55 protein-coding genes and 1 riboswitch (2 of these 56 only partly in view) are annotated in these 56,913 nt (G+C 59.4%); of the genes, 39 read left to right on the forward strand and 16 right to left on the reverse strand.

The window, feature by feature from the left end:
• On the forward strand, window positions 1-37 hold the 3' portion of the coding sequence (locus AC2FIR_RS15440; protein ID WP_496746991.1) for a ribokinase. It extends 836 nt beyond the left edge of the window; 37 of the gene's 873 nt are visible here — the last part of the coding sequence; its start codon lies off the left edge, out of view; the stop codon is at window positions 35-37.
• Here the strand turns inward: AC2FIR_RS15440 and msrA are convergent.
• The 3 genes from msrA to AC2FIR_RS15455 all read right to left on the reverse strand — a co-directional run bounded on the left by msrA (window position 34) and on the right by AC2FIR_RS15455 (window position 2,456).
• Window positions 34-705, reverse strand: coding sequence for a peptide-methionine (S)-S-oxide reductase MsrA (gene msrA / locus AC2FIR_RS15445; RefSeq protein WP_496746992.1), 672 nt, complete (start codon window positions 703-705; stop codon window positions 34-36). The two genes, AC2FIR_RS15440 and msrA, sit on opposite strands and share 4 nt — an antisense overlap.
• 98 nt (window positions 706-803) lie before the next feature.
• Window positions 804-1,085, reverse strand: a complete 282-nt coding sequence (locus tag AC2FIR_RS15450; protein WP_170612731.1) for an SCP2 sterol-binding domain-containing protein — start codon at window positions 1,083-1,085, stop codon at window positions 804-806.
• A gap of 144 nt (window positions 1,086-1,229) precedes the next feature.
• A complete protein-coding gene (locus AC2FIR_RS15455) occupies window positions 1,230-2,456 on the reverse strand; it encodes an argininosuccinate synthase (RefSeq protein WP_496746993.1) in 1,227 nt (408 codons plus the stop codon).
• A 141-nt stretch (window positions 2,457-2,597) separates the two neighbouring features.
• Here AC2FIR_RS15455 and AC2FIR_RS15460 point away from each other — a divergent pair, with 141 nt between their 5' ends.
• Together AC2FIR_RS15460 and ilvA are read left to right on the forward strand one after the other, a co-directional pair.
• Entirely contained in the window at window positions 2,598-3,359 is a 762-nt protein-coding gene (locus AC2FIR_RS15460) for a hypothetical protein (RefSeq protein ID WP_170612727.1), read from the forward strand.
• 58 nt (window positions 3,360-3,417) lie between these two features.
• Window positions 3,418-4,644, forward strand: a complete 1,227-nt coding sequence (ilvA, locus tag AC2FIR_RS15465; protein ID WP_496746994.1) for a threonine ammonia-lyase IlvA — start codon at window positions 3,418-3,420, stop codon at window positions 4,642-4,644.
• A 15-nt stretch (window positions 4,645-4,659) separates the two neighbouring features.
• Here ilvA and AC2FIR_RS15470 read toward each other — a convergent pair whose 3' ends face one another.
• Complete coding sequence (locus AC2FIR_RS15470; protein WP_496746995.1) at window positions 4,660-4,989, reverse strand: Hpt domain-containing protein; 330 nt, start codon at window positions 4,987-4,989, stop codon at window positions 4,660-4,662.
• 161 nt (window positions 4,990-5,150) lie between these two features.
• Between AC2FIR_RS15470 and AC2FIR_RS15475 the strand changes: the two genes are divergently transcribed.
• Window positions 5,151-6,425: a PP2C family protein-serine/threonine phosphatase gene (locus tag AC2FIR_RS15475; RefSeq protein WP_496746997.1), complete on the forward strand. Its 1,275-nt coding sequence runs from the start codon at window positions 5,151-5,153 to the stop codon at window positions 6,423-6,425.
• Here AC2FIR_RS15475 and AC2FIR_RS15480 read toward each other — a convergent pair.
• Complete coding sequence (locus AC2FIR_RS15480) at window positions 6,422-6,865, reverse strand: NUDIX hydrolase (RefSeq protein WP_170612719.1); 444 nt, start codon at window positions 6,863-6,865, stop codon at window positions 6,422-6,424. The genes AC2FIR_RS15475 and AC2FIR_RS15480 overlap by 4 nt on opposite strands.
• Before the next feature lie 76 nt (window positions 6,866-6,941).
• On the opposite strand from AC2FIR_RS15480, the gene hslO reads away from it, so the two are divergent.
• From hslO to AC2FIR_RS15520, 8 genes are all read left to right on the forward strand, one after another.
• The gene (gene hslO / locus AC2FIR_RS15485) at window positions 6,942-7,928 is read left to right on the forward strand and encodes an Hsp33 family molecular chaperone HslO (RefSeq protein WP_496746998.1); all 987 of its coding nucleotides are present in this window, start codon (window positions 6,942-6,944) and stop codon (window positions 7,926-7,928) included.
• A complete protein-coding gene (locus AC2FIR_RS15490) occupies window positions 7,903-8,517 on the forward strand; it encodes a CoA pyrophosphatase (protein WP_170612715.1) in 615 nt (204 codons plus the stop codon). Before hslO ends, AC2FIR_RS15490 begins: the two co-directional genes overlap by 26 nt.
• Complete coding sequence (locus AC2FIR_RS15495) at window positions 8,514-9,668, forward strand: CCA tRNA nucleotidyltransferase (RefSeq protein WP_496762645.1); 1,155 nt, start codon at window positions 8,514-8,516, stop codon at window positions 9,666-9,668. Before AC2FIR_RS15490 ends, AC2FIR_RS15495 begins: the two co-directional genes overlap by 4 nt.
• A gap of 192 nt (window positions 9,669-9,860) precedes the next feature.
• Window positions 9,861-11,699 (forward strand): ABC transporter ATP-binding protein, encoded by a 1,839-nt coding sequence (locus AC2FIR_RS15500; RefSeq protein WP_480907294.1) that lies wholly within the window; start codon window positions 9,861-9,863, stop codon window positions 11,697-11,699.
• A complete protein-coding gene (locus tag AC2FIR_RS15505; protein WP_496747000.1) occupies window positions 11,696-13,528 on the forward strand; it encodes an ABC transporter ATP-binding protein in 1,833 nt (610 codons plus the stop codon). Before AC2FIR_RS15500 ends, AC2FIR_RS15505 begins: the two co-directional genes overlap by 4 nt.
• Window positions 13,529-13,587: 59 nt before the next feature.
• The gene (locus tag AC2FIR_RS15510) at window positions 13,588-14,817 is read left to right on the forward strand and encodes a class I SAM-dependent RNA methyltransferase (RefSeq protein WP_496747001.1); all 1,230 of its coding nucleotides are present in this window, start codon (window positions 13,588-13,590) and stop codon (window positions 14,815-14,817) included.
• Window positions 14,818-14,837: 20 nt separating this feature from the next.
• A complete protein-coding gene (locus AC2FIR_RS15515) occupies window positions 14,838-15,539 on the forward strand; it encodes an ion transporter (protein ID WP_496762649.1) in 702 nt (233 codons plus the stop codon).
• A 61-nt stretch (window positions 15,540-15,600) separates the two neighbouring features.
• Complete coding sequence (locus tag AC2FIR_RS15520; protein WP_170612703.1) at window positions 15,601-16,119, forward strand: L,D-transpeptidase family protein; 519 nt, start codon at window positions 15,601-15,603, stop codon at window positions 16,117-16,119.
• A 2-nt stretch (window positions 16,120-16,121) separates the two neighbouring features.
• Here AC2FIR_RS15520 and AC2FIR_RS15525 read toward each other — a convergent pair whose 3' ends face one another.
• The 7 genes from AC2FIR_RS15525 to cysQ all read right to left on the reverse strand — a co-directional run bounded on the left by AC2FIR_RS15525 (window position 16,122) and on the right by cysQ (window position 24,125).
• Window positions 16,122-17,546, reverse strand: a complete 1,425-nt coding sequence (locus tag AC2FIR_RS15525; RefSeq protein ID WP_496747003.1) for a nodulation protein NodH — start codon at window positions 17,544-17,546, stop codon at window positions 16,122-16,124.
• Between the two features lie 6 nt (window positions 17,547-17,552).
• A complete protein-coding gene (locus tag AC2FIR_RS15530; RefSeq protein ID WP_496747004.1) occupies window positions 17,553-19,253 on the reverse strand; it encodes a DUF5927 domain-containing protein in 1,701 nt (566 codons plus the stop codon).
• Window positions 19,250-20,236, reverse strand: a complete 987-nt coding sequence (locus tag AC2FIR_RS15535; RefSeq protein ID WP_496747005.1) for a glycosyltransferase family 2 protein — start codon at window positions 20,234-20,236, stop codon at window positions 19,250-19,252. Before AC2FIR_RS15535 ends, AC2FIR_RS15530 begins: the two co-directional genes overlap by 4 nt.
• Window positions 20,237-20,422: 186 nt before the next feature.
• On the reverse strand, window positions 20,423-21,466 hold the full coding sequence (locus tag AC2FIR_RS15540) for a glycosyltransferase family 2 protein (protein ID WP_480912277.1): 1,044 nt from the start codon (window positions 21,464-21,466) through the stop codon (window positions 20,423-20,425).
• A gap of 7 nt (window positions 21,467-21,473) precedes the next feature.
• Window positions 21,474-22,457 (reverse strand): UDP-glucose 4-epimerase GalE, encoded by a 984-nt coding sequence (galE, locus tag AC2FIR_RS15545; RefSeq protein WP_496747007.1) that lies wholly within the window; start codon window positions 22,455-22,457, stop codon window positions 21,474-21,476.
• Window positions 22,458-22,527: 70 nt separating this feature from the next.
• Window positions 22,528-23,328: a 3-deoxy-manno-octulosonate cytidylyltransferase gene (locus tag AC2FIR_RS15550; protein WP_496762651.1), complete on the reverse strand. Its 801-nt coding sequence runs from the start codon at window positions 23,326-23,328 to the stop codon at window positions 22,528-22,530.
• Entirely contained in the window at window positions 23,328-24,125 is a 798-nt protein-coding gene (cysQ, locus tag AC2FIR_RS15555) for a 3'(2'),5'-bisphosphate nucleotidase CysQ (protein ID WP_480813415.1), read from the reverse strand. The genes AC2FIR_RS15550 and cysQ overlap by 1 nt, the downstream gene beginning before the upstream one ends.
• Window positions 24,126-24,247: 122 nt before the next feature.
• Between cysQ and AC2FIR_RS15560 the strand changes: the two genes are divergently transcribed.
• A complete protein-coding gene (locus AC2FIR_RS15560; RefSeq protein ID WP_170824985.1) occupies window positions 24,248-25,069 on the forward strand; it encodes an ABC transporter permease in 822 nt (273 codons plus the stop codon).
• On the opposite strand, the gene AC2FIR_RS15565 is transcribed toward AC2FIR_RS15560, so the two are convergent.
• Window positions 25,066-25,668 carry an alpha-ketoglutarate-dependent dioxygenase AlkB gene (locus AC2FIR_RS15565; RefSeq protein ID WP_170824986.1) on the reverse strand — a complete coding sequence of 201 codons (603 nt, stop codon included), beginning with the start codon at window positions 25,666-25,668 and terminating at the stop codon, window positions 25,066-25,068. The two genes, AC2FIR_RS15560 and AC2FIR_RS15565, sit on opposite strands and share 4 nt — an antisense overlap.
• A 214-nt stretch (window positions 25,669-25,882) precedes the next feature.
• Between AC2FIR_RS15565 and dnaK the strand changes: the two genes are divergently transcribed.
• The 13 genes from dnaK to radC all read left to right on the forward strand — a co-directional run bounded on the left by dnaK (window position 25,883) and on the right by radC (window position 37,582).
• Window positions 25,883-27,790, forward strand: coding sequence for a molecular chaperone DnaK (dnaK, locus tag AC2FIR_RS15570; protein ID WP_321249926.1), 1,908 nt, complete (start codon window positions 25,883-25,885; stop codon window positions 27,788-27,790).
• Window positions 27,791-27,864: 74 nt separating this feature from the next.
• A complete protein-coding gene (gene dnaJ / locus AC2FIR_RS15575; RefSeq protein WP_496747009.1) occupies window positions 27,865-29,010 on the forward strand; it encodes a molecular chaperone DnaJ in 1,146 nt (381 codons plus the stop codon).
• A gap of 260 nt (window positions 29,011-29,270) precedes the next feature.
• A riboswitch (TPP riboswitch) is annotated at window positions 29,271-29,377 on the forward strand.
• 45 nt (window positions 29,378-29,422) lie between these two features.
• Window positions 29,423-30,226, forward strand: coding sequence for a bifunctional hydroxymethylpyrimidine kinase/phosphomethylpyrimidine kinase (thiD, locus tag AC2FIR_RS15580; RefSeq protein WP_496747011.1), 804 nt, complete (start codon window positions 29,423-29,425; stop codon window positions 30,224-30,226).
• Entirely contained in the window at window positions 30,223-31,200 is a 978-nt protein-coding gene (locus tag AC2FIR_RS15585; protein WP_496747013.1) for an FAD-dependent oxidoreductase, read from the forward strand. Before thiD ends, AC2FIR_RS15585 begins: the two co-directional genes overlap by 4 nt.
• Window positions 31,184-31,378 carry a sulfur carrier protein ThiS gene (thiS, locus tag AC2FIR_RS15590; protein WP_321249930.1) on the forward strand — a complete coding sequence of 65 codons (195 nt, stop codon included), beginning with the start codon at window positions 31,184-31,186 and terminating at the stop codon, window positions 31,376-31,378. Before AC2FIR_RS15585 ends, thiS begins: the two co-directional genes overlap by 17 nt.
• Window position 31,379: 1 nt before the next feature.
• Complete coding sequence (locus tag AC2FIR_RS15595; RefSeq protein WP_496747014.1) at window positions 31,380-32,150, forward strand: thiazole synthase; 771 nt, start codon at window positions 31,380-31,382, stop codon at window positions 32,148-32,150.
• Window positions 32,147-32,743: a thiamine phosphate synthase gene (locus AC2FIR_RS15600; RefSeq protein ID WP_496747015.1), complete on the forward strand. Its 597-nt coding sequence runs from the start codon at window positions 32,147-32,149 to the stop codon at window positions 32,741-32,743. The genes AC2FIR_RS15595 and AC2FIR_RS15600 overlap by 4 nt, the downstream gene beginning before the upstream one ends.
• Window positions 32,740-33,705 (forward strand): HesA/MoeB/ThiF family protein, encoded by a 966-nt coding sequence (locus AC2FIR_RS15605; RefSeq protein ID WP_496747049.1) that lies wholly within the window; start codon window positions 32,740-32,742, stop codon window positions 33,703-33,705. The genes AC2FIR_RS15600 and AC2FIR_RS15605 overlap by 4 nt, the downstream gene beginning before the upstream one ends.
• A gap of 20 nt (window positions 33,706-33,725) precedes the next feature.
• Window positions 33,726-34,661, forward strand: coding sequence for an ABC transporter substrate-binding protein (locus tag AC2FIR_RS15610; protein ID WP_496747017.1), 936 nt, complete (start codon window positions 33,726-33,728; stop codon window positions 34,659-34,661).
• Window positions 34,658-35,332, forward strand: a complete 675-nt coding sequence (gene tenA, locus AC2FIR_RS15615; protein WP_496747018.1) for a thiaminase II — start codon at window positions 34,658-34,660, stop codon at window positions 35,330-35,332. The genes AC2FIR_RS15610 and tenA overlap by 4 nt, the downstream gene beginning before the upstream one ends.
• On the forward strand, window positions 35,329-36,057 hold the full coding sequence (locus AC2FIR_RS15620; RefSeq protein ID WP_496747020.1) for an ABC transporter ATP-binding protein: 729 nt from the start codon (window positions 35,329-35,331) through the stop codon (window positions 36,055-36,057). The genes tenA and AC2FIR_RS15620 overlap by 4 nt, the downstream gene beginning before the upstream one ends.
• Window positions 36,054-36,791 (forward strand): ABC transporter permease, encoded by a 738-nt coding sequence (locus AC2FIR_RS15625; RefSeq protein ID WP_496747021.1) that lies wholly within the window; start codon window positions 36,054-36,056, stop codon window positions 36,789-36,791. The genes AC2FIR_RS15620 and AC2FIR_RS15625 overlap by 4 nt, the downstream gene beginning before the upstream one ends.
• 35 nt (window positions 36,792-36,826) lie before the next feature.
• Window positions 36,827-37,582, forward strand: a complete 756-nt coding sequence (radC, locus tag AC2FIR_RS15630) for a RadC family protein (protein WP_496762653.1) — start codon at window positions 36,827-36,829, stop codon at window positions 37,580-37,582.
• 19 nt (window positions 37,583-37,601) lie between these two features.
• On the opposite strand, the gene AC2FIR_RS15635 is transcribed toward radC, so the two are convergent.
• The 3 genes from AC2FIR_RS15635 to secA all read right to left on the reverse strand — a co-directional run bounded on the left by AC2FIR_RS15635 (window position 37,602) and on the right by secA (window position 42,930).
• A complete protein-coding gene (locus tag AC2FIR_RS15635) occupies window positions 37,602-39,158 on the reverse strand; it encodes a phosphate ABC transporter substrate-binding/OmpA family protein (RefSeq protein WP_170612663.1) in 1,557 nt (518 codons plus the stop codon).
• A 24-nt stretch (window positions 39,159-39,182) separates the two neighbouring features.
• Window positions 39,183-40,112 carry a hypothetical protein gene (locus AC2FIR_RS15640; protein WP_170612661.1) on the reverse strand — a complete coding sequence of 310 codons (930 nt, stop codon included), beginning with the start codon at window positions 40,110-40,112 and terminating at the stop codon, window positions 39,183-39,185.
• Window positions 40,113-40,212: 100 nt separating this feature from the next.
• The gene (secA, locus tag AC2FIR_RS15645) at window positions 40,213-42,930 is read right to left on the reverse strand and encodes a preprotein translocase subunit SecA (protein WP_496747023.1); all 2,718 of its coding nucleotides are present in this window, start codon (window positions 42,928-42,930) and stop codon (window positions 40,213-40,215) included.
• A 176-nt stretch (window positions 42,931-43,106) separates the two neighbouring features.
• Here secA and AC2FIR_RS15650 point away from each other — a divergent pair, with 176 nt between their 5' ends.
• The 13 genes from AC2FIR_RS15650 to AC2FIR_RS15710 form a co-directional block, all read left to right on the forward strand.
• On the forward strand, window positions 43,107-43,955 hold the full coding sequence (locus AC2FIR_RS15650) for a peptidylprolyl isomerase (RefSeq protein ID WP_480813403.1): 849 nt from the start codon (window positions 43,107-43,109) through the stop codon (window positions 43,953-43,955).
• 5 nt (window positions 43,956-43,960) lie between these two features.
• On the forward strand, window positions 43,961-45,187 hold the full coding sequence (argJ, locus tag AC2FIR_RS15655) for a bifunctional glutamate N-acetyltransferase/amino-acid acetyltransferase ArgJ (RefSeq protein ID WP_496762656.1): 1,227 nt from the start codon (window positions 43,961-43,963) through the stop codon (window positions 45,185-45,187).
• A 55-nt stretch (window positions 45,188-45,242) separates the two neighbouring features.
• Window positions 45,243-45,641, forward strand: a complete 399-nt coding sequence (gene mutT / locus AC2FIR_RS15660) for an 8-oxo-dGTP diphosphatase MutT (protein WP_170612653.1) — start codon at window positions 45,243-45,245, stop codon at window positions 45,639-45,641.
• A 224-nt stretch (window positions 45,642-45,865) separates the two neighbouring features.
• Entirely contained in the window at window positions 45,866-46,900 is a 1,035-nt protein-coding gene (gene curA / locus AC2FIR_RS15665) for an NADPH-dependent curcumin/dihydrocurcumin reductase (protein ID WP_496762659.1), read from the forward strand.
• A gap of 618 nt (window positions 46,901-47,518) precedes the next feature.
• Window positions 47,519-49,462, forward strand: a complete 1,944-nt coding sequence (locus tag AC2FIR_RS15670; RefSeq protein WP_496747050.1) for an AMP-binding protein — start codon at window positions 47,519-47,521, stop codon at window positions 49,460-49,462.
• 78 nt (window positions 49,463-49,540) lie between these two features.
• Window positions 49,541-50,359, forward strand: a complete 819-nt coding sequence (locus AC2FIR_RS15675) for an ABC transporter ATP-binding protein (RefSeq protein ID WP_170680230.1) — start codon at window positions 49,541-49,543, stop codon at window positions 50,357-50,359.
• A gap of 29 nt (window positions 50,360-50,388) precedes the next feature.
• Window positions 50,389-51,375, forward strand: coding sequence for a branched-chain amino acid ABC transporter permease (locus AC2FIR_RS15680; RefSeq protein WP_170612647.1), 987 nt, complete (start codon window positions 50,389-50,391; stop codon window positions 51,373-51,375).
• Between the two features lie 3 nt (window positions 51,376-51,378).
• Window positions 51,379-51,636 carry a hypothetical protein gene (locus tag AC2FIR_RS15685; protein ID WP_170612645.1) on the forward strand — a complete coding sequence of 86 codons (258 nt, stop codon included), beginning with the start codon at window positions 51,379-51,381 and terminating at the stop codon, window positions 51,634-51,636.
• Window positions 51,637-51,639: 3 nt separating this feature from the next.
• Window positions 51,640-52,716 (forward strand): branched-chain amino acid ABC transporter permease, encoded by a 1,077-nt coding sequence (locus tag AC2FIR_RS15690; protein ID WP_170612643.1) that lies wholly within the window; start codon window positions 51,640-51,642, stop codon window positions 52,714-52,716.
• 74 nt (window positions 52,717-52,790) lie between these two features.
• Entirely contained in the window at window positions 52,791-54,074 is a 1,284-nt protein-coding gene (locus AC2FIR_RS15695; RefSeq protein ID WP_170807160.1) for an ABC transporter substrate-binding protein, read from the forward strand.
• A gap of 113 nt (window positions 54,075-54,187) precedes the next feature.
• On the forward strand, window positions 54,188-55,021 hold the full coding sequence (locus AC2FIR_RS15700; RefSeq protein WP_170612639.1) for an ABC transporter ATP-binding protein: 834 nt from the start codon (window positions 54,188-54,190) through the stop codon (window positions 55,019-55,021).
• Window positions 55,022-55,040: 19 nt separating this feature from the next.
• A complete protein-coding gene (locus tag AC2FIR_RS15705; RefSeq protein ID WP_480912318.1) occupies window positions 55,041-56,258 on the forward strand; it encodes a phenylacetate--CoA ligase family protein in 1,218 nt (405 codons plus the stop codon).
• Window positions 56,259-56,379: 121 nt separating this feature from the next.
• On the forward strand, window positions 56,380-56,913 hold the beginning of the coding sequence (locus AC2FIR_RS15710; protein ID WP_480912320.1) for an ABC transporter permease. Its footprint extends 1,131 nt past the window's final position; 534 of the gene's 1,665 nt are visible here — the first part of the coding sequence; the start codon lies at window positions 56,380-56,382; its stop codon lies off the right edge, out of view.

Raw genomic sequence — 56,913 nt, forward strand, 5'->3', positions numbered from 1 at the left:
CGATCTGAAGGAAGTGCGCGCGGCACGGTTCGATTAGGACCCGGCGAAGGGCGCATCACTGCCCCACAGTTGTTTGACCCGCGCATCGCGTCCGCATGCTTTGCGGTAGGCCTTGTAAGCGCTGCTCTGACGTTTGGGGCCAAAGCGGGTTAAGACCAGTTTGTCGCCTTTGTAATAATCCTGATGGTATTTTTTGGCCGGGTAGAACGTGGATGCGTTCAGAATGGGTGTGACCACCGTTTGCCTTAATGCGGATTGCGCGCTGGACTTGGCTTTTTCCGCCAACGCCTTTTCCCCTGTGTTAGAGACGAAAATGGCCGTCCGATAGCTGTCGCCCCGGTCGCAGAACTGCCCACCGGCATCGGTTGGGTCGACCGAGCGGAAAAACATGTTCAGCAGCGTTTCACGTGACACACGCGACGGATCGAATGTGATCTGAACGGCTTCGTAGTGCCCTGTTCCTCCACGTGTCACCTGTTTGTAGGTCGGATTGTCCACCGTGCCGCCCGTATAACCCGAAACGGCGCCGGTCACGCCAGGGACGGATTCAAAATCGGATTCAACACACCAGAAACAGCCACCCGCAACCGTCAGTGTCTCGGTCCCGGCGGCAGGCGCGGGCAGTGCGCGCAGCAGCACGGCCAGAACGATCAGAATGAACAGCAGGGTCGGTTTGAAACAAACGGCATTTGCAGTCCGGGTCATGGCAGGTCTCCTTCGAAAGACAGGCTGCCCCGTGTTCCCCGATCATGCAATCCGCTGACATCGTTTGTCACATGCTGGTGAAACGAAGTTATCGCGCGCTAGCCCAGCAACTGCCCCAGCTTCATCGCCACGCCCATGTTGCCCGAGATTTTCAGCTTGCCCATCGCGATGCCCGTCATCGGGTTCAGCTTGCCGGTCAGTAGCTTTGTCAGATTGTCTCTGGAAATCCGAATGGTGCAGTCCGTGTCCTGATCCGTCGTCGACGCCATGTTGTCCGCCAGAACGATGACGCCATCCGCGCCGCAATCGAATTTGAGCGATCCGTCAAAGCTTTTGCCGTTCAGACCTTTCTGAATTCCGTCGGCGATCTCTTGCAGCATGTGTTGTCCTTTCCCCAATTGACCTTTGCGTAAGGACAAACGGGGGCCGCGGGCAAGGGTGACGCAACAGGAACCAGAGCACGCAACAAAAAAACCCCGGCACCGGATTGCGGGCCGGGGTTTCAGAATTCGGTCGAGCAGGGCCTATTTTGAAAGCCGCTTGTCCCGCGCCGCCAGTAGTTTCAGGCGCAGGGCGTTCAGCTGGATGAACCCGGCCGCATCCTTCTGATCATAGGCACCGGCGTCTTCTTCAAAGGTCACATGCGCCTCGGAATACAGCGAATGATCCGACCACCGACCCACGGTTGAGGCCAGGCCTTTGTACAGTTTCACACGCACGGTGCCGGTGACGTGTTCCTGAGACCTGTCGATTGCGGCCTGCAGCATTTCCCGTTCGGGCGAGTACCAGAAGCCGTTATAGATCAGCTCGGCATATTGCGGCATCAGCTGGTCTTTCAGATGCATCGCGCCGCGGTCCATTGTAATGGACTCGATCCCGCGATGCGCCTCCATCAGGATGGTGCCGCCCGGCGTTTCATAGATGCCGCGCGATTTCATGCCCACGAACCGGCCTTCGACCAGGTCCAGACGGCCGATACCGTGCTTGCCGCCATATTCGTTCAGCTTGGTCAGGATGGTCGCGGGGCTCATCGCCTCACCATTGATGCTGACCGCATCGCCTTTTTCAAAGCCGATTTCGATGAATTCCGGCTCGTTCGGCGCATCCTCGGGGTGGACGGTGCGCTGGTAGACATAGTCGGGCGCCATATCGGCGGGATCTTCCAGAACTTTGCCCTCGGACGAGGTGTGCAGCAGGTTGGCGTCGACCGAGAAGGGTGCTTCACCGCGTTTGTCTTTGGCAATCGGGATCTGGTTCGCCTCGGCAAATTCCAGCAGCTTGGTGCGGCTGGTCAGGTCCCACTCGCGCCACGGGGCGATGACCTTGATGTCGGGGTTCAGCGCGTAGGCCGCCAGTTCGAAGCGGACCTGATCGTTGCCCTTGCCGGTCGCGCCATGGGCGACGGCATCGGCACCGGTAGCTTGTGCAATCTCGACCAGACGTTTTGAAATCAGCGGACGCGCGATCGAAGTGCCCAGCAGGTACAATCCTTCGTACTGCGCATTGGCGCGGAACATCGGGAAGACGAAATCGCGCACGAACTCTTCGCGGATGTCCTCGATATAGATGTTTTCAGGCTTGATCCCCAGCAGCTCGGCCTTTTGGCGGGCGGGTTCCAGTTCCTCACCCTGACCCAGATCGGCGGTAAAGGTCACGACCTCACAGCCATACTCGGTCTGCAGCCATTTCAGAATGATCGAGGTATCAAGGCCACCGGAATAGGCCAGAACAACTTTCTTGGGCGCGGACATCTGACTTCCCCTTATGCGTAGAACGCTTGGCCCCTAGCGGGTTTTGGACCCGGGGGCAAGCTGTGTGGATTGACGCAAGGCGGGAATTGGGGTGAAACAGTTGGAAAGAGAACAAGGATTGGTTGAGAGGGCGGTTTTCAGATGCTGGGCTGGGAGATTTTTGCGCATTCGGTGCGGATGGTATTCGGGAATTTCAGACAGGTTTTGCAGATCGCACTGGGACCGGCCGTGATCGCAACCGCCGTGATCGTCGGGCTGTTTCTGCTGCTGGGAATTCCACTCGAGTCGTTTGATGACACCGCCAATGCGTCGCCAGAAAACCTTGGTTCGATTACGGTCTTTACCTTTTTGGTTGTCGTCGTGGTGTTCATCGTGATGTTCTGGATCGCCGTGTCCTGGCACAGGTTCATATTGTTGGAGGAATACCCCAGCGGGCTGTTGCCCACATTCCGCTTCGACAGAATTCTCGCTTATCTGGGCCGCTTTGTTTTGTTGGGCCTGTTGATGGCAATCGGGTTCATACCGGTCGGGCTAATTCTGTCTGTCCTGGGTGAAAGCGCCGGACTGATCGCGGTTGTCATAAGCTTCGGTGCCGCACTAGTTCTGGTTGTTTGCTTCTACCGCTTGTCCATCATCCTGCCGGCTGCCGCGATCGGCAACCCGATTACACTGGGCGATGCATGGAACCGAACATCGGGTGTGGCTGGCGCGATTGTTGTTCTGCTAGTGGTCAGTTTTGTGTTTCAGATCCTGGTGCAGTTTGCGCTTGCGGCGCTTGCCATTATCCCGGTTCTGGGCGTTTTGCTGACCGTGTTTTTCGGATCTCTCATTCTGCCGATGATCAATGTCAGCATCCTGACCACGATGTATGGGATCTTTGTCGAAAAACGCGAACTCACCTGAGCCGCGCACACATATGTATTCCTTGCCCTTCTCGCACTGATGCGGCACTGAAACGGTCATGACTGATTTCATGACCCGCGCCCGTGCCGCCGAACAGGCGATGCGCACCGTGTTTCCGCCAACGCCGTTGCAGCGGAACGCCCATCTGTCCGACCGGTTTGGGGCTGATATCTGGCTCAAGCGTGAAGACCTCAGCCCTGTGCGGTCTTACAAGATCCGGGGCGCGTTCAACGCCATGCGCAAGCAACCGGGTCAGGATCTGTTTGTGTGCGCCAGTGCGGGCAATCACGCGCAGGGCGTGGCCTATATGTGCAAGCACATGGGTGTGAACGGTGTGATTTTCATGCCCGTGACCACCCCGCAGCAAAAAATTCAGAAAACCCGCATCTTTGGCGGCGACAATATCGAGATTCATCTGACCGGGGACTATTTCGACGACACGCTGAAGGCGGCGCAAAAATGGTGTGCGGAAAAAGGCGGGCATTTCCTTTCGCCGTTCGACGACGCAGACGTGATCGAAGGGCAGGCCTCGCTTGCAGTCGAGATCGAGGAACAGCTGGGCGGTGTGCCTGATCACCTGCTGTTGCCGGTGGGCGGCGGCGGGATGTCGGCGGGTGTGGCGACCTGGTTCGGGGATCGCACCCATTGCCTGTTCGTGGAACCGGCAGGCGGGGCCTGCCTGCGCGCGGCGCTGGCGGCGGGTCATCCGGTGGCGCTGGATCGCGTCGACACATTTGTCGATGGCGCCGCCGTCGGCCAGATTGGCGAAAAGCCCTTTGAACTGCTGCGCAATTGCCACCTGTCGGATGTCCTGGTGATGTCCGAAGATCGTATTTGCGCCACCATGATCGAGATGCTGAATGTCGAAGGCATCGTTCTGGAGCCCGCCGGTGCGCTGGCGGTCGAGGCAGTGACGGATGTTCAAAGCTTTGTGCGCGGCAAGACCGTGGTTTGCGTCACCTCGGGCGGCAACTTCGATTTCGAGCGTCTGCCCGAAGTGAAGGAGCGGGCGCAGCGCTATTCCGGCGTCAAAAAGTATTTCATCCTGCGCCTGCCACAGCGCCCCGGTGCGTTGAAAGAGTTTCTGGGCATTCTCGGCCCCGAGGATGACATCGCGCGCTTCGAATACATGAAGAAATCGGCGCGCAATTTCGGCTCGGTCCTGATCGGGATCGAAACCCGCAAGCCGGAAAACTTCATTCGGCTGTTTGCGCATCTGGACGAGGCCGGGTTCACCTATACCGACATAACTGAAGACGAAACACTGGCCCAGTTTGTGATCTGAGCGCGAAAACAGCCTCTAACTAAGGCTCGCCGCCCGGTTTGCTAAAAATACTGCCCGGGATTCATCGTAGGCGGTCAGAATTGCGGACAGATCCACATTGTCGCCTTCGCCGGCTGCTGCCCGCCGTTCGCCATCCTGACAAAGTTTGGAAAACTGATCGAATCCCAGGCTCAGCGCGCTGCCTTTCAGGAAATGCAGGTTTTGTTCCAGTTCAGTCCGCGCGGTATCATTGTGCAGGCGCGCAAGAGCTTCCTGAACCTCATCCAGAAAGATCTGCACCACCTCGTCAAACTCGTCGGCGCCAACCTCATCCCGCAATTGTCTGACCCTGTGCCAGTGGATCATGGTGCCCTTCCCGCCTCGTTCTGTTGGCCATGGAATTAACATCTGTGCGGTAAAGGTCCGGTTAAGCCGGTCGAAGAAACCTCGGATTGCACCTTCATCGGATGTTAAATCACCGCGCGCTAGGGTTGTGACATTCGAAATCGCGTGCGGTGCAGAGGGTGATGGTGTCAGGACCCGGACAGGCGGAAGCCAACGCAGAGATGGAGTTTGGTGCGATCCGCAGGGTGCTGGTCGTGGATGACAGCCGCCTGCAATGGCGCATTCTGGTCGCATCCCTCAGAAAATGGGGGTTCGAGGTGATCGAGGCGGACGGCGGTGAAGCCGCCATTGACTTATGTGCCGAAAGCCTTCCGGATCTGGTTGTCGGCGATTGGGTCATGCCGGGGATGAGCGGGCTGGAATTCTGCCGCGCCTTCCGGGCGCTGGGCGGCGATCACTACAGCTATTTCATCCTTCTCACCTCCAAAAGCGAAAAGCAGGAGGTCGCGCGCGGGCTGGATGCCGGTGCAGACGATTTTCTGATCAAACCGCTCGAGGCGGATGAGTTGCGCGCCCGTATCTCGGCCGGGGCACGCATTCTGGATATGCAACGCGAACTGTCGGAAAAGAACCGTCTGATCGAAAACGCGCTGAACGAGTTGAAGCAGGCCCACGACGCCATCGACAAGGACCTGATGCAGGCCCGTAAGATCCAGCAGTCACTGGTGCCCGAGTTCAGCCGGGAATTCGGCAATTCCCGGGTCAGCCTGTTGCTCAAACCATGTGGCCACATTGGCGGTGACCTTGTTGGCATGTTTTCCCCCGGCATCAATCGCCTTGGGTTTTACAGCATTGATGTGTCCGGGCACGGCATCACTTCGGCGATGATGACGGCGCGTCTTGGCGGGTATCTGTCAAGCACACACTTCGATCAGAACGTGGCGATGGAGCGTCGGTTCGACAAGTTCTATGCCTTGCTTCCACCGGAACAGGTTGCTGCAACGCTCAACTCACGCCTGATGGCGGATGCCGGTGTCGAAGAATATTTCACGATGGTCTACGCCATTGTCGATCTGCGCAACGGTCATGTGAAAATGGTGCAAGCAGGGCATCCGCACCCGCTTCTGCTGCGCCAGGATGGCAGCGCTGAGTTTCTGGGTGAGGGCGGTCTGCCGATCGGCTTGCTGCCGGATGTTCACTTCCAACAGACCGAACTCTACCTCAAGCCCGGCGACAGGCTGATGCTGTATTCCGATGGGTTCACGGAATGCCGCCTGGCCGATGGCGGTTTGCTGGACGAATCCGGATTGCAGCAAATGGCGCTGGGCTGCGCGTCGGACCGGGCAGGAAGCGAGTTTCTGGACGACATGTTCTGGCAGCTCACCCAGACCGCTTCGCCCGGTGAAGGCATGGACGACGATGTCTCGGCCGTTTTTTTTGAGTTTAATGTTTGTTAGAGTCTGTTCAAATGAAGTCTGGCAAAGTGCCGATCGCCGCCGTTGCCCAACATCTCAACCGCGTCCGCGCCATGCATCCACAATGCTTCGTGAAAGGGTTCGCTGGGCGGGCCCATGCGGCGCACAGGCCTTGCGCGATAGATCAGGCAAACCTTTTCGGCCCACAGATCGTATTCCGGCATGAACGTGAACCGTCGGAACGCGCCGATGCGCCGGGGCGCGGCGATTTGCCAACCTGTCTCCTCGTAAACCTCGCGGTGCAGCGCGGTGATCGGGGATTCGCCGGGATCGATACCGCCACCGGGTAACTGAAGGTCTGGCCCAGGTTCGGTCTGGCAGGTCAGCAACAGGTGCCGGCCTCGCGGCAGCAGACCGTAAACGCCCACCCTGCGTATGTACTTGCGCCCCGGTTCCGGGGTTTCACCGAACCGTCTGATCATGTATGGCCCCTTACAACCCAATCTGTTCGACCTATATGGTGGCGGTATGCCAACCCGTGGCGTGTAAGGAAACCCCATGTCTCTTGGAACGAAAATCGCGTGGGACGACACCGTCCTGCCCTTTCAACTCGATGTATCGGATGTGCGCGGCCGCGTGGCCCGTCTGGATGGCGTTCTGGACGGCATCCTGAAACAGCACGACTATCCCGAAAAGGTCGAGGCATTGGTGGCCGAGATGGCCCTGCTGACCGCGCTGATCGGACAGACCGTCGCGTTGCGCTGGAAGCTTTCGCTGCAGGTACAGTCCAAGGGTGCGGTGCGGATGATCGCAACGGATTATTACGCGCCTCAAAAAGAGGGTGAGCTTGCCCGCATCCGCGCTTATGCAAGCTTTGACCGCGATCGGCTGACCGATGCCGCGCCGTTTGATCAGGTGGGCGAAGGCTATTTCGCGATTCTGATCGATCAGGGGAAAGGCACACAGCCCTATCAGGGCATCACACCGCTGGCCGGCGGCTCGCTTAGCGCCTGCGCCGAGGCATATTTTGCGCAATCCGAGCAATTGCCAACCCGGTTTTCGCTGAGTTTTGGCAAATCGACTGAACCCGGCGTCGGCGAACACTGGCGCGCGGGCGGCGTCATGTTGCAGCATATGCCCAAGGCCTCGCCCTTTGTGGCGAGCAGTCAGGGCGAGGGCGAAATCCTGACGGCAACGGATTTTGTCGACGGCGAAGAAGGCGAAAACTGGGGCCGGGTCAATATCTTGCTGGATACGGTCGAAGATCTGGAGCTCATCGGGCCTTCGGTGGCACCCACGGACCTGTTGATCCGCCTGTTTCACGAGGAACAGCCTCGCGTTTATGACGCGCAAGCCGTTCAGTTTGGCTGTACCTGTTCCGAGGACCGTGTACGGCAGAGCCTGTCGATCTATTCCGCCAAGGACATCGAAAAGATGACCACGCCCGAAGGTCTGGTGACGGCTGACTGCCAGTTCTGTGGCGCACATTACGTGCTTGACCCCGAAACCGTGGGTTTCGATGCCAAAGAGTCCGGCGGTGCATGACCTGACTGAACAGCTCAGGGCGGCCCTGCGCCGACCGGGTGGCGGGTCCAGCGATTTTGACCTGAACCCGGATGCGGTTCTTCCGCCGGGGCGGAAACTGCGTCCTGCGGGTGTGCTGGTGCCGATTTCGCTGGTCGGGGAGCAGCCGCGCCTGATCCTGACCAAACGGTCGTCGGCCCTGAAACACCATCCCGGGCAGATCGCCTTTCCGGGTGGCAAGCAGGACGGTGACGATGCCGACGTCACTGCTACGGCCCTGCGCGAAGCCCGCGAAGAGATCGCGCTGCCACCTGAACTGCCCGAAATCCTGGGACACCTGCCCGCGCATGAGACCGTGACATCGTTTCAGGTGACACCGGTCGTCGCCATATTGCGGCGGCCTTTCACCCCGATCCCCGAACCCGGTGAGGTGGAGGAAGTTTTCTCGGTTCCGCTTGCACATGTCCTCAACCCTGCGAATTATATCGTGGAATCGCGTCGTTGGAGGGGCCAGAGACGGCACTATTTCACGGTTCCGTTCGGTCCTTATTACATCTGGGGCGCAACGGCCCGCATGTTGCGGGGATTGGCAGCACGGTTGAATGAATGAAGCGGATTATTGAACCCTGGGTTACGGAACCGGCAACGCAGAAGGTCTGTGCGGCCCTGACAGAAACCGGGGCGCAGGCGTTGTTTGTCGGTGGTTGCGTGCGCAACGCTTTGTTGGGCGAACCTGTGTCGGATATCGACATCGCCACAGATGCGCCGCCGGAACGGGTCATGCAGCTTGCCCGGAAAGCGGGGCTCAAGGCTATCCCTACCGGGATTGATCACGGAACCATCACGGTCGTTTGTCACGGCGTCGCGCATGAAATCACCACGTTCCGCCGGGACGTGCAAACGGACGGTCGCCGGGCCGTTGTGGCATTTTCGGATAAGGTGGAAGAAGACGCCGCCCGCCGTGATTTCACCATGAATGCGATCTATGCCGCGCCGGACGGGACGGTTCTTGACCCGTTGAACGGCCTGCCCGATCTGCAGGCCCGTCGGGTCCGTTTTATCGGAACCGCCGAACACCGCATTCGCGAGGATTACCTGCGATCCCTGCGCTTTTTCCGGTTTCACGCCTGGTATGGCGATCCGCAGGCCGGGTTCGATCAGGATGCGCTGGCGGCGATTGCGGCTAACCCGGACGGGCTGCGTCAACTGTCGCGCGAACGGGTCGGGGCCGAGTTGCTGAAGTTGCTGGCAGCCCCTGATCCCGCACCGTCGGTGGCGGGAATGCGCAGTACCGGCGTTCTGATGCAAGTGCTGCCCGGGGCGGATGACAGATCACTGGCGCCGCTGATTGCACTGGAACAGCAGGCCGGCGCGTCCCCTGATGCTGTACGCAGGCTGGCAGCCATTGCAACACCCGAAGACGCCGCGACCCTGCGCCTTAGCCGGGCGCAACTGCAGCGGCTGACCCGAATGCGGGAAGAGGCCTCGGGGACCGCAAGCGTGGCCGAGTTGGGTTATCGCTATGGCGAAGAGGGTGGATTGCATGAAACCCTGCTGCGCTGTGCGTTGCTGGAACAACCCTGGTCGGATGACCTGAAACAGCAGTTGAAAGCTGGCGCGGCGGCCCGTTTTCCAATCGGTGCAACGGACCTGATCCCCGATTTTTCCGGGCCCGCACTGGGCCAGAAACTTGCCGAACTGGAGCGCCGTTGGATCGAGTCGGGCTTCCGGCTAAGCCGCAAAGAGCTGCTTGCCGATTAGCGCGAGGTCTCAAAAAGGGATGACAAGTCAAATCGTTTGTGGTTACTTGCCCCTGTCACATGGATGGAGGAATGCGAATGTATTACGGGATCTGGTTCGGCTAAAGCCGGAACACTTTGACCCGTAAGGGTGGTGTTCTGGCGCCATCTTTCTTCGCACGCCCCTAGTTTATGCTCAATCGGAGCACTCTCCATGTTTCGCTATTTCGAAAACCTTGTTGACCCTTTTGTCGCCTATACCGAGACCGACACACCGCCGACGCGGCTGTGGCCATTCATGCTGGACTATTCGAGCCCGTTCTACAGGATCTTCATCTGGACGGCGCTGATTTCTGTCATCGTGGCCGGGGTCGAGATCGGTCTGATCTACTATATGGGGCGCGTCGTGGACCTGCTCAGCGGATCGCCCACCGAGGTTTGGCAGGCGCACGGCACGGAACTGATCCTGATGGCGGTCTTTGTCCTGTTCCTGCGGCCTTTGTTGCATGTGGTGGACGTGCTGCTGCTGAACAACGCGATCCTGCCGAATTTTGGCACCCTGATCCGGTGGCGCGCGCATAAACACGTGCTGCGCCAGTCTGTTGGCTGGTTTGAAAACGACTTTGCCGGACGTATCGCAAACCGGATCATGCAAACCCCTCCGGCTGCTGGCGAGGTGATTTTTCAGGTCTTCGACGCGATTTCCTTTTCGCTGGCCTATCTGATCGGTGCGGCAATCCTGCTTTATGCGGCAGACGCGCGCCTTCTGATCCCGCTGCTGATCTGGTTCGCGCTCTATGCAGCTCTGGTCCGGTGGACCGTGCGGAGAGTGCAACCGGCGTCAAAGGCGGCGTCTGATGCGCGCTCGAACGTGACCGGGCGGGTGGTGGACAGCTACACCAACATCCATTCGGTGAAGATGTTCGCGCACGATACGCAGGAGCTCGACTACGCCCGCGAAGCGATCGAGGAAACGCGGCGGACCTTTCAGATCGAGATGCGGATCTTCACCGTGATGGATGCCGTTCTGGTCACGCTGAACGGTCTGCTGATCGTCGGCGTTGTGGGCTGGGCCATTTCCCTGTGGATGCAGGGCAGCGCAACGGTCGGTGTGGTTGCCGCCGCCACCGCCCTGACCCTGCGGCTGAATGCCATGACCGGCTGGATCATGTGGGCGCTGACCAGTTTTTTCCGCCAGCTCGGTATCGTTGCCGAAGGGATGGAAACGATTGCGCAGCCCATCGACCTGCTGGACGCACCGAAGGCCGACGATTTGCAGCTGACCAAAGGCCAGATCGAAATCCGCGACCTGTCGCATCACTATGGCCGGGAAACCGGCGGTCTGGATCACGTCGATCTGACAATCCGTCCGGGTGAAAAAATCGGCCTGATCGGGCGGTCGGGGGCCGGGAAATCGACCCTGGTCAAGCTGCTTTTGCGGTTTTACGACGTCGAGAGCGGTGCAATCCTGATCGACAATCAGAACATCGCCAACATCACGCAGGACAGTCTGCGCAGCCACATCGGCATGGTCCAGCAGGACAGTGCGCTGTTGCATCGATCGGTGCGGGACAACATCCTCTATGGTCGTCCCGATGCCACGGAAGATCAGATGATCGCCGCCGCCAAACAGGCCGAGGCGCATGACTTCATCCTTGACCTGCAGGACCCGCAAGGGCGCACCGGCTACGATGCCCATGTCGGTGAACGCGGAGTGAAACTAAGTGGCGGTCAGCGTCAGCGGGTCACGCTGGCGCGGGTGATCCTGAAGGACGCGCCGATCTTGTTGTTGGACGAGGCGACTTCTGCCCTAGATTCCGAGGTCGAAGCCTCAATTCAGGAAACTCTTTACGGCATGATGCAAGGTAAAACCGTAATCGCCATCGCCCACAGGCTCAGCACCATCGCGCAGATGGATCGCATTCTGGTAATGGATGGGGGCCGGATCGTGGAACAGGGCAGGCACTCTGAACTGCTGTCGCAGGGCGGGCTTTACTCGCAGTTCTGGGCTCGGCAGTCTGGCGGCTTCCTGAACCCAGAGGCTGCTGAATGAGGCTTGCAAACCTCATCGACCCTTTCAAAGGCTCTGAAACGCCCCCACCGCAGAAGTTGGGGGCGTTCATTCGCTGGTGCCTGGCGGGGTCCTGGCCGATCCTGTTTGTGGCGGCGTTCCTTTCCATGCTGGGCGGAGCAGCAGAAGTGGCCACCGCGTGGATACTGGGAAAGGTGATCGACATTGCCACCACCAGCGGGCCGGAGAACCTGTTCAATGAACGGAACCTGTGGGCCTTCGGTGGTGCCGCAATCTTTTTGATGCTGTTGCGGCCCATCATCGCGGCCTTGTCGTCCTTCTCGAACAATTACGTTGTGATGCCCAACATTACGCCGCTGGTTCTGGCCCGGCTGAATCGTTGGACGCTGGGCCAGTCGACGACCTATTTCGATGACGATTTTGCCGGTCGGATCGCGCAGAAACAGATGCAGACGTCGAATGCAATGGCGTCAGTGGTGTCGGATGTCATCAGTGCAATCGTTTTTGCGCTGACCTCGCTTGCGGGATCTTTGTTTTTGTTAGGGTCGATTCACCCGCTGGTCATGCTGCCTTTTGCCGGATGGCTTGCGGTGTATCTGCTGTTGATCCGATGGTACTTACCGCGCATCCGGCTGCGTTCGGCCGCGCGGGCAGGAGCCCGGGCCATGGTGTCGGGGCAGGTGGTGGATACCATCACGAACATCAAGACGGTCAAACTGTTCGCCCATTCCGACAACGAAGATCAGGCCGCGCGTGACGCCATGATGACCCTGCGCGAAAAGTCGCTGGATTTCGGTTGGCTCTCGGCCAGTTTCCGATCCATCCTGATGGCGTTGGCAGGCGTGTTGCCTGTGCTTTTGCTGGGAGCCACACTTTGGTTGTGGCAGGCAGGCATTGCCACGGCGGGCGACATCGTCGCGGCAGGCGCGGTGTCGATCCGGATCGCGCAGATGACAGGCTGGGTCAGTTTCACGCTGATGGGCCTTTATGCCAATGTCGGCGAGATCGAGAATGGCATGAAGACACTGACCAGGCGGGACCGGATCGAAGACCGCAGCGGCGCAACGCATCTGAGCGTCACCGAAGGTCGCATCTCTTTTGAAAATGTCAGTTTCGCCTATGGTCGGGATATCGGTGGGGTTGCTGATCTGAACCTGGCCGTCGCGCCCGGCGAAAAGCTGGGTGTGGTTGGTGCCTCGGGGGCCGGAAAATCGACTTTGGTTTCCCTGCTGCTACGGCTTTATGATCGGGAAGAGGGCGCGATCCTGATTGATGGACAGGACGTTTCTAAGGTGACGCAGGACAGCCTGCGCAGCCAGATCGGGATGGTCACGCAGGAAACGGCGATGTTCAACCGCTCGGCCCGTGAAAATATTCTGTATGGCCGACCCGACGCCACGGAACCCGAACTGATCGCCGCCGCGCGGAAGGCCGAAGCGCATGAATTCATCCTCGGGCTTGAGGATGCGCAGGGTCGAACCGGTTATGAAGCGCATTTGGGGGAGCGGGGCGTCAAGCTTAGCGGTGGTCAGCGCCAGCGAATCGCACTGGCCCGCGCCATTCTGAAGGATGCGCCGATACTGGTTCTGGACGAGGCAACCTCGGCGCTGGATTCCGAGGTTGAGGCATCGATCCAGGCCGCCTTGCATCGCGTCATGCAGGGCAAAACCGTTCTGGCCATCGCCCATCGCCTGTCGACCCTGATCGAGATGGACCGGATTATCGTGCTGGATCATGGACGCATCGTGGAAAGCGGCACCCACGAGGCGCTGCTGGAACAGGGTGGGCTTTATGCCCGGTTCTGGCACCGGCAGTCGGGTGGCTTCATTCAGGCCGAAGCGGCGGAATAAGGCGCAAAGCGTTCGGTCAGGGGTTTTGTTGCGTGCGCAGCCCCGGTATCAGGCCACGCATGACGCAGCAATTCATCATCACCCGTCTTGGCCATCAAGGCGACGGCATCGCCGAAGGCCCGGTCTATGCGCCGCGTACCCTGCCGGGAGAAGCGGTCAGCGGTACGTTGCAGGGCCAGATTCTCGGCGATATCCGCGTGGACGCCCCATCGGAAAACAGGGTCAAGGCGCCGTGCCGCCACTACAAAGCCTGTGGCGGATGCCAGTTGCAACATGCGGCCGACAGTTTTGTCGCGGACTGGAAGGTCGAAGTGGTGCGCAACGCACTGGCAGCACAGGACCTGAGCGCGCCCATGCGTCCGATCCATACGTCGCCGGAACGGTCGCGCCGTCGGGCAACAATCGCGGTGCGTCGAACAAAAAAGGGAACGTTGGCCGGGTTTCACGGGCGCGCTTCGGACACGATCACCGAGATCCCCGATTGCCAGTTGCTCGACCCGGCGCTGGTCGCTGCCATCCCCGTTGCCGAGGCGTTGGCCGTTCTGGGCGGCAGCCGAAAAGGCATGCTGGCCGTGACGCTGACATTGTCCGAGGCCGGCCTGGATGTATCCGTTCAGGGCGGCAAGCCGCTGGACGGACCGCTGGAACTGGCACTGGCGCAGGCGACTGAGGCAAACGGGCTGGCAAGGCTGGCCTGGGATGGCGAGGTGATCGCCATGCGCACGCCTCCGTTCCAGAGGTTTGGCGAGGCCGAAGTCACCCCGCCGCCCGGCGCATTCCTGCAGGCCACGAAGGACGGAGAACAGGCTCTGATACAGGCGGTTTTGCAGGCCACGCAGGGCGCGAAGCGCGTCGCTGATCTGTTTGCGGGTTGCGGTACGTTCTCGTTACCGCTTGCGGAACAGGCCGAGGTTCACGCTGTCGAAGGCGAAGCGGCGATGACCAAGGCGCTGGACCAGGGCTGGCGCAAGTCCAAAGGTCTGAAACGGATCACGACCGAGGCCCGCGATCTGTTTCGCCGACCCTTGATGCCGGATGAGCTCAAGTCCTTTGACGCCATTGTGCTGGACCCGCCTCGTGCGGGCGCGCAGGCGCAGGTGGCCGAACTGGCGCAGGCGCTGCGTCCGGTCGTGGCCTATGTGTCCTGCAACCCCGTGACCTTTGCGCGGGATGCAAAAATTCTGGTTGATGCCGGATATGCCCTTGAATGGGTACAGGTCGTTGACCAATTTCGGTGGTCGTCACACACCGAACTTGCCGCGCGGTTCACTTTAGGCCCAGCACAATGATCAGACCGGAGATATTCACAATGGGGATCACCCAGCGCCTTTCGACTGTCATCGAAGCCCCGGCATTCGGGCGTTTCATCACCGGTGTCATCATCTTTAACGCCATCTTGCTGGGCATGGAAACTTCGCCGAGTCTGATGGAACGCGCAGGCCCCCTGATCGTGACGCTGGACAGCCTGTGCCTGACAGTCTTTGTGGCCGAGATTGCCATGAAGCTTGTGGCAACCGGTCGGCGGTTCTTTCAAAGCGGCTGGAATATTTTCGATTTTCTGATTGTGGGTATCGCCCTCATTCCCGGTGGTGCGGGCCTGTCAGTGCTGCGGGCGCTGCGTATCTTGCGGGTTCTGCTGATGGCGATCCTGTTTTATATCGGCGCCGTCATCGCGACCAAGCTGTTCTCTCAGTCTTTCCCGGACTGGTTCGGTGATCTGGGCCTGTCCGCCTATACGCTGTTTCAGATCATGACGCTGGAAAGCTGGTCGATGGGCATCGTCCGCCCTGTGATGGAGGTCTATCCCTACGCGTGGATTTTCTTTGTGCCCTTCATCATGGTTACGACTTTTGCCGTGGTGAACCTGCTGGTCGGTCTGATCGTCAACTCGATGCAGGATGCCCACCATGCCGAGGATGAAGTCAAAACCGATGCCTACCGCGATGAGGTTCTGGAGCGTCTGGAAACCATCGAGCGCCTCCTGAGCAGGCAGTTGAACAGCAAAAAGTGATTTCAAATTTTGCGTTTTCTGGCATAATCATCGCAAAAAAGCAGAAGCAGGCAGTGAATATATGGATCGTCGAGTATTTGGATTAGGGGCGATGGCGACGCTGGCCCTTTCGGCATGTGCATCCGCCAACCCGAAATTTCTGACATATCGCGGACCCGAGGTGACGTCGCTGGTCGTCAACAAGGGCGCGCGCAAGCTGTATCTGTTGCACAACGAACGGATACTGAAAGAATACGATGTCGCGCTGGGCTTTGCGCCCCAAGGCACCAAGACAAAACGCGGCGATGGCCGCACACCCGAAGGGTCGTACCTGATTGACCGCCGTAACCCGCGCAGCCGCTATCACCTGTCGATCGGGATTTCCTACCCGAATTCGGAAGACATTGCGCAGGCCAAAGCCGCAGGCGTCGATCCGGGCGGTGACATCTTCATTCATGGTGAGCCCAGCCTCAGGTCTGAAATCCGCCGCTCCCGTAAGACGCCCGACTGGACGGCAGGCTGTATCGCCGTAAAAAACAAAGAAATCGAAGAGATTTACGCGATGGTGAACAAGGGCACGCTGATCACCCTGCGCCCCTGATCCTAGATCGGTTTCCAGTCTCCAAACCCGAATTGCCGATAGTCGCGCTGGTAGGTTTCAACCGCCAGCGCTTCCAGTTCTGCGTCATAAATCTGATCCAGCGCGTAGGGGGTGTCCGGCGCACATGTTGCCGGTTGGGGGGGTGAAGGATGGCCCGTTTTGCGCGCCAGTTCCGGCAGGGCAGCGGCCATTTCATCTTCCCGCAGGATCAGATCGGGCAGCGCAAAGGCCGACATCCCCTCCAGCGCCTGCGCCTGACTGCACCAAACGCCGTCCACCCGAATGGACGTTTGCCCGGACAGATTGTGGTGCAGGAATTTCAGAAAGGCCGCAAACGCCTGATAGTGCTGTTCCAAGGGGTAATTACCGTCACGGATCTGGCCGGGAATGGGCATTTTGAAACGGTTGCGCAGGGTATTTCGGATGGAAGCATAGGCACCTGGATCGGTACTTAGAATCTTTGAACAGAACGCGGTATGGGCCCGCGCCAAAGGGTGGCGCAAGACACTGAATTTCCGGTGACCGGGGTTGGCCTCCTGCCATTGCCGGATTTGCCTGCGATTGCGGTTCGTGACCGGCGCGCTGCCATCAAGATCGGCCATCCAAGCCGTCACCACGTCGTCGTTTCCGCCGCGCAGGGGAAGATACATCAAAGGTGTCCGGGCGGCAGTGACGTATTGGCCTACTGCCGGCCCACGGCGCGGCTCGAATCCCGGGTTACGATGCAGGTTGAACATGTCCATTCCGGACAACGCCTGTTCCAATTCCTCAGGGTTTGTGACTTTGGAAAGGGCGGGACCGGGATTCTGGGGTTTGAGCGTGTCGTCCAGCGCCGTCAGCCGCGCCTGTACCCCCAACCACGATGCCAGCCCGTTCAGAATATCCAGTCGGTTAAGGTCGTCATAGGCCAGGAAAAATGCGGTCTGCCCGGTTTTCTGCAGCTGGTTCAGCAGCAACAGTTGAAATTCCTGCTGCTGATCCAGGTAGTCCGAGAACTCTTCAGCCTGAAACGTGACCAGAGCATCGCGGCGGCGCTTTATGTTCTTCAACTGCCATTGCATGGTCTCCCGCGCAATTTTCAGTGAGATGTAGCTGTCCAGCGGATTTCGCGTCAGAACAATCTTGGCACAGCGCGGGTCGTTCAGCGCAGGCTCCAGCACGCGGGGATCGTGCCCCTGAAAATAGCGAAACCCGTTCAGTGCGCCGGGGGCTGCTTTGATGGCGTCCAGTAACAGGTCGGGATTTTGGTCGCGTTCGTCCAGCGAAACACCCAGCAATTCCTCGGACTTCAATCGGCCGATGAAATACGGATTGAACGCCTCTCCGTGGCAGGTCACGCCCTCCAGTGCGTTCAGATTGGCTTCCAGCAGGTTGGATCCCGTGCGCATGGCGCCAAGAACGATGAAGTAATCCCAGGGACCGGACATGGCGACTTATTGAACCAAATAAGGTTTTCGGAACGGTTTGGTCTGGCCGCCAAACAGGTCGTCCACCGGGAAATCGCCCATCAGATACGGGTGCATTCCTTGGTTCTTCAGGTTTTGCAGGAATTGACCGAAGCCGGACAGATCAACCATCTTCGGCGCCTCAATCAGGTGGCTCGGTTGCTGGGTCCCGATCTCGTCTATCACCTCGTGCAGCGCCTCGATCGGAGATTCGACAAACTCTGCCAGACACCAGGTGCGCACCCGCGCCTTGGTCCAGACCGAGGTCAGAACCTCAAGCTGTTTGCTTTCGATCTGTTGCAGGCGCGCGGCCTCGTTGCGGATGTCGGCGAAGTTCCGGTTCGACCGGAACAGAGGAATTGCCCAGGCTCCGGTGATCACTGAAATCTGTGCGTTCTTGTCGCGCGCCAGAAACCAGTTGATATCCTGCGTGTCCGCCGGGCCGAACTGAAAACACTGTCTTTCGCCGCGAGTATTCCAGATCAGGTTCGACAGGAAAGCCTTCGTGTTGTAGTCGCGCAATGTCGCGCAATCGCTGAGTGCGCCGTTGGTGATCGTCTGATCACCTGCAAACTCTGCCCGTTCAGGGCTGAACACATGACCATGCACGCGTGTGTTTGTCGTGTTTTCCAGCCAGGTTTCGAAATCTTCAAAAAGGTCGGAAAAGCCCTGAAATACCGAATATGGAAACGACGTCAGGCCGTTTTCGCTGCCATGTCGGGGAAACCGGCTTTGCATGTAAAGCCCGTCGCGCCCGCGCATGCGCCGCTCGACCGCTTTGGAAAATACCCGGTCGATCTTGCCCGGATTTGGCTCGGCCGGTTTCATCGCCCCAGCTTGATCGGTCAAAAACGACTGATACAGCCGGTCGGCCTTCCACCAGATCTTGCGGGCCACAAAACAGTCCGAACGGCGCAGCAATTGCAGGTGGTCATCATAGAATATGTGCGGCCGACCCTGATAGTCGAACTTGGACAAGGTCAGCGAGCGGCTTTCGATATGCGTTGAATAGAGCCTTGCCAGCGTCTGGAAATAGCTTTCATCGGGTATCCAGACGCGGCGGAAATAGCGGTCATACACGGGACGTTTGGGGTCCTGCAGGATGGCCGACAGGGTCTGCCGGGTCAGGCACCACCACTGGCTGCCCATATGCGGGACCAGCCCGTCCGGGATACGACGCCGCAAGCCCAGGGCACGTTGAAATTTGACGTAAGTGTCAAACAATTTGCGGCGCTTGCGCCAGGAAAACGGGAACCGCAGGGTGAATCGTTCATGATCCAGACCGCCGATGGTCCAGCTGACATCGGCGGTGGTCGCGCTTTCGATGAAATCGACGCGCGGGCGGTCCGACAGATAGTCGATCAGCTCCTGCACGGGCCGCAGGGGCAGACAGGCCCCGGATGACAGAAATACGTGGCGTACATCCGGGAACTGTTCAAGCATCAGCGTTGCCGCGCATTGCGAGGCTGCGACGATGCCCCAGCCGCCCCATTCGCAGGCATGCCGGTCCGAGAATACAATCAGGGGATTGTCGGCGCAGGCCTCGGAAAACTCGGCAAATGCCTTGTCGGGAACCTTGCGATCCACGTGGATCACCACCGGGCAGCCGGACGCTGTCCAGTGACGCGCGACCTGCTCGGCCCGATCCAGTGCTGTATGCACCAGCATGACGACGCCCAGACCGCTCATGCCCAGTTTCCTTTCGACATGAGGCCCAGAATCTCAAGCTGTCTCCAGTTGATGTATTTCTCGGACCAGTCGCACCAGAAAACCGGTTTGCCTTCCAGCCGCTGGGCATAGGCCCGGTACTCGCCCGAGCCGCGATAATGCTGGCCGCGGTGCAGTTCTTCGCGCGCCTTGTCGCCCAGAGTGTTGATCAGCTTGGCATGCAGCAACGCGCCGCTGGCCTTTTCACCGCCCCATTCGTCATAGACCTGGTTCAGCCCGCGCGGCAGCAGGGAATGGGTCGAGCTGACATAGACATAGCGCTTGTCCCATTTGACAAGTGGTATCTTATTCAGCGCCGGAGCTTTTGAGGGGTTGTCCTGAAAGAACACCCGCGCGCGGGGGCCGCCCTGAATCCACAGATTTCCATAATCGGGGTTCCGCGTAATCATGTAGTTGCCCGAGTCGAACCAGTTCGCGATTTCGAACGGATCCTGCCCTTCTTGATATGGCGCCTCATCGACCGGACCCTGCGGATACATGTCGATCAGCATGGTGCCAAAGCTGCGCACGGCACAGCCATCCAGCCAGTCCGTCAACGCGCGGATCGGGCGGGTGTCACAAAACGGGTAAATGAAGAACTCATCCGGGTCGACCGTCAGGACCCAGTGATCGGGCGCGTATTTGCGCAGCAGATAGTTCGACCAGTCCAGACCAAAGGATGCGCGTTTATAGCTGGCCTCGGCCTGCCAGACGGACACATCCGGCTGCGCCTCAAGAAAGGCGCAGGTTCCGTCATCGCTGTCGTTATCGACAAACAGGAAGTGATTGATGCCCAGGTTGCGATAATAGTCCAGAAAGAACGGTAGCCTGATCTTTTCGTTGCGCACAACGCTCATCAGCAGGACATCGCCACGCTGTATTTGCGCGGTGTTGTTCGAAACCGCGCGCAACTCACGCCGTTTACGCACACAGCGCACGAGACGGCGCTTGCGCCGAAGCCTCATTCTATATGAATCCAACAGGCTCACGCGACTGCCCAACCCTTATTTTTACGCGAGCAGGCCCGGGGCCTGTTCAAGCCTGAGTGGATCCGAGCCATTGCCGTTTTATGCCACCTATGCATCTTGCGAGGCAACGGGTTTAAAAGTTGTTAGCCGGGGGCGTTGCAATTCTGTCGGGAAGGCGGCAATTCAGTTCCAGCCCCCGTCATTCATCAGCCCCAGCGATCGCAATTGCTGCCATCCGGCGTAGTGCTCTGATCGCTCTGTCCACATGACAGGCTGCGCAATTATGCCATCGTAATATGGCCCGAATTGGTCCGGATCATGAAAATGCTGACGCCTGGTCTTCTCTGTTTCGGACCTGTCGACGACATCCGGCAGGAATTTGGTGTGCAGCAGGATACCCGAGGCCACAGTCCCCCCCGGGCCGTCATAGGTGGTGTTCAACCGGCGCGGCAGCGCGGAATGGCACGAGTTTACAAAGGCATAATGCCGGGACCAGCGTACAAGAGGGATCTTGTTCAGCGTGGGCGACCGACGCGGGGCATTTGAGAAGAACATCCTCTCGCGGGCTCCGCCCTGCACCCAAAGATTACCCAGCGGGCTTTGACGCTGCACCCGGTAGGGACCGCTGTCGAACCCGTCCAGTACCCGGGTCGGGTCGGTCTCGGGGTCATAGCTTTGATCCCCCAGCGGCCCTTGCGGATACAGATCCAGCATCAGCGCGCCAAAGGCCTCCTGCCCGTGCGACTCCAGCCATGCGGTCAGATCATGTAGCGATCTGGTCTCGTGATGGGCGTAAATCAGCAACTCGTCCGCATCAGCCATCAAGGTCCAGTGCCCGTGCCCGTATCTCATCTGCAGCCAGGTCAACCAGTCCAGGCCAAACCGCGCGGCACGGTAGCTGGCCGTCGTGTTCCAGACCGAAACATCGGGTTGTTCCAACAGATATTCGGTCGATCCGTCGTCGCTGCCGTTATCCACGATCAGAAAATGATCCACGCCGTGGGTTCGGTAGTGTTCAAAAAACCACGGCAGCCGCGTCATCTCGTTGCGCAGTGTGGTAAAAGCCAGAATATCTCCCTTACCGATTTTCTCCGTGCGGTCCTCAAGACAGGACAGCTGGCGACGGCTTCGGAATGAGCGCCACAAGAGCCCACGGCGTTTCAGCCGCAACCGGTACATCTGCGCCCAGCCAATGGATGGCAGATCCTGTACCGGGTGCGCGGTCACATGACCCTCATTTCTCGTAGTGTCCGGTCTGGTGCCAGCGCCATGCGTCCCGGACAATCGTCTCTAACGTTGATCTTTTCGGCCGCCAGCCCAGTTCCTGTTCCGCCCGGTCCGAGCCCGAAACCAGCCGCGTACAATCCCCGGCGCGACGGGGTCCGATCGTATGGGGCACTGTTCGGTTGGTGACCGCCCCGGATTGCTCGATCACTTCCATCACCGAAAACCCCGACCCGGTCCCCAGGTTGAACACCCGGTTGCCTTTGCCGTTTTCCAGCCATTTAAGCCCCAGAACATGGGCATCGACCAGATCGCAGACATGAACGTAATCGCGGATACAGGTGCCGTCCGGCGTATCGTAATCGGTTCCGAACACGGTCAGACCATCCCGCTTGCCGTCGATGGCATCCAGCATCAGCGGCACCAGATGGGTTTCGGGCCGGTGAAACTCGCCAACTTCTGCGTCTGGATCAGCTCCTGCAACGTTGAAATAGCGGAAAATGACGTGATTCAGCCCGTGCGCGGCCCCGAAATCATGCAGAATATCCTCAATCGCGCGTTTCGAGGAGCTGTAGGCATTCACCGGGTTCTGTGGCGCGTTTTCGTCCAGCACTACGTTGTCCTGATCGCCGTAAGTGGCACAGGTCGACGAAAAGACGAAATCCAGACATCCGGCTTCGACGGCTGCTTCGATCAGGTTCAGCGAACCGGTGACATTGTTCGCCCAGTATCTGCCGGGTTGCGCCATCGCTTCGCCCACCTGGCTGAGGGCGGCGAAATGCATCACCGCTGCGGGACGGTATTTGGCAAACACCTGTTCCAGCCTGCTTCGGTCCAGCAGATCACCATGCTCGAACGGCCCGAATTTAACCGCGTCCTGCCAGCCCGTAACCAGGTTGTCATATGTCACAGGCGTATAGCCTGCGGCAGCAAGGGCCTTGCAGGCATGCGACCCGATATATCCGGCGCCGCCGGTGACAAGAACAACTGTCATGGGTGATCCAATTTCCGAACGTCAAAAAACACTAGGCCATGAAAGGAGGCGGTGAAATGGGGAAAAACGTTCAATCCAACCCCATCGCGGCCATCATTTCTTCGATCTTTGGCACGTCTTGCGGGTTGTTCAGTTCCCAGAACTGGCGGCCCTTGGCCTCAACCTCGACGCACAAAACCTTGCGGCCGTTCTCCATGAACCGAAGCTGCTCCAGTCCTTCCAGTTTCTCCAGCGGCCCCACCGGCCAGTCGGAATAAGCGGCCAGCGCATCGGGTCGATAGGCATAAACACCCACGTGATGGAACACCGGGGTTGGCTCGTCACCCGCATAAGTGGCCGTGGTAAAGGGGACCACCTCTTTCGAGAAATACATCGCGCTGTGATCTGCACCGAACACGGCGGTTGTGCCGCCGACCCGTCCGTTCCTGCGATCATTCAGCAGGCTGTTCAGCGCATCACCGTCACAGCGCAGGACCGGCGTGGCCACAGCCGCGTCAGGGGCCGTACGTAACCCCGCGATCAGATCTTCGACGAACCAATGCGGTGTCAGCGGCGCGTCTCCCTGCAGATTGACGACGATCTCGTAACCCGAACCCAGATTGGCATGGGTTTCGGCGCAGCGTTCCGTGCCGTTACCGCAGGTCTCGGAGGTCATGACCACTTCCGCCCCAAACCCTTCGCACACGTCACGAATGCGGTCATCGTCTGTGGCCACTACTACGCGGTCCACGCCGGATACCGAACACGCAGCGCGCCAGGATCTTTCGATCAGGGTCATGGACACGCCATTTGCACCGGTCAGCGGCACCAGCGGTTTGCCCGGATAGCGGGTCGACGCGTAACGGGCGGGGATTGCGATCAGTACAGACATCAGGCTTCCTTCAGTTCCACACCCGGAGCGTAGGCAATGAAGAACGGATTTGCATAGTCTTCCTTGCCATAGGTCAGCGGTGAATGATCGTCGAAGCGAACGACCTTGCCCCCGGCGCCGGCCAGAACCGCGTGTCCGGCGGCGGTGTCCCACTCCATCGTGCGGCCAACCCGTGGATAGATGTCGGCCTCGCCAGTGGCCACAAGGCAGAACTTGAGCGACGAGCCGGCGCTTTTGCTGTCCTTCACCTGATATTTGTTGATGTAATCCTCGGTCGCCTGGTCCCGATGCGATTTCGAGGCCACGACCAAAAGGGCGGAATTGTCCGGTTCAGACACTGAAATTGGCGTAACGTCCCCGATAATGTCCATCTCAAGCGCACCTGTTTCTTCGACCGACCGGCCATCGGCCTGCGTGTAGAACATGCGGCCCCGGGCAGGTGCATAAACAACGCCGCGCGTGGGAACGCCGTTTTCGACCAGCGCGATATTGACGGTGAAATCGCCGCGCCGATTGATGAATTCCTTAGTGCCGTCCAGCGGATCGACGATCAGGAACGTATCACCCTTCTGCGTGTGCGAGGCCGCCTGTTCCTCGGTCACCAGAAGGGTATCGGGAAAGGCTTCGCGCAGACCGGCCGAGATCAGGGCATCTGCTGCCTCGTCCGCTTCGGTCACGGGGCTGCTATCGGATTTGACCTTCACGTCGAAATCATCCGCCTCATATATCTGCATGATCTTGTTCCCTGCTTGCAGGGCAAGGCGTCTGATGACGGGAATTAACGCGTCGTAGGTCACAAAAATGCTCCGTTCCTGGGATTTGTTGATCCAATGTCCTGTTGGACTTATGATGTGACGGTTACGGAACGGCAAGAATTTCGTGCCAGTTTTTGGGCAAAGAAGCAGGAAAGACGCGTCGGGTGTTTTATTACAAGCGCAACCAAACGCTTTTGGGCGGTGCCTTCACCACGGCGGAACTGGTGTTTCACGCCGTCGTGCGGCAGATACGCTCGCAACATTCGAATGCTGTTATCGCGATTTTTATCAACATCATGCAGATCGTCATTCTGGCCACTGTCTTCTACCTGATCCTGTCATTTATGGGGGGACGGATTGCCAAAATCCGCGGCAACTTCGTGCTTTACATGCTGTCGGGCGTTTTCATGTTCATCATGCATGTAAAGTCGGTATCCGCGATTGCCGGTATTGCGCCGGGGAACAATCCGATGATGCTGCATTCGCCGATGAATCCGATGATCATGCTGCTGGCGGCGGCCTTCGGCGCGCTTTACACGCAGCTCGTTTCGATTCTGGTGATCCTGTTCGTGTATCATGTCGCGGTTGAACCTTTGGATATTCTGGACCCAGGCGGCGCCTTCGGAATGCTGATCCTGTCGTGGTTTGTGGGATGCACGGTGGGTTTGAACCTGATGGCCCTGAAGCCGTGGTTTCCAAGAACGGCGGAGATGTTGAAAAACATCTATCGGCGTCTGAACATGGTGTTCTCGGGCAAGATGTTCGTCGCCAATGCGCTGGGCGGCTATATCCTGATGATGTTCGCCTGGAACCCGCTGTTTCACATCATCGACCAGGCCCGGGGCTTCATTTTCCGCAACTATTTTCCACGGAACACAAACTGGGAATATGCCTTATGGGTCGGCATAGCGCTGTTGATGATCGGGCTGTTGGGTGAGTTCTTTACACGCAAACACGTGTCTCAAAGCTGGGACGCACGCCGCTAACGGGCCACCCGCAGCGTCAGGTTGATCCGCCCGCCTTTTGGCAAGAGTTTGGAAGATCCGAAGCGGATGCGATCGATCCCGTGATAAGTCAGCCGTGCCGGCCCGCCCATGATGACAACGTCGCCCGAGTTCAGCCAGATCGACTCGGTCTTGCCGCCTCGGGTGGTGTTGCCGATCCGAAAAAGCGCATCATCCCCCAGCGAAACCGAAAGAACCGGCCAGGAAAAATCGGCCTCGTCCTTGTCCTGATGCAGACCCATCCGGGCGCCTTCCCCGTAATAATTGATCAGACAGCAATCGGGGTCGCGTTCGCGGCTGGCAAGGTCGTGCCACAGGTTCAGGATCGGTTCGGGAATGTCAGGCCAGGCCTTCCCTTGCGGGTGCTGTGTTTGATACCGGTAGCCATCCCGGTCCGTGACCCAGCCAACGGCCCCGGCCGAGGTCATGCGCACCGACATCGCCTTGCCTTGCGGCGTCACTGGCCGCACCAGTGGCGCTGCTTTCAGAATCGGGCGCAGCGTTTCGATCAGTTGCGTCTGGGCCGATGCATCCAGCCAGCCCTTTCTGATGTCGAATCCGCGCAAAATCAGCCGGGCCATCCCAGAATCCTCAATCCTTGCCAAAACCTTGCCGAAAAAGGCCACAAAATCCCGAAAACCTGCGTTTTACACCGCTTGCAGGCCTTTCGTCGCGCCCTTATATACGCCGGGACGCGCAATGGTGTAGGGCCATTACGCAATGCAGATCGGGGCAGGGATGCCATAACGGGTCCCGGCCTCGGGACATCGCCTTGAAGAGAAAGGGATTGAAAATATGGGTAAAGTAATCGGGATTGACCTTGGTACCACAAACTCGTGCGTGGCCATCATGGACGGCTCGCAGCCGAAAGTCATCGAAAACGCCGAAGGGGCGCGGACCACGCCCTCGATCGTCGCCTTCACCGAAGATGAGCGACTGGTCGGTCAGCCTGCAAAACGTCAGGCGGTCACCAACCCCGACAACACGATCTTTGGCGTCAAGCGTCTGATCGGTCGTCGTGTGGATGATGCCGAAGTCGAAAAAGACAAGAAAATGGTGCCGTACGCCATCGTTGATGGCGGCAATGGCGACGCGTGGGTCCAAGCCCGCGGCGAAAAGTACTCCCCAAGCCAGATCTCGGCCTTCACTCTGGGTAAGATGAAGGAAACCGCCGAGAGCTATCTGGGTGAGGAAGTCACGCAGGCGGTTATCACCGTTCCGGCATACTTCAACGACGCACAGCGTCAGGCCACCAAAGACGCCGGTAAAATCGCCGGTCTGGAAGTGCTGCGGATCATCAACGAACCGACAGCTGCCGCGCTGGCCTATGGTCTGGACAAGAAAGACACTCAAACCATCGCAGTCTATGACCTTGGCGGCGGTACTTTCGACGTGACCATCCTGGAAATCGACGACGGCCTGTTCGAGGTCAAATCGACCAACGGTGACACCTTCCTGGGTGGTGAAGACTTTGACATGCGCATCGTCAACTACCTGGCGGACGAGTTCAAAAAGGAACACGGCGTCGACCTGTCTGCCGACAAGATGGCGCTGCAGCGTCTGAAAGAAGCTGCTGAAAAAGCCAAGATCGAGCTGTCCTCGACCTCGCAGACCGAAATCAACCAGCCGTTCATCTCGATGGGTTCGAACGGCCAGCCGCTGCACATGGTCATGAAACTGACCCGCGCCAAGCTGGAATCGCTGGTTGGCGACCTGATTAAGAAGTCGATGAAGCCCTGCGCCGCCGCTCTGAAAGACGCCGGTCTGTCGGCTGCTGACGTGGACGAGGTTGTTCTGGTCGGTGGTATGACCCGGATGCCGAAAGTGATCGAAGAGGTCACCAAATTCTTCGGTAAAGAGCCGCACAAAGGTGTGAACCCGGACGAAGTTGTTGCCATGGGTGCCGCCATTCAGGCCGGTGTTCTGCAGGGCGACGTCAAAGACGTGGTTCTGCTGGACGTGACCCCGCTGTCGCTGGGCATCGAAACCCTGGGTGGCGTGTTCACCCGTCTGATCGACCGCAACACCACGATCCCGACCAAGAAGTCCCAGGTTTTCTCGACCGCCGAAGACAACCAGAACGCCGTAACCATCCGCGTGTTCCAGGGTGAGCGTGAGATGGCTTCGGACAACAAGATCCTGGGTCAGTTCAACCTCGAAGACATCCCGCCCGCACCGCGCGGCATGCCGCAGATCGAGGTGACCTTCGACATCGACGCCAACGGCATTGTCTCGGTTTCGGCCAAGGACAAAGGCACCGGCAAGGAACAGAAGATCACCATCCAGGCCTCGGGCGGTCTGTCCGACGAGGACATCGAAAAGATGGTCAAGGACGCTGAAGAGAACGCGGAAGCCGACAAGGAACGCCGCGAGCTGGTCGACGCCAAGAACCAGGCGGAAAGCCTCATCCACTCGACCGAGAAGTCGATGGAAGAGCATTCCGACAAGGTCGACCCGACCACCATCGAGGCCATCGAGCTGGCAATTGCCGCGCTGAAAGACGAGCTGGAAACCGAAAACGCCGACAAGATCAAATCGGGCATCCAGAACGTCACCGAAGCGGCCATGAAACTGGGCGAGGCCATCTACAAGGCGCAGTCCGAAGAGGCCGAGGATGAACCGGCAGCTGCGGACGCCGCTCCGGGTGATGACGATATTGTCGACGCCGAGTTCGAAGATCTGGACGACGACAAGCGTAACTAACGGGTAACCGGGCCAATTCGGGCCGGTCCGGATACCGGGCCGGCCCGTTTACGTTGAGGCAGAAGGAAACACTGATGTCAAAACGCGACTATTACGATGTACTCGGCGTGTCCAAGGGTGCATCGGCGGACGAGATCAAGAAAGGTTTTCGCAGGAAAGCCAAAGAGTTGCATCCCGACCGCAACAAGGACAACCCGGAAGCCGAGGCGCAGTTCAAGGAAGCGAACGAAGCCTATGACGTTCTGAAAGACGCAGAACGCAAGGCTGCCTATGACCGTTTTGGCCATGCCGCCTTTGAAAACGGCTTGGGTGGCGGCGGCCGACCCGGCGGTGGCTTTGGTCAGGGCGATTTCTCCAGCGCGTTTTCAGACGTGTTCGACGACCTGTTCGGCGATTTCATGGGTGGCCAGCGCGGTGGCGGTGGCCGTCGTGCAGCGCGCGGTTCCGACCTGCGTTACAACCTGCGCGTCTCGCTGGAAGAGGCGTTTGCGGGCCTGCAAAAAACCATCAACGTGCCCGCTGCCGTGGCCTGTTCGGCCTGTGATGGATCGGGCGCTGAAAGCGGCGTTGAACCGACCACCTGCCCGACCTGTTCGGGTATGGGCAAGGTCCGCGCGCAACAGGGCTTTTTCACCGTTGAACGCACCTGTCCGACCTGCTCGGGATTGGGTCAGATCATCAAGAATCCCTGCAAATCCTGCGGCGGCGCGGGTCGGGTGGAAAAAGAACGGGCGCTGTCCGTCAATATTCCAGCCGGTGTCGAAACCGGAACCCGCATCCGTCTGGCGGGTGAGGGTGAGGCCGGAATGCGTGGTGGCCCCCCGGGCGATTTGTATATCTTTGTCGAAGTGTCCGATCACAAGCTGTTTGAGCGCGACAGCATAAACCTCTATTGCCGCGTGCCGGTCAGCATGGCCAAGGCCGCTCTGGGTGGTTCGATCGAAGTGCCCACCATCGATGGCGGTCGTGGCCGGGTGCAGATCCCGGCAGGTAGCCAGTCGGGCCGCCAGATGCGTTTGCGTGGCAAGGGAATGCCCGCCCTGCGTGGCGCTGGCGTGGGTGACATGTTCATCGAACTGGCTGTGGAAACACCGGTCAACCTGACCAGTCGCCAGAAAGAACTGCTGCGTGAGTTTGACGATCTGGGAGAGGACAACCACCCGGAATCAAAAAGCTTTTTCTCGTCGGTCAAGTCCTTCTGGGATGGCATGAAAAGCTAAGGGAACCGCATTCCCAATCAAAGCCGCCCGGTTTCGGGCGGCTTTTTTTGTAGGGGGCGCTGCCCCCGCCGCCCTTTGGGCGCCTCCCCCGGGATATTTGGAGCCAGATGAACAAGGGATCTTTCCTTCATCTGGCCAAAAATATCCCGGAGCGCGAGGCAGAGCCTCGCAAATACTTTTGGCCTTACCCAAGGGATCAGGGTGGCCATAAAACAGATCAAATTCAGTCTTGTATTTTTCTGATGTGCCTGTGATTGTCCGGGCAACCGTTGGGGTGCCCTGATCGAAGGGCTGAGAGGCGTTAATGCGCTAACCCATCGAACCTGATCCGGGCAATACCGGCGTAGGGAACGGTCTCAGATTGTCAGACGTTTTCCATGCGCGCGTTGCCCAATTTTGATGGAGCAACGATATGACGCCTATTGCGCTGACAATTGCAGGCTCGGACAGTGGCGGTGGGGCCGGAATTCAGGCTGACATCAAGGCAATGTCTGCCTTGGGGGTTTATTGTGCCAGCGTGATCACCGCCGTGACCGCGCAAAACACACGGGCCGTTACCGCCGTTCACGGGATCCCGCTGAATACTGTCGCCGCACAGATCGATGCCGTTCTGTCTGATCTGAGCGTGAGCGCCGTCAAGATTGGCATGTTGGCGACACCGGAGATCATCCGATGTGTTGCAAACAGCCTTGCAGCGTTTCGTGGTCCCATCGTTCTGGACCCTGTGATGATCGCCAAATCCGGCGATGCCCTGTTGACGGAAGACTCGGTTGAGACATTACGGGCGGTGCTCGTGCCCATAGCCACGCTATTGACGCCGAACTTGCCCGAGGCCGGACGCCTTCTGGATTGCCCGGCTGCGGAGACGCCGGATCAGATGGTAAAACAGGGGCTTGCCTTGTGTGACATGGGCGCAGGTTCCGTTCTGATGAAGGGCGGGCATGGATCCGGCGACATTTGCCGTGATCTCTTGATCGACGCTTCGGGCTTGGTGGCAGAGTTCACGGCACCGCGCCGAAATACCAAAAACACGCATGGCACTGGCTGCACATTGTCTGCGTCAATTGCTGCCGGGCTGGCGCTGGGAAAACCGCTGATGACGGCCGTTGCAGATGCGCACAGCTATCTGCAAGGCGCGATAGCCCGGTCCGATGATCTGGACATCGGTCGCGGGCATGGGCCAGTTCATCATTTTCATCAGCATTGGCCCGCATGACTGTCTGGTCGGTCATAGGTGCCGGAGTAGCCGGTCTGACTGTTGCCACCGAGCTGGTATCGCGCGGCGCTGACGTGCAGATATTCGACCCGGCAGGTGCGCCGGGTCCACATGGCTGTTCCTGGTGGGCGGGTGGCATGCTTGCCCCCTGGTGTGAATACGAAAATGCCGAGGAGCCGGTTCTGCGGCTTGGACAAACAGCGATTGACTGGTGGGCCGCCAGAACGCAGGTGCATCGTTGCGGAACGCTGGTTGTTGCGGATTCGCGCGACCTACCGGATCTGCGCCGCTTTGCACGCCGAACGGATGGGTATTCAGAAATCGGAGGTGGAAAAATCTCCAATTTAGAGCCTGACATGAGCAATTTCGGTAACGGTCTCTTCTTCCGGGCAGAGGCCCATCTTGATCCCCGGCAAGCGTTGCGGGACCTCTACAGTCACCTCAGGGACAGAGGTGTGCCCTTTCACCGTAAACTGGCCCCTTCCCGGTTGGAGAATGCGATCGATTGCCGGGGGTTGCACGCGCGTGAGATCTTGCATGATCTGCGTGGCGTCAAAGGCGAGATGCTAGTGATCCGCTGCCCGGATGTCACGCTCTCTCGCCCTGTGCGACTGCTGCACCCGCGCATGCCGCTTTATGTCGTCCCGCGGGGTGACGGGGTCTACATGCTGGGCGCAACGATGATCGAATCCGAGGACAGCGGCCGGATTACTGCCCGCTCGATGTTGGAGCTTCTCAGTGCGGCTTATGCGCTGAACCCGGCCTTTGGTGAGGCTGAGATCCTGGAAATCGGTGTCGATCTTCGCCCCGCTTTTCTCGACAACCTGCCTCGCATCCGCCGGTTGGGTCGAACGATCTATGCCAATGGCCTGTATCGCCATGGCTACTTGCTTGCGCCCGCGTTGGCACAGGGCGTCGCCGATCTGGCGCTGGAAAACAAACATTCGGAGATGGTCGATGAAGATCGTGCTTAATGGCGAGGCGCGCGAAAGCCGCGCAGAAACCCTGTCAGATTTGCTGGCGGAATGTGGATTCTCGGGCTGCGTAGCTACCGCTGTGAATGAACAGTTCGTCCCTTCAAGCCTTCGACTGGCACTAAAACTCGAAGATGGTGACCGGGTCGAAGTTGTCGCCCCGATGCAGGGGGGCTGACGTGAAGACCTTTTACGGCACAGAACTGCCCAATCCGCTGATGCTGGGCACGGCGCAGTATCCCAGTCCGGCCATTCTGGAACACGCGTTTCGCCTCAGCGGGGCCGGTGTTGCCACGGTATCCCTGCGCCGTGAAGGCGCGGGTGGGGCCGGGCAGAGCTTTTGGCGGATGATCCGCGACCTGGGTGTCATTGTCCTGCCCAACACCGCCGGATGCCACACGGTGAAAGAGGCTGTGACAACCGCCCAGATGGCGCGCGAGGTTTTTCAGACCAATTGGATCAAGCTGGAACTGATCGGTCATACCGACAGCCTGCAACCGGATGTGTTTCAACTGGTCGAAGCCGCCCGCATCCTGACGGAAGATGGATTTCAGGTCTTTCCCTACACAACGGACGATCTGATCGTCGGCGAACGCCTGTTGCAGGCGGGTTGCGAGGTTCTGATGCCGTGGGGCGCGCCCATCGGGTCCGGGCGCGGTCTGAACAACGAATATGCGCTGCGGGCGCTGCGGGCTGCGTTTCCCGATGTACCGCTTGTCATTGATGCCGGTATCGGCCGTCCAAGCCACGCCGCGCATGCGATGGAGCTGGGCTATGACGCCGTGCTTCTGAACACGGCGGTGGCCCGTGCCGGTGATCCGGTGGGGATGGCGCGTGCAATGGCATTGGCGGTTCAGGCCGGCCAATTGGCCCATAAGGCCGACCCGATCGAGGCACGCGACATGGCCGAACCTTCAACGCCAGTGATCGGAAAGGCATTTCTGTCATGACGTTGGACCGGTTCTATCCGATCTTCGATCACTCCGACTGGCTGCACAGGATGCTGCCTCTGGGCGTTAAACTGGTGCAGTTGCGGATCAAGGACCAATCGGATGATGCGGTGCGCGCCCAGATTATGATCTCGCTCGAACTGTGCCGCAGCCACGGCGCCCGACTGGTCGTGAACGACCATTGGCAGCAGGCAATAGAGGCGGGCTGCGACTGGGTCCACCTGGGGCAGGAGGATCTGGATGATGCCGATCTGCATGCCATCCGCCGGGCAGGCCTGAAACTTGGTGTTTCAACCCATGACGATGATGAGCTTGAGCGGGTTCTGTCGATGGACCCCGACTATGTGGCGCTCGGACCTGTCTATCCGACCATCCTGAAAAAGATGAAATGGCGGCAGCAAGGTCTGCCCCGCGTGACCGAATGGAAAGCGCGGGTAGGGCGTATCCCATTGGTCGGCATTGGCGGAATGACGGTCGAGCGCGCGCCTGGCGTGTTCGAGGCCGGGGCCGATATTGTCGCGGCAGTAACCGACATCACGCTGAACCCTGACCCCGAAGCGCGGGTGCGCGAATGGATCGGCATCACGCGATGAACCGTTACGGACGCCAGATGATCCTGCCCGAAGTGGGGCCCGAAGGGCAGGCGGGCCTGTCCGCTGCACGAGTACTTGTCGTCGGGGCCGGAGGGTTGGCCGCGCCGGTTCTGCCGCTGTTGGCAGGGGCAGGGGTGGGTCACATCTTGGTTGTTGATGGCGATGTCGTTGATCTGTCGAACCTGCACCGGCAAACGCTTTTCACGGAACGGGATATCGGCCTGCCAAAGGCTGAAGTTGCGGTGCGGCGCTGTCGCGACCTCAACTCCAAGCTTGAAGTCACCAGCCAAAGTCAGGCCCTGACATGCGAAAACGCGGCAAATCTGGTGTCGCGGTCGGATGTGGTCCTGGATTGTGCGGATAGTTATGCGGCCAGTTATGTCCTGTCGGACAGCTGTCTGGCACAGGGAAAGCCGCTGATCAGTGCCTCGGTGCTCGGGTTGTCAGGTTATGTGGGCGGCTTTTGCGGCGGCGCGCCGTCTTTACGTGCGCTGTTTCCGGACGCGCCCGACAGTGGTGCCAGCTGCGCCTCAGCAGGTGTTTTGGGTCCGGTTGTCGGTGTGATCGGCGCGACGCAGGCGCAAATGGCGCTGAGCGTGATCCTGGGCCTGCAACCATCGCCGCTGGGCCAGATGGTGAACTTTGATGCCCGCACCCTGCGCAGCAACAGTTTCCGTTTCGATGATGCGCCAGAACCCGCAAGCTGTTTCCGTTTCCTGTCTGCCAGCCAACTCACGGCCGAAGACCGGATCATCGAACTTCGCGGCACGGATGAAGCGCTGGTTCCGATACACCCCGGCGCAGAACGACTAACGCCAGTCGAATTGTCCGGATTAGAGCCTAAACAAGCAAAAAGATTGGCCCTTTGCTGCGCCACTGGTCTGCGGGCGTGGCGCGCAGCCGAACGGATTCAATCGGATTGGCCGGGCGAGATTGTCCTCGTCGCGGCCTCAACCTCGTGAACAGGAAGGAAACGCGAGTTATGAAGAAACTGATCACAGTCATATCGCTGCTGGCCGCTGCGCCGGCCTGGGCTGACAACAAGATGACCATTTTGCTGGACTGGTTCATCAACCCCGATCACGGCCCCATAATCGTGGCGCAGGAAAACGGCTATTTCGCCGAACAGGGGCTTGAAGTTGAAATCATCCCGCCTGCGGACCCGTCCGCACCGCCACGCCTCGTTGCTGCCGGGCAGGCCGATCTGGCTGTGTCCTACCAGCCGCAACTGCACCTGCAGATCCACGAAGGTCTGCCGCTGAAACGTGTAGGCACGCTAGTCGCGACACCGCTCAACTGCCTTCTGGTGTTGGAAGATGGCCCGGTCAAAACCCCGGCGGACCTGAAGGGCAAGAAAATCGGCTTTTCTGTCGCTGGCGTGGAAGAGGCGGTTCTGGGCACCGTTCTGGGCAAATATGACGTCACGCTGGCCGATGTCGAAATGATCAACGTCAACTTTTCGCTTTCACCGTCGCTGATGTCGGGGCAGGTAGATGCGGTGATCGGCGCCTACCGCAATTTCGAGCTGAACCAGATGGACATCGAAGACCATCCCGGCACCTGCTTCTATATCGAGGAAGAGGGCGTGCCGTCCTATGACGAACTGATCTATGTCGCGAACCCGGACACAATGGATACCGACAAGATCGCCCGTTTTCTGGCCGCGACGGAAAAGGCAACACAGTTCATCGTCAACAACCCCGAAAAAAGCTGGGAAATCTTCGCAGCAACCTCGCCCGAGCTGCAGGATGAGCTGAACGCCCGTGCCTGGGTCGACACGCTGCCGCGTTTTGCCCTGCGCCCGGCCGGGTTCGATGCCGGGCGGTACACCCGGTTCGAGGCTTTTCTGAAAGACAGCGGCATGATCGACAGCATCAACCCGGTCAGCGCCATCGCCATCGACGTGACTGCGCAATGAGCGGATATGGCACGGCCTTCGTGCTGATGCGCGATGCGGCGCAGGGGCCGTGGCGGGATTATACCCGCCACGCCTTTGTCGAAGGGTTGAGGGACGGAACGCTTCCGCGCGCAGCGTTTCTTCATTATCTGCGGCAGGACTATGTGTTTCTGATCCATTTTGCCCGTGCCTGGGCGCTTGCGGTGGTGAAATCGGAAACCCACGAAGAGATGCTGGCCGCCTCGCGCACAGTGAACGGTCTGATCAGCGAAGAGATGAAACTGCATATCGGTGTCTGCGAGGCTGCGGGCATTTCACAGCAGGAGCTGTTTGCGACGCCCGAGCGTGCCGAGAATCTGGCCTATACGCGCTTTGTGCTCGAGGCAGGCTACAGCGGTGACTTGCTGGACCTGCTGACAGCGCTTGCGCCTTGCGTCATGGGCTATGGAGAGATTGGCGGGCGTCTGGCAACCGAGGCCACGTCCGAAACCTATCGGGACTGGATCAACGCCTATGCCAGCGAAGACTATCAGGCTGCATGCAAGGCGGTTGGAGAGTTGCTCGATCAGGCTCTAACACGGCGTATTGGGCACGATTTTGAAGCCTCCCCTCGCTGGGACCGCCTGAGCCGGACGTTCCGCACTGCGACCGAACTTGAAGTCAGTTTCTGGCAGATGGGCCTGACGCCATGATATCCGCCCCTGCCCTGACCATCAGCGGACAGGCCACAATCGGCGGCGGGACCCTGTTCGCGCCGCTTTCGCTGACACTGACGGCAGGGGAATGGACCTGTCTTCTGGGCGGTTCCGGCGTCGGTAAAACCACCATCCTGCGCCTGATCGCGGGATTGCAGACCGGGGCGGAGTTCTTAGGGCAAATCACGGCCGACGATGGCTTGCCGGTGCCAGAACGTGTCGCGTACATGGCGCAGGACGATCTGTTGCTGCCTTGGGCAAGTGTTGCCCGGAATATCACGCTGGGCGCACAGTTGCGGGGGGAAAAGGCCGATCTGAACCGGCGCGACCGTCTGATCAAACGAATGCGCCTTTGGGATCACCTGACCACGAAACCGTCGGAACTGTCAGGCGGTCAGCGCCAGCGTGTGGCCCTTGCCCGAACGCTGATGGAGGACCGCCCTTTCGTATTGCTGGACGAGCCGTTTTCGGCCCTTGATGCCCGAACCCGCGCCGATATGCAGGATCTCGCGGCCGAGGTGTTGCTGGGCCGCACCGTTTTGCTGGTCACCCACGATCCGGCCGAAGCCGCCCGGCTGGGGCAAACCATTGTTGTCATGACCCGGCCCGGGCTGACCAAATGCCAGCCGCCCCGGGCTCCGGCCCCCCGCAAAGTGGACGACCCGGACTCGTTGGCCACGCAAGGCGCATTGTTGCGCCTGCTGAGACAGGAGGCAGCATGAAATACCTGTCTCCGCTTGCGGCCGCGCTTTTTGCCCTTGTCGTCTGGCAGGGCATCGTCACCTTCACGGGCTGGCCGAAATTCATCCTGCCCGGCCCGGCCATTGTCGCCGAAACATGGTGGGACAACCGGTGGATCATCGCAAAGGACACCTGGGTGACGGCCATCGAGGTTCTGACCGGCTTCGTTTTTGGTGTAACCTTGGGCGTTGTCACAGCCGTCTCGCTGGCCAGTTCGCGCATGACCCGGATCCTGGTGCGACCCTTGCTGGTGTTCACGCAAGCCCTGCCGGTTTTTGCCCTGGCACCGCTTTTGACGCTTTGGCTGGGGTTTGATCTTTGGTCGAAAGTGGCAATGGCCATGCTGATCATCTATTTTCCGGTGACGTCATCCTTTTTTGATGGATTGATGCGCACTCCGGCCGGATATCTGGACCTTGCACGCACCATGCAGGCCAGCCCGCGCGCAGTTTTGTGGCATATCCGAATACCGGCCGCCCTGCCCTCGTTGGCTTCGGGGGTGCGGCTGGCGGCTGTCTACGCACCCATCGGGGCCGTGATCGGAGAATGGGTCGGTGGCTCGTCCGGGGGGTTGGGGAACCTGATGCTGCTGGCCAACGGGCGGGCCAAGACGGACCTGATGTTCGCGGCCATGCTGACGCTGGGTGTATTTTCGATCCTGCTGCACATGGTGGTGCACCGCGCCACGGCGCGCATGGCGGGTGAGGTGCGTTAACGTTTCGGAAAGCAATTCTGCGCCAGTCTGCGCGTATGACCAACGACGCCTTTGCCGAAGCCCCGATGCTTTTTGAAAACGACGAAGCCCCGGTGCAGCCGCTGCCGGCAGGCCGGTTGCCGTCTTATATCAAGGACCATCGCAAAAGGCTGCGCGAACGGTTCATGTCTGGCGGTTCTGCAGCGATGCCGGATTATGAGCTGCTGGAGCTGGTCCTGTTCCGCTCGATCCCCCGACAGGACGTAAAGCCCCTGGCCCGGGCCCTGATGGACGAACTGGGCGACTTCAACCGGGTGCTGACCGCGCCCGAAGAACGGTTGCGACAGATCAAGGGTGTCGGCGACAGCGTGATCACGGATCTGAAGATTCTGGAAGCCTGCGCCCATCGCATGGCCCGCGCACGGGTGAAGCAACGGCAAGTGATCTCGGGCTGGAACGCATTGCTGGATTATTGCCACACCACCATGGCCCATCGCGAGACCGAGCAGTTTCGCGTGTTCTACCTTGATCGCAAGAACGTCCTCATCGCGGATGAGGAACAGGCCAAGGGCACGGTGGACCATGTTCCCGTCTACCCGCGCGAGGTGGCGAAAAGGGCGCTGGAACTGAATGCCTCGGCTTTGATCCTGGTGCACAACCACCCGTCAGGTGATCCCACGCCATCACAGCCCGACATCGACATGACCAATCGCATTCATGATGCCTGTACAGCGCTTGGCCTGGTGCTGCACGATCACCTTATCATCGGAAAATCGACAGAGCTGAGTTTCCGGTCGCAGGGCTATCTGTAGCTGTCGGTGGGATTCGAAGTCACTCGATCCAGACTTCGACCCGGCGGTTGATCTTGCGGCCCCATTCGGTGTCGTCGCAGGCCATGGGCATGGCTTCGCCGAACCCTTCGACCGAGATCTCGACACTGTCTGGGATCGCGGTCTCAACAGCGGCCAGAACTGCGTTGCGCACTGTTTTGGCCCGCAATAGCGCAATGCGGGCGTTCCCCGCCGCTGGCCCGTCACCATCGCTGAATCCCACGAAGGTCAGCTTTCGGGCCTCGTAGGCACCGGCCTCAAGCGCCTGCGCCAAGTGCAGAATGTTCGCGCGGGACTGGGCATCCGGGCGCGAAGACCCGGCCTCGAACCGGAAAGACAGCGACAGGCGTGACATCGGGCGCAGCGTTTCGATCATCTGTTTCAAGCTGTCCAGGCCAACTTCGTCCCCGCCGTTTGCGATTGCGTTGGCAAGGCGGTCCCCCTGCAATCCGATACGCATGGTCTCGGGTGCCTGATCCACGAAACCGGCCTGCCGTATCGCCATCTGAGCTTCCGGGCTTTGGGTATAGGCCAGAAACTGTCGTGCGATCCGGGGCAGGCGGTATGACGGCAGGTACAGGAACATAGGTGAGGTTAGCGGATAATCCTCGGTCTTGATCGATTGCCGGGTCGCCGTCAGCGCGTGGCCGCAGCCCCCGGCAAGCGGCAGCGCGCGAACCTTGTCAGCTTCGGCCCGGCTGGCGATTCCGATGGCAAACGGATCCTCGGCCACTGCGTGAACCAAGTCGTTGCTGCGCCCATGCCGCAGGACCGTGTCGGACAGCGCCACGCCAGCGGGCGCAAGCAACTGATCCTCGAAGGCCTGGGACAAGCCCGATCCTATGTCCGGCAGATGTAGCGCAATCGGCGCATCGGCCCCGCCCAGTTCGGCCCAGTTCAGGATTTCGCCGGAATACACGCGTGCCAGATCCGTGGGCGAGATCTGTCGTATTGCGTTGACGGCGGACACCACAGGCACCATCGCATCCAGCGCCACAACCCGGGATCGCCGCGCTTTTGTCAGATCGCCCATCCCGGCGTCTTCCGCAGCCAGTCGCTCACCCGGACGGATTTCGCGCAAGGCCATGACGATATCGGTTTCATTCGCGCTCAGATCGGAAAACCCCCGGCCTGTATTGCCCACGCGAAAGAAGAACCGCCCCAAAGGTCTGGGTCGCCCGGGTTGAAACAGCTCGTAGGCAAAGGTTGCCGAGTCAATCCGTGATGGGGTCGCCGACAACTCTTCTTGTTGGGCAAAACCAAGAATCAGGGCAGGCATGACTTTCTCGGCCATGACGGACGACCCGGAGAACCGGACCTCTGCCACAAAATCGGTCAGATTGGGGCAGGCGGGGCCATCGCAGGTCACGCCGGACCCGTCCACCGTCAGTTCACCGAATTGGGTGTCGATGCGATAGAACTCGCCATCATATCCCAGCAGGTTTCCAGTTACCTCGACCTTGCCGTCATGCGAGGTCAGCGTGATGTCCTGCGCCTGGGCACCGGGCGCCAGCGTTGCCAGAAAAAGTGCAGCCACTGCTGCACGTAAGGATGTCATAGGAGTTTCGAGCCTGCCTGCGGTTTACTTTGCCGCGATTGTCAGGTCTTGGAACAGATTATTCAACACCAGAAACTCTCCGACCTGCGAACAGTCGGGCAGGTTCAGCACCAGATCGCGTGAGCGTAGGCGGCGGTCGGCGCGCAGTTCCAGCGACTGTACGCTCAGATCCGAGCCGCAATTGGCCTTGGTCACGTCAGCCTCGACCGTCAGGCCGATGGCACCCGATTGCGCAGACTGGCCGGAAGGGAAGGAATAAATCTCGATATTCTGCGCGGTGCCAAGACCCGGCTGGCCCATATGGACAACCTCGCCGACACCCGTTGCCGAGCTGTCCGCCCAGACATGCCCGTCACCGCCATAGCTGGCACCAAACTCCAGCGCGTGAATCTGTAGATCGGTCGTGCCCTTCCATTGCAGCGCGACGCGGTCGTACTGGCTTATGTCCGGCACGTGCGTTGTTGCCACCGTACCTTTTTGATCGTCGAAGGAAATCAGAAAAATCGCGTATTCCGACAGCACCGGCATCGTCAGATCCAAGGCGCCGTTTTCATCCGTCTGTTGAGAAACGGCCAGCCCGCTGTGATGAACCTCGATCCGTTGGTTGGCGTGGCAGGGGGCCTTGACGATCAACCTTGCCGCGGCACCGGGCACTGCGGTGGCGCGCGCGCTCAGGTTGCAGTCGGTCATTACTTCGGGGCCGGTTTGGCCGGGTTGCAGGCTGCGTTGCGAGGGTGCCGGAGCAGAAAGTGACGCGGTGCTTGCAGAAGACGAGGTAAGCGCGAACTGCTCGAGCCCGGCCAGCCCAACAGGCTGTCCTGCGGCAGAAGCCACAGAGATACCGGCCTGACTTCCATCAGGTTGCGCGGCAGATCCATTCTGCATCAGGTAACCGATGGCGAGCGCGCAGACGACAGTGCCACCCATGGTCACGTAGTTTCTTACAACGAACAAGACACCCTCCCCAGTTGAAGGAGCGAGTCACACTTTCCCGGTCAATCGCGGCCAATTTGTGACCGCGACGCGAAGTCATTGTGTTCGAATTTAGGTGACGTTAGGTCAGCCTGCCGTGACAGTGTTTGAACTTCTTTCCGGATCCACAGGGGCAGCGGTCGTTGCGCGACGGGTTACCCCAGGTCGCCGGATCGCTTTCGTCAAATCCGGGCCGGGCATCACCCGAGGCGTCGGCTTCTGCGACTGCTTCGGCCTGACCGGCGGCCTGTTCGACCGCCTGTTGCGCCTGAGCCTGCTGCGCCGCCATCTGGGCCAGCATCTCACGCTGCTCTTCCTCGGTCAGCGGGCGAACGCGCGACAATTGCTGGGTCACGGTTTCGCGCAGGCTGTCCAGCATCCCTTCGAACAGCTGGAAGCTTTCGTTCTTGTACTCGTTCAGCGGATCGCGCTGAGCATAGCTGCGGTAGCCCACGACCGAGCGCAGATGTTCCAGCGTCACCAGATGCTCGCGCCACTTGCCGTCGATGGTCTGCAGCAGCACCTGCTTTTCGATGTTGCGCATGTTCTCGGGGCCAAACGCGGCGGCCTTCTGGGCCATCATCTCGTCTGCGGCTTTGATCAGGCGCTCGCGCACCTGCTCGTCATCTACGCCTTCCTCGGCGGCCCAGTCCTGAACCGGGGCGTCGATGGTCAGCTTGTCCTTGATCGCCTCGTGCAGACCGTCGGTGTCCCACTGGTCGGCATAGGTTTTCGGCGGCATGTATTCGTCGATCAGATCGTCGATCACCTGTTCGCGCATGTCCGACACGATTTCCGACAGGTCACTGGTCGACATGATCTCGCGCCGCTGGCTGAAGATCACCCTGCGCTGGTCGTTCATTACGTCGTCGAACTTCAGAACGTTCTTGCGCATGTCAAAGTTGCGGCCTTCGACCTTGGATTGCGCACGTTCCAGCGACTTGTTCACCCATGGGTGGATGATTGCCTCGCCTTCTTTCATACCCAGCGTTGTCAGCACCTTGTCCAGCCGTTCCGAGCCGAAGATGCGCATCAGATCGTCTTCGAGGCTCAGGTAGAACACGGTGCGGCCCGGGTCGCCCTGGCGGCCCGAACGGCCACGCAGCTGGTTGTCGATGCGGCGGCTTTCATGCCGTTCCGAGGCCATGACATACAGGCCACCGGCCTCAAGCACTTTCTGTTTTTCCTCGGCGTGACGCGCCTCTTCCGCCGCGCGCAGCTCGGCGGGGTCCGCTTCGGGGTTCTCGGCAAGTGCCTGCAGAACCTTCATTTCCACGTTGCCGCCCAATTGGATGTCGGTACCGCGTCCGGCCATGTTGGTGGCGATGGTCACCGCGCCCAGACGACCCGCTTCGGCGACGATTTGCGCTTCCTGCTCGTGCTGGCGGGCATTCAGCACGTTGTGCTGAATGCCTTCCTTGGTCAGCATCTGGCTCAGCACCTCTGATTTTTCAATCGAGGTGGTGCCCAGCAAAACCGGCTGGCCCTTCTCGACCGCCTTTTTGGTTTCCTTGATCATCGCGCCGTATTTTTCGGGGGCGGTGCGATAGACCTGATCGTCTTCGTCCAGACGGGCGATCGGCTTGTTGGTCGGAACTTCGACCACACCCAGCCCATAGATCTCGGCAAATTCCTCGGCTTCGGTCAGCGCGGTACCGGTCATGCCGCCCAGCTTGTCATAAAGTCGGAAGTAGTTCTGGAACGTCACGCTGGCCAGCGTCACGTTCTCGGGCTGAATCTGCACGCCTTCCTTGGCTTCGATGGCCTGATGCAGGCCTTCGGACAACCGGCGGCCCGGCATCATCCGGCCCGTAAATTCGTCGATCAGTACCACATTGCCGTCGCGGACGATGTAGTCCTTGTCGCGCTGAAACAGCTTGTGCGCGCGCAGGCCCTGGTTGACGTGGTGCACCACGGTCGTGCTTTCGGGGTCGTACAGCGAATGACCTTCGGGGATCAGGTCGTTTGCCAGCAACTGCTGCTCAAGATACTCGTTGCCTTCATCGGTAAAGGTGACCGTGCGCGACTTTTCGTCCAGCGAATAGTGATCGTCATGCAGCAACGGGATCAGCGTATCGATGGCGGTATACAAGTCCGACCGGTCCTGCGATGGACCCGAGATGATCAGCGGTGTCCGCGCCTCGTCGATCAGGATCGAGTCGACCTCGTCCACGATCGCGAAATTGTGGTGCTTCTGATAGACGTCGTTCAGGTCCGCCCTCATGTTGTCGCGCAGGTAGTCGAAGCCCAGCTCATTGTTGGTGGCATAGGTGATGTCGCAGGCATACGCCGCCTTTTTCTCTTCGTCCGGCTGACCGGACCAGATCACACCGGTCGTCATGCCTACGGCCGAGAAAACCTTGCCCATCCATTCCGCGTCGCGCTTGGCCAGGTATTCGTTCACCGTGACCACGTGCACACCTTTGCCGGTCAGCGCGTTCAGATAGGCCGGGAGGGTGGCAACCAGCGTCTTTCCCTCACCCGTTTTCATTTCCGAGATGTTGCCCTGATGCAGGAATGCGCCGCCCATCAGCTGCACGTCGAATGCCCGCAGACCCAGCGCCCGCTTAGCACCCTCGCGCACGTTGGCAAAAGCTTCGGGCAGCAAGGCATCCAGGCTCTCGCCATCCAGCGCGCGTTGGCGCAGCTCTTTGGTCTTCTCGATCAGACCCTCATCCGACAGTTTCTCAAACTCCGGCTCCAGCGCGTTGATCTTTTCGACCAGCGGGCGGGTCGCCTTGATCTTGCGGTCGTTCGGTGTTCCGAACACCTTTTTGGCAAGCGTTCCGAGTCCCAGCATGTTCACTCCAGCGGATCTGTTCTTGTCTTGGTTGCGACAGGCTTGCCCACCTTGCGCGCAACCCATAGATACGGGGGGTGAAAGGCGGCCCTGTCCAAGGCTTCAAAGCGATGTAAGCGGCAGGTTCCAGAGTGTCAACGCTGCGCCCTGTCGCGGCATGGAAATAGGATAATTCAATGCCCAAAGGCCTCACTTTTCTGCCATCGCTGGCCCTGACCGCCGTGATGGCCCTGCCACTGGCCGCCCAGACCCAGCCGGATGCGACCACTGTGGTTGCGCGCGTCAACGGGGACGAGATCACTTTGGGTCACGTGATCGCCACCGCCGCAAGCCTGCCGCAGCAATACCAGCAGATGGAAGACCAGGTTCTCTTTGACTTCATCGTCGAGCAGCTGGTCCAGCAGCAATTGCTCAGCCAGGAACAGGAAGGCCTTTCCACCTACAACGCCCTGACACTCAAGAACGAGGAACGTTCGCTGAGGGCCGTGCAGACGGTTGCCGAAATCACCGGCGGTCTGGTGACGGACGAGTCGATTCAGGCCGCCTATGACGCGCAGATCGCCGAGTTTGAAGGCGAGGACGAGTACGAGGCCAGCCACATTCTGGTGGAAACCGAGGATGAGGCCAAGGAGATCAAGACCCAGCTGGACGGTGGCGCGGATTTCGCGGAGCTCGCCAGGGAAAAGTCCACCGGCCCGTCAGGCCCCAATGGCGGCGTGCTGGGTTGGTTCGGCAAGGGCCGCATGGTGCCCGAGTTTGAGGCCGCCGTGCTGGAGCTGGAAGTAGGCCAGATCTCGGATCCTGTGCAGACCCAGTTCGGCTGGCACGTGATCATCCTGAACGATCAGCGCAAGTCCGAGGCCCCCGAACTTGCCGATGTTCGCAATGAACTGGCCCAATCCATCCAGCAGGAAGCCATTCAGGCCCGTATCGACGAACTGACCCAGAAAGCCCAGATCGAGCGTCCGGCGCTGGAAGGTGCCGGTCCGGAAATCATGCGGCAGCTGGATCTGATTCAGGAGTAAGCCCCTTGGCCAATATCACTAAAGTGTCGCCGCTGGCACCTGCGGCCTTCCCCGACCTTCCGGCCATCGATGGCGTGCGTTTCGCGACGGTTGAGGCCGGCGTGCGCTATCAGGGCCGTACCGATGTCATGCTGGCAGTGCTGGATCCGGGCACATCCGTGGCCGGAGTATTCACCCGCTCGGCGACCCGCGCGGCCCCGGTGCTGGATTGTCAGGACAAGATTGGCGGATCCAGCGAAGGACCGGCAGCGATCGTTGTGAACTCGGGCAATGCCAACGCCTTCACCGGCCATTATGGCCAGACCTCGGTGGCAGAAGTGACCCAGGCCGTCTCCAAGGCCACCGGCGTTCAGGTCGAACGGGTCTTTACCTCATCAACCGGCGTGATTGGTGAACCGCTGCCGCATGAACGCATCGTGGCTCAGCTTGAGACGCTGAAGGCGGGGCTCAGCCGTCATGCGATCGAGGATGCCGCCCGCGCCATCATGACCACCGATACCTTCCCGAAAGGAGCCTCAGCGCAGGTTCAGATCGATGGTAAAACAGTCTCTATTGCAGGGATTGCCAAGGGCTCCGGCATGATCGCGCCGGACATGGCGACGATGCTGGTCTACATCTTCACGGATGCCCGGGTCGAGCAATCGGCACTGCAGGCGATGCTGCGCGCGCAGACGGACCGGACGTTCAACTGCATCACCGTCGACAGCGACACCTCGACTTCGGACAGCCTGCTGTTGTGCGCGACGGGGGCCTCGGGGGTGGACGCCACCGGCAATGCGGCGTTTGCCGAGGCGCTGGAACGCGTCATGCTGGATCTGGCACAGCAGGTGGTGCGCGACGGTGAAGGCGCAACGAAATTCGTGGAAATTCGCGTGACTGGTGCGGCCTCGGATGCGGATGCCAAGGTGCATGGGCTGGCTATCGCCAACTCTCCGCTGATCAAGACGGCCATCGCGGGCGAAGACCCCAACTGGGGCCGCGTGGTCATGGCTATCGGTAAGTCCGGTGCCGCAGCGGATCGGGACCTGCTGAGCATTTCCTTCGGGGATATTCTGGTGGCCGAGAAAGGCTGGGTCAGCCCCAACTATCGCGAGGAAGACGCCGCCGCCTATATGAAAGGTCAGGATTTGGTCATTGCCGTTGATCTGGGGCTGGGCGAGGGCAAATCCACCGTCTGGACCTGCGATCTGACCCACGGCTATATTGAGATCAACGCGGACTATCGCTCGTGAAACCGGAGCAATTCCAGCAAAAGTGGAGCCCGGTTTTGCGTCCGGGATTGCGACCATGAAAACCGTGTTGGTGTCTGCGGTCGCTCTGATCGATATCGAGGGCCGGGTTCTGTTGGCGCAGCGCCCGGAGGGTAAATCCATGGCTGGCCTGTGGGAGTTCCCCGGTGGCAAGATCGAACCCGGCGAAACCCCCGAGGCTGCTTTGATCCGCGAATTGCATGAGGAGCTGGGCATCGATACCTGGGCGTCCTGCCTGGCCCCGCTGACCTTTGCCAGTCACAGCTATAGTGACTTCCATCTGCTGATGCCGCTGTTCGCCTGCCGCAAATGGCAGGGCATCCCGCAGTCGAAAGAAGGACAAGCGTTGAAATGGGTCCGCGCGAATGATTTGCGCAGCTACCCGATGCCTGCGGCGGATGTGCCGCTGATCCCGATCCTGCGGGATTGGTTGTAGAGTGGAATGCATAAGACAGTTAGAGTGATCAGCCTGGACGCCGGGTATGCGGACCCAGAGACGGCTTGGAGCGCACTGCCGATGTTCGGAACACGGCCAAAAGCCAATGTCGCATTGATCGGACCCGAGTTTTCCCGCAAAGAGCATGTTTCACGCCACGCGCCTTCTGCACCGGCCCATAACGTGGCAATGTCTTTGTGGTTCGGCAACAGAAGGAGGCCAAAATGGCACAGACATCGGATATCAACCGTCAAATTGTTCTCGCCGAGCGACCAAAAGGTCAACCAGACGACAACACACTGAAATTGCAGACAACCGATGTGCCCGTGCCCGGCGAAGGCGAAATGCTGGTGCGCACGGTTTACCTGTCCTTGGACCCCTACATGCGGGGGCGCATGAACGATGCCAAGTCCTACGCCGAGCCTGTGGCGATCGGAGAAGTCATGACTGCCCAGGTCGTTGGGCAGGTGGTGACTTCCAATCTCGAGGGCTACGAAGAAGGCGACTTCGTGCTTTCCGGCAGTGGCTGGCAAGACTATGCGATCTCCGACGGAGTTCAGGTGATAAACCTGGGTAAGAACCCGCAGAACCCATCCTGGGCTTTGGGTATACTTGGGATGCCTGGCTACACCGCCTATGCAGGACTTTTTAAAATTGGAGAGCCAAAACCGGGCGAAACCGTCGTTGTGGCAGCGGCAGCTGGGCCGGTCGGGGCAACAGTCGGGCAAATCGCAAAGCTGAAAGGATGCCGGGTCGTTGGTATTGCCGGAGGGCCCGAGAAATGCGCTCACGTGGTCGAAACCCTCGGGTTTGATGCCTGCATTGATCACCGGTCGGATGATTTGGCCACCGAATTGCGCGAAGCATGTCCGAACGGGATTGACGTGTATTTCGAAAACGTTGGGGGCAAAGTGCTTTACGCGGTTTTGCCGCTGCTTAACCCTTTTGCTCGTATCCCCGTGTGTGGTGTGGTGGCTTGGTATAATTTACCTGGTCTTCCAAAGGGACCAGATATGGGACCGGCCATCATGGGCACCATACTGCGTATGAAGGTTAAGATGCAGGGCTTTATCATCTACGACAGTTTTCCACTGTCGCTGTACAAAGAGTTTGCTCGGGACATGAACGCTTGGCTTCAAGATGGGTCTGTCAAATACAAAGAGCACGTCGTGGAAGGGCTTGAAAACGCTCCTGCGGCCTTTAATCAGCTGCTGGTTGGCGGGAACTTTGGAAAGATGGTTGTCAAAGTTGGGTCGTAGGCACCCGACTATTTCAATCGGAGCTGCCTTTTGCCGAAAGATGCTTCCACAGAAGTTATTGGGCTCAGTTGGCGGCGGGGGGTTAATGTCTTCATCCGCGACGATCCTAAGCATCAGTTTTCAAACGGCTTTGAACCTTGGCTAGCTGCGGCCATTCACTCGTGACCGCAGCCTAGAAACTGGGGCTGGCAATTCATCCAGATTAAGCTTCCTGTGCAAATTGGGCTACCGAGCAATCACTGTTGGTCATAGTTCGCAATACTTGCGCAGTTTCTGTTCCGGGACCGTTCAAATCACCCGCGCACCCCGCCTCCAGCCCGCCGCAATGTCAGTGACCATTTGAAGAATGGGCGGTCTTTTCTCCGCCTTGCTTTTGCCGGAAGCACTCTTTCTCTAAGTGTGCGCTTTGTACAAATCAGAAGATCACCACTCTACCCCTGTTACAATTCGTAAGAATTGAGAAAACATCAGGAAAAAGTTGACGCTGATTGTGCCCCTGTCCCAAATCGGGGCATTGGCGTTCGGACCCTGTTCCGGACCCGCCATTTCCGCCCCCTGGGAGAGGGGTCGGATGGGGAGGAGAAAAGATTGGCTCAGACGCAGTCGGGCGCCGAAGGGATGCAGTCTCTTCCGGCGCTGTTACACCGCAATGTGACCCGGTTCGGGGATGCCCCGGCCTATCGGGAAAAAGAATTCGGGATCTGGCAATGCTGGACCTGGGCAGAAGCAGCCCGGGAAATCCGCGCCATCGCGCTGGGTTTTCTGGAGCTTGGCGTCGAGAAGGGCGACCATATCGCGGTGATCGGCCGCAACCGCCCGGCGCATTACTGGTCCATGGTCGCGGCCCAGATGGTGGGCGCGGTTCCGGTGCCTCTCTATCAGGATTCGGTCGCCGAAGAGATGGCCTATGTTCTGGAACATTGCGGCGCGAAATACGTCGTCTGCGGTGATCAGGAGCAAGTCGACAAGGTCATCGAAATCCAGGAAAAAATGGATCAGGTCAAACACATCCTCTATACCGACAAGCGGGGGATGCGGAAATACGACCACAGTCAGATGAACGCTTTGGCCGATATCATGGCCGAGGGCAGCGCCGGCCATGCGCGGTTCGATGAGGAACTGGACAAGCGCATCTCAGAGATCACCTATGACGACACATGCGTGATGCTTTACACCTCGGGCACCACCGGCAAGCCCAAGGGTGTGGTGCTGTCGAACCGCAACGTGATCGAAAGCGCCAAGAACTCGGCCGATTTCGATCATCTGACACGGAACGAAGACATTCTGTCCTATCTGCCGATGGCGTGGGTGGGGGATTTCATCTTTTCGATCGGACAGGCCTATTGGTGCGGCTTCTGCGTGAACTGCCCTGAAAGCGCCGACACGATGATGACGGACCTGCGCGAGATCGGACCGACTTACTTCTTTGCCCCGCCGCGCGTGTTCGAGACCCAGCTGACCAACGTGATGATCCGGATGGAGGATGCGAGCAAACTGAAGCAGCGCATGTTCCACCACTTCATGGCGCATGCCAAGAATGTCGGAGGCCTGCTGCTGGACGGCAAGCCGGTGGGTTTCGGCGACCGGATGAAATACGCGCTGGGCAATCTGCTGGTGTATGGTCCGCTGAAGGACACGCTTGGTTACGGTCGCTTTCGCGTCGGCTACACGGCGGGTGAGGCAATCGGGCCGGAGATTTTCGATTTCTACCGCTCGCTGGGCATCAATCTGAAACAGCTTTACGGCCAGACCGAGGCGACGGTCTTTATCACCGTTCAGCCGGATGGAGAGGTTCGGGCCGACACTGTTGGCGTTCCTGCGCCGGATGTCGAACTGAAGATCGACGACAAGGGCGAGATTCACTACCGCTCGCCCGGTGTGTTCGTCGAGTATTACAACAACCCGGAATCGACGGCATCGACCAAGGATGCCGAAGGTTGGGTGGCGACCGGGGATGCCGGATTTATCGAAGAAAGCAGCGGCCATCTGCGGATCATCGACCGCGCCAAGGATGTGGGCAAAATGGCCGATGGGTCCATGTTCGCGCCGAAATATGTCGAAAACAAACTGAAGTTCTTTCCTGACATTCTTGAAGTTGTCCTGTTCGGCAACGGCAAGGATCGCTGCGTGGCCTTCATCAATATCGACCTGACTGCTGTCGGCAACTGGGCCGAACGCAACAATGTGGCCTATGCGTCATATCAGGAACTGGCAGCGCATCCCCGTGTGTTAGAGACGATTCGCGGCCATGTGGAAGAGGTGAACAAGTCTGTGGCCGCTGACGAAATGTTGTCGGGCTGCCAGGTGCATCGCTTTGTGGTTCTGCACAAGGAACTGGATGCGGATGACGGTGAAATGACCCGGACCCGCAAGGTGCGGCGCGGCTTCGTTGAAGAGAAGTTCCACGACATCATCCAGGCACTTTATGATGGGTCCGAGAGCATTTCGACGACCACGGAAGTGACCTATGAGGATGGCCGCAAAGGCGCGATCAGCGCGACCTTGAAGATTGTCGATGCACCGGTCGTGCCTGTCGCGCAGCACAAGGTGGCGGCAGAATGAGGGCCGGTCGTACGCCGCTCGACCTGCGGTCATCGCCCCGCCCGCCGTCCCGTTTTTCCAAACGTCAGGGAGCGACTGATGCTGGATAATTCCGAAGGATATGTCACCGAAGACGGCCGCAAGATCGGCGGTGTGGTGATGGAGATGAAGAACATCACCCTGCGCTTTGGTGGCGTCGTGGCGATCAAGGATATCTCGTTTGACATCCGTGAGGGTGAGATTCGCGCGATCATCGGGCCGAACGGGGCCGGTAAATCCTCGATGCTGAACGTGATTTCCGGGTTCTATGTTCCGCAGGAGGGTGAGGTCTGGTTCCACGGATCGAAACGCCCGGCGATGCGCCCCTACGAAGTGGCGCGCCAGGGCATTGCGCGCACGTTCCAGAACATCGCCCTGTTCGAGGGGATGAGCGTGCTGGACAACGTGATGACCGGCCGCTTGAACTTCATGAAGACCAACGTCCTGCAGCAGGCGTTCTGGAAGGGTAAGGCCGAGGCGGAAGAGGTTGAGAACCGCGAGGCGGTCGAGAAGATCATCGACTTTCTTGAAATCCAGCACATCCGAAAGACGCCCGTGGCGCGCTTGCCATACGGGTTGAAAAAACGCGTCGAGCTGGCCCGTGCACTGGCTGCGGAGCCCAAGCTGTTGCTGCTGGATGAACCGATGGCGGGCATGAATGTCGAAGAGAAAGAGGACATGAGCCGCTTTATCCTCGACGTGAATGACGAGTTCGGCACCACGATTGCCCTGATCGAACACGACATGGGCGTTGTGATGGACCTGAGCGACCGGGTGGTCGTGATGGATTACGGCAAGAAGATCGGCGATGGCACACCCGACGAGGTACGCAATAATCAGGAGGTCATCGACGCCTATCTGGGGGTCAGCCATGACTGAAGCCTTGGCAGAATTGGGGAGGGGCTGACATGCCTGAACAACTCGTATTTGCGATGGAGGTCATCCTCAACGGTCTGATGGCCGGGGTGCTTTATGCACTGGTCGCGCTGGGCTTTGTGCTGATCTACAAGGCGTCCGGGATTTTCAATTACGCGCAAGGGGTTATGGCCCTTTTTGCGGCGATGACACTGGTCGGGATCATGAACGGTCAGGTGCCCTTTGCGCATCTGATCAACGCGATCTTCGGCACCCATGTCCACTATTTCGGCTGGAATGTGCCAGCGTTGCTGGCGATCATCCTGACAATGGCGGTGATGGTCTTGCTGGCCTGGGCGGTGCAGCGGTTCGTCATGCGTCATCTGGTCGGGCAGGAGCCAATCATTCTGTTCATGGCGACCATCGGTCTGGCCTATTTCCTTGAAGGCGTGGCCGACCTGATGTGGGGATCCGAGATCAAGACGCTGGATGTTGGCCTGCCGCAGGGTATCAACCTGTGGATTGACGAGACGACGTTCAACATCTTTGATTACGGCTTCTTCATCGACAATCTGGATATCGTGGCGACGGTCATTGCGGCGCTGCTGGTCGCGGCGCTGGTGGCCTTCAGCCAGTACACCAAACAGGGCCGGGCCATGCGTGCCGTTGCGGATGATCACCAGGCCGCGCTGTCGGTCGGCATTTCGCTGAACTTCATCTGGGTCATGGTCTGGTCGGTGGCCGGATTCGTGGCACTGGTCGCAGGGATCATGTGGGGCACCAAGTCCGGCGTGCAGTTCTCATTGTCGCTGATCGCGCTCAAGGCGCTGCCGGTGTTGATGCTGGGCGGGTTCACCTCGATCCCCGGCGCGATCGTGGGCGGGCTGATCATCGGTGTGGGAGAGAAGCTGTTCGAATTTGCGATCGGCCCGATGGTGGGCGGCGCGACCGAAAACTGGTTCGCCTATGTTCTGGCGCTGATCTTCCTCGTGTTCCGGCCTCAGGGTCTGTTCGGTGAGAAGATCATCGAAAGGGTTTAGGTCGTGCAGAAGCTGATCGCCATCATTAACGTCATCGCCTGGGCCGGGTTCTGGGCCTTCGGCTACATCGCGATCACAGCCGAGGGGCTGACAGACGGCCAGTTGATGATCGCCGCGATCCTGGCGTTTGCCGGTCTGGTGACGGGCGTGCTGGCCTATATGAAACTGGTGCGCAACACCGAGCAGAGCGGTTACGCCAAGTCTTCAAAACAATTGGACGCTGCGACCCGGAACCGGGCGCAGGAAGAATGGGGAAAGTAAGACATGTTCTATCGTGAAGCCGGGGACTTCAAAGTCTCGTACGTGGATGACAGCCAGACTTTCCCGATCAAGTTTGATCGGTACCGCTACTACGTGGTGCTGGCGGTGGCGTTCGGGATCATTCCGTTCATCATCAACGATTATTGGGCCAACGCGCTGCTGTTGCCGTTCCTGATCTACGCAATTGCGGCCATCGGGCTGAACATTCTGGTGGGCTATTGCGGGCAGGTATCGCTGGGGACCGGCGGGTTCATGGCTGTGGGCGCATATGCCTGCTACAAGCTGATGACGGCCTTTCCCGATGTCAGCATGTTCATCCATGTCCTGCTTGCCGGAGGCATTACGGCCATCGTGGGTGTGCTGTTCGGTCTGCCTTCGCTGCGGATCAAAGGGTTCTATCTGGCGGTGGCCACGCTGGCGGCGCAGTTCTTTCTGGTCTGGCTGTTCAACCGGGTGCCGTGGTTCTACAACTATTCCGCTTCGGGTCAGATCAATGCGCCCGAACGTGATGTGTTCGGCATCATCATCACGGGGCCGAATGCTCCGGCCTGGGCGACCTATCTGTTCTGCCTGATCTTCCTGACGGTCAGCGCGCTGATTGCCCGCAACCTGACGCGCGGCACCACCGGGCGCACATGGATGGCGATCCGCGACATGGACATCGCAGCCGAGATCATCGGGGTGAACCCGCTGAAAGCCAAGATCAGCGCCTTCGCCGTCAGTTCGTTCTTTGTGGGCATCGCTGGTGCGCTGTTCTTTGCGGTCTATCTGGGCGCGGTCGAAGTGGGCGAGGTGTTCGGCATCCAGAAGTCGTTCCTGGTGCTGTTCATGGTGATAATCGGCGGATTAGGCTCTATTTTCGGATCCTTTGCCGGGGCTGCGTTTCTTGTGCTGTTGCCGGTGGTTCTGAAGGTTGTCGGGGTCGACGTTTTGGGCTGGCCCACCGATATCGTGGCGCATCTTCAGCTTGTGATCGTCGGTGCGCTGATCATCATGTTCCTGATCCTGGAACCACACGGGCTGGCGCAGCTATGGCGCGTGGCCAAGGAAAAGCTCAGACTCTGGCCGTTCCCGCACTAAACGGAACCGGCCCAATCATAAGACGGGTGCAAAGCCCGAAACCGCATCGGAATAACCAAGGGAGGAAACACCCGATGAACAAGAAACTGGCAACTATGGCGCTGGGCGCTCTGATGGCCGCAGGGCCCGCTTTGGCGGATCTTGTGATCCCGGACCTCAGCTATCGCACAGGGCCTTATGCTGCGGGCGGTATTCCGTTCTCGGACGGCTACAACGACTATTTCACTCTGTTGAATGAGAGGGATGGCGGTATCGGCGGTGTTCCCGTTCGTGTTGTCGAATGCGAGACCGGCTACAACACCGAAAAAGGTGTGGAATGCTATGAATCGACCAAGGGCGAGGGCGCGCTGATCTATCAACCGCTGTCGACCGGCATCACCTATCAGCTCATCCCGAAAGTGACGGCCGATGACATCCCGCTTCACACCATGGGATATGGCCGGACTTCGGCCCGCAACGGCAAGGTGTTCAGCCATGTCTTCAACTATCCCGCCAATTACTGGGACGGCGCCTCGGGCGCGGTGAACTATCTGCTGGAAGAAAATGGCGGTGATCTGAACGGCAAGAAAATCGCGCTGGTCTATCACAACTCGGCCTACGGCAAAGAGCCGATCCGCACGCTGGAAGAGCTGTCCAAGAAGCACGGTTTTGAACTGTCCACGCTGCCGGTCGATCACCCCGGTCAGGAGCAGAAGTCGCAGTGGCTGCAAATCCGCCGCGAAAAGCCGGACTACGTTCTGATGTGGGGCTGGGGCGTGATGAACCAGGTCGCCATTCAGGAAGCCGCGAACATCCGTTTCCCGATGGAAAACTTCATCGGCGTCTGGTGGTCGGGTGCGCAGCATGACGTGCTGCCCGCAGGCGACAAGGCGAACGGGTACAAGGCCGTCACCTTCCACGCGGTCGGTAATGACTTCCCCGTATTCGATGACATCAAAACGCATGTTGTCGATGCCGGTAAGGCCGCAGGCGCAGGCGATCAGGTCGGTACCGTTCTGTACAACCGCGGTCTCTATTCCGCGATGCTGGCCGCCGAGGCGATCAAAGACGCGCAAGAGGCCAACGGAACCGGCGACGTCACACCGGGCATGGTGCGTGACGCGATGGAGAACCTCAATATCACCGAAGAGCGTATGGCCGCACTGGGCATGCCGAACTTTGGCCCGACCTTCCAGGTGTCGTGCGACAACCATGGTGGCCCAGGCCTGATCGGTGTGTCCCAATGGGATGCAGGCACCAAGACCTGGAGCCTCATTTCCGACTTCAAGCCAACCGATGGCGAAGTGATCGGCGCGCTGGTTGCGGAAGATTCGAACGCGTACGCGGCTGAAAACAACGTCGCAGCCCGCTGCGAATAAGAGAAGACTCCGCGCCCCGGAGCGATCCGGGGTCGCCAAACAATCGGAGCGGCGGCGCGCCTGCCGCTCCTGATGAACCGCCCCGGATGGGGCAGGCATGAGGAAACACGCTGATGCTGGATGCGGCACAAACCACTGACGTGCAGGCGGAAACCCTGCTTGAAGTCAACAATATCGAGGTGATCTACAACCATGTGATCCTCGTGCTGAAAGGCGTCAGCCTGACTGTGCCCAAGGGCGGCATCACGGCCTTGCTGGGCGGCAATGGAGCAGGCAAGACGACGACGCTTAAAGCGGTGTCAAACCTGCTGCATTCCGAACGGGGCGAGGTGACCAAAGGTTCCATCAAATATCGCGGAACCAGTGTTCACGAAAGCGATCCGGCCGATCTGGTGCAGAAAGGCGTGATCCAGGTGATGGAGGGTCGCCATTGCTTCGAACACCTGACGGTCGAGGAAAACCTGCTGACCGGTGCCTATACCCGCAAGGATGGCAAGGCCGCGATTCAGCAGGACCTTGAGCTGGTCTACACATATTTCCCCCGCCTCAAGGAACGCCGCCGAAGCCAGGCCGGTTATACCTCGGGTGGCGAGCAGCAGATGGTTGCGATGGGACGGGCGCTGATGTCCCGGCCCGAGACAATCCTGCTGGACGAACCGTCGATGGGACTGGCGCCGCAGCTGGTCGAAGAGATTTTCGGCATTGTGAAGGATCTGAACGAGAAAGAAGGCGTGTCCTTCCTGCTGGCCGAACAGAACACCAATGTCGCGCTTAGGTTTGCGCATTACGGATACATTCTGGAATCGGGTCGCGTCGTGATGGACGGCCCCGCCGCAGAATTGCGCGAAAACCCGGACGTAAAGGAATTCTATCTCGGCATGTCGGATGAAGGCCGCAAGAGCTTTCGGGACGTGCGCTCTTATCGCCGCCGCAAGCGGTGGCTGTGAGCGGATGGAGGATTTGGCGATGACTTACTTCGATGCACTCGAAACCCGCTCGGCCGATCAGCGTTTGTCTGATCAGACCCAGACATTGCGCGCGCAATTGCAGCGGGCGAAATCGGCACCGGGATTTTCGGCTCATTTCGCGGATGCGGATGTCGACGCGGTTACCTCGATCGAGGATCTGGCGAAACTGCCGGTTTTGCGGAAGTCCGACCTGACACAGGGGCAGGCCGCACGTGCGCCATTTGGTGGGTTTACGGTAAAACCGGCGCGTCATTTCCACCATGTGTTTCAATCGCCGGGTCCGATATACGAACCGGGCAGCACGGATCACGACTGGTGGCGCATGGGCCGGTTTCTGCACGCCGCCGGAGTCGGACCCGGAGACATCGTGCAGAACTGTTTTGGGTATCATCTGACACCGGCCGGAATGATCTTTGAGAACGGCGCGCGGGCCGTCGGCGCTGCCGTGTTGCCAGCGGGCACCGGCCAGACCGAGCTTCAGGTCACTGCTGCCCGTGATATCGGATGCACCGCATATGCGGGAACGCCGGATTACCTGAAAGTGATCCTGGATAAGGCTGACGAGATGGGCGTTTCGCTGACTTTCTCGAAGGCGGTTGTGGGCGGGGGTGCGCTGTTTCCCTCATTGCGGCAGGACTATGCCGACCGGGGTATTTCCTGCCTGCAATGCTATGCCACGGCGGATTTGGGCAACATCGCCTATGAAAGTGCCGCGATGGAAGGGATGATCATCGACGAACATGTCATCGTCGAGATCGTCACCCCCGGCACCGGAATTCCGGTTGCACCCGGCGAGGTTGGCGAGGTTGTGGTCACGACCTTCAACCCGGATTACCCGCTGATCCGCTTTGCCACCGGTGATCTATCGGCCATCATGCCGGGCCAGTCCCCCTGCGGGCGGACAAATACCCGCATCAAGGGCTGGATGGGCCGCGCCGATCAGACCACCAAGATCAAAGGCATGTTCGTGCGTCCGGAACAGGTTGCGGCGCTGGTGGACAAGCACGAGGAGATCGTCAAGGCGCGTGTGATTGCAGCCCGGCAGGGCGAGATGGACATGATGACGGTTCAGATCGAAAGCCCCTGCGAAAACGACGCGGCCTATGCCAAATCGGTGGTCGAGGTCCTGAAGCTGAAGGGCGCGGTCGAGGTGGTGGCACCCGGCTCGCTTCCCAAGGATGGGCTGGTGATCGAGGATCAGCGCGTCTACGAATGACGCATCGGAACAGTCTGCGGCAGTAAGTGCCGCAGAATTGTTGCCCCGCCTACTGGCTTTTCCGAGCGTTTTGGTCAATGAAAGACCAAACCTGCGCATTTGCCACTCATTAGCCGGGACAATGGCCGAAATAGAGTATTCAGAACACGGATCCCGCAACCGCGGCGTATTGGGCACCAGGATTGTCGGCGGGGTCGCTCTTTTTGTGGCTGCGGCCTGTCTGCTGCCGATGATGGCGGTTGTTCTGGCGGCCGCAACCGGTGGTACGGCCACGATCTCGCATCTGATGTCCACGGTTCTGCCCGGATACGCGCTGACCACGGCGGTTCTGGTGGTCCTGGTTTCGGCGGGGACCTTTTCGATCGGTGTCGGTGCCGCGTGGCTTGTGACCATGACACGCTTTCCCGGTGTCCGACTTCTCGAGATCGCTCTGGTTCTGCCCCTGGCCTTTCCGGCCTATGTTCTGGCTTATGCATACACCTTCATTCTGGATCACCCCGGCATTGTTCAAACCAACCTGCGGCAGATAACGGGCTGGGGGCCGCGCGACTACTGGTTCCCCGAAATCCGCTCGACCGAAGGGGCGGCGGTCATGCTGATCCTGGTACTGTATCCCTACGTCTATCTGCTGGCGCGCGCGGCGTTCATACAGCAA

The organism is Ruegeria sp. CDSB136, assembly GCF_059610965.1.

Excerpts from the sequence above, each read along its gene's own strand:
- AC2FIR_RS15480 (WP_170612719.1), bottom strand. The coding sequence starts at position 6,865 with ATGATCAGACGGTTCGGTGAAACCCCGGAACCGGGGCGCAAGTACATA.
- AC2FIR_RS15535 (WP_496747005.1), bottom strand. The coding sequence starts at position 20,236 with ATGAGGCTTCGGCGCAAGCGCCGTCTCGTGCGCTGTGTGCGTAAACGG.
- AC2FIR_RS15705 (WP_480912318.1), top strand. The coding sequence starts at position 55,041 with ATGACTTACTTCGATGCACTCGAAACCCGCTCGGCCGATCAGCGTTTG.
- AC2FIR_RS15585 (WP_496747013.1), top strand. The coding sequence starts at position 30,223 with ATGACTGTCTGGTCGGTCATAGGTGCCGGAGTAGCCGGTCTGACTGTT.
- secA (WP_496747023.1), bottom strand. The coding sequence starts at position 42,930 with ATGCTGGGACTCGGAACGCTTGCCAAAAAGGTGTTCGGAACACCGAAC.
- ilvA (WP_496746994.1), top strand. The coding sequence starts at position 3,418 with ATGACTGATTTCATGACCCGCGCCCGTGCCGCCGAACAGGCGATGCGC.
- tenA (WP_496747018.1), top strand. The coding sequence starts at position 34,658 with ATGAGCGGATATGGCACGGCCTTCGTGCTGATGCGCGATGCGGCGCAG.
- thiD (WP_496747011.1), top strand. The coding sequence starts at position 29,423 with ATGACGCCTATTGCGCTGACAATTGCAGGCTCGGACAGTGGCGGTGGG.
- AC2FIR_RS15650 (WP_480813403.1), top strand. The coding sequence starts at position 43,107 with ATGCCCAAAGGCCTCACTTTTCTGCCATCGCTGGCCCTGACCGCCGTG.
- AC2FIR_RS15510 (WP_496747001.1), top strand. The coding sequence starts at position 13,588 with ATGACGCAGCAATTCATCATCACCCGTCTTGGCCATCAAGGCGACGGC.
- AC2FIR_RS15675 (WP_170680230.1), top strand. The coding sequence starts at position 49,541 with ATGCTGGATAATTCCGAAGGATATGTCACCGAAGACGGCCGCAAGATC.
- AC2FIR_RS15670 (WP_496747050.1), top strand. The coding sequence starts at position 47,519 with ATGCAGTCTCTTCCGGCGCTGTTACACCGCAATGTGACCCGGTTCGGG.
- AC2FIR_RS15625 (WP_496747021.1), top strand. The coding sequence starts at position 36,054 with ATGAAATACCTGTCTCCGCTTGCGGCCGCGCTTTTTGCCCTTGTCGTC.
- AC2FIR_RS15680 (WP_170612647.1), top strand. The coding sequence starts at position 50,389 with ATGCCTGAACAACTCGTATTTGCGATGGAGGTCATCCTCAACGGTCTG.
- AC2FIR_RS15490 (WP_170612715.1), top strand. The coding sequence starts at position 7,903 with ATGCCAAAGAGTCCGGCGGTGCATGACCTGACTGAACAGCTCAGGGCG.
- AC2FIR_RS15605 (WP_496747049.1), top strand. The coding sequence starts at position 32,740 with ATGAACCGTTACGGACGCCAGATGATCCTGCCCGAAGTGGGGCCCGAA.
- dnaK (WP_321249926.1), top strand. The coding sequence starts at position 25,883 with ATGGGTAAAGTAATCGGGATTGACCTTGGTACCACAAACTCGTGCGTG.
- AC2FIR_RS15525 (WP_496747003.1), bottom strand. The coding sequence starts at position 17,546 with ATGTCCGGTCCCTGGGATTACTTCATCGTTCTTGGCGCCATGCGCACG.
- AC2FIR_RS15690 (WP_170612643.1), top strand. The coding sequence starts at position 51,640 with ATGTTCTATCGTGAAGCCGGGGACTTCAAAGTCTCGTACGTGGATGAC.
- AC2FIR_RS15700 (WP_170612639.1), top strand. The coding sequence starts at position 54,188 with ATGCTGGATGCGGCACAAACCACTGACGTGCAGGCGGAAACCCTGCTT.
- AC2FIR_RS15460 (WP_170612727.1), top strand. The coding sequence starts at position 2,598 with ATGCTGGGCTGGGAGATTTTTGCGCATTCGGTGCGGATGGTATTCGGG.
- AC2FIR_RS15610 (WP_496747017.1), top strand. The coding sequence starts at position 33,726 with ATGAAGAAACTGATCACAGTCATATCGCTGCTGGCCGCTGCGCCGGCC.
- hslO (WP_496746998.1), top strand. The coding sequence starts at position 6,942 with ATGTCTCTTGGAACGAAAATCGCGTGGGACGACACCGTCCTGCCCTTT.
- thiS (WP_321249930.1), top strand. The coding sequence starts at position 31,184 with ATGAAGATCGTGCTTAATGGCGAGGCGCGCGAAAGCCGCGCAGAAACC.
- AC2FIR_RS15475 (WP_496746997.1), top strand. The coding sequence starts at position 5,151 with ATGGTGTCAGGACCCGGACAGGCGGAAGCCAACGCAGAGATGGAGTTT.
- msrA (WP_496746992.1), bottom strand. The coding sequence starts at position 705 with ATGACCCGGACTGCAAATGCCGTTTGTTTCAAACCGACCCTGCTGTTC.
- AC2FIR_RS15500 (WP_480907294.1), top strand. The coding sequence starts at position 9,861 with ATGTTTCGCTATTTCGAAAACCTTGTTGACCCTTTTGTCGCCTATACC.
- AC2FIR_RS15495 (WP_496762645.1), top strand. The coding sequence starts at position 8,514 with ATGAAGCGGATTATTGAACCCTGGGTTACGGAACCGGCAACGCAGAAG.
- AC2FIR_RS15520 (WP_170612703.1), top strand. The coding sequence starts at position 15,601 with ATGGATCGTCGAGTATTTGGATTAGGGGCGATGGCGACGCTGGCCCTT.
- AC2FIR_RS15550 (WP_496762651.1), bottom strand. The coding sequence starts at position 23,328 with ATGTCTGTACTGATCGCAATCCCCGCCCGTTACGCGTCGACCCGCTAT.
- AC2FIR_RS15515 (WP_496762649.1), top strand. The coding sequence starts at position 14,838 with ATGGGGATCACCCAGCGCCTTTCGACTGTCATCGAAGCCCCGGCATTC.
- AC2FIR_RS15450 (WP_170612731.1), bottom strand. The coding sequence starts at position 1,085 with ATGCTGCAAGAGATCGCCGACGGAATTCAGAAAGGTCTGAACGGCAAA.
- galE (WP_496747007.1), bottom strand. The coding sequence starts at position 22,457 with ATGACAGTTGTTCTTGTCACCGGCGGCGCCGGATATATCGGGTCGCAT.
- curA (WP_496762659.1), top strand. The coding sequence starts at position 45,866 with ATGGCACAGACATCGGATATCAACCGTCAAATTGTTCTCGCCGAGCGA.
- AC2FIR_RS15635 (WP_170612663.1), bottom strand. The coding sequence starts at position 39,158 with ATGACATCCTTACGTGCAGCAGTGGCTGCACTTTTTCTGGCAACGCTG.
- AC2FIR_RS15565 (WP_170824986.1), bottom strand. The coding sequence starts at position 25,668 with ATGGCCCGGCTGATTTTGCGCGGATTCGACATCAGAAAGGGCTGGCTG.
- radC (WP_496762653.1), top strand. The coding sequence starts at position 36,827 with ATGACCAACGACGCCTTTGCCGAAGCCCCGATGCTTTTTGAAAACGAC.
- AC2FIR_RS15620 (WP_496747020.1), top strand. The coding sequence starts at position 35,329 with ATGATATCCGCCCCTGCCCTGACCATCAGCGGACAGGCCACAATCGGC.
- AC2FIR_RS15530 (WP_496747004.1), bottom strand. The coding sequence starts at position 19,253 with ATGAGCGGTCTGGGCGTCGTCATGCTGGTGCATACAGCACTGGATCGG.
- dnaJ (WP_496747009.1), top strand. The coding sequence starts at position 27,865 with ATGTCAAAACGCGACTATTACGATGTACTCGGCGTGTCCAAGGGTGCA.
- AC2FIR_RS15505 (WP_496747000.1), top strand. The coding sequence starts at position 11,696 with ATGAGGCTTGCAAACCTCATCGACCCTTTCAAAGGCTCTGAAACGCCC.
- mutT (WP_170612653.1), top strand. The coding sequence starts at position 45,243 with ATGAAAACCGTGTTGGTGTCTGCGGTCGCTCTGATCGATATCGAGGGC.
- AC2FIR_RS15695 (WP_170807160.1), top strand. The coding sequence starts at position 52,791 with ATGAACAAGAAACTGGCAACTATGGCGCTGGGCGCTCTGATGGCCGCA.
- AC2FIR_RS15455 (WP_496746993.1), bottom strand. The coding sequence starts at position 2,456 with ATGTCCGCGCCCAAGAAAGTTGTTCTGGCCTATTCCGGTGGCCTTGAT.
- AC2FIR_RS15600 (WP_496747015.1), top strand. The coding sequence starts at position 32,147 with ATGACGTTGGACCGGTTCTATCCGATCTTCGATCACTCCGACTGGCTG.
- AC2FIR_RS15470 (WP_496746995.1), bottom strand. The coding sequence starts at position 4,989 with ATGATCCACTGGCACAGGGTCAGACAATTGCGGGATGAGGTTGGCGCC.